Here is a 57,671-nt window from a genome sequence, read left to right on the forward strand (position 1 = left end):
TAATGCTTCTGAGCAGCAAGGCGTACAATCGCCTCCGGCACGGAGTCGCCCCAGACAGGCTGAGCATAGATAGGCACGTTGCTGGTGTGTTGCATAAGCAGTGACGCGGCCTCTTGCAGCAAGTCTGAGTTAACCACCGGTTTGTCGATTAATAACACCTGACACAACCGCACCTCGGGCTGCTGCGCCAGGGTTAGCATCGCTGGGAGCAATTGTAGGGCTGCCTGAGAATTAGGGCCACCGGCCAGGGGCAGTAACCAACGATCAAAGCGGGGCGTGTCGCTCAGCCTGGCCAGCAATACTTCGCAAGGGGCCTGGCGCACCAAGGTATCCACCACACTACCCAACACTCGCCCCGGTGTACTGGTATTCCCCTTCCAGCCCATCAATACCTGATCAATGTGGCGCTCTTTAATGGTTTCCAACACGGCCTGCGAAACATCGTGGGCAACCCGCACCTGGGTATGAATCGAAATCGGTGCGTCCTGCCCCAACGCCTCAATGTGCCGCAATAAGCGACGACTGGCGGTGGTTCGGACGGGGGTTGTGGCTGGAGATCTGCCTCGCGACACCGGAATGACCTGGAGCAGTTCTAATTCGTACTGGCGATCCGTGGCCAGGGCTACAGCTAACTTCATCAGCAGGGGCGCGGTTTGAGGATTGCTTAAGGGAAGTAACAATCGGCCCCGCCCCGTGTTAGGCGATCGCGTCTGATACACGACGTAGGAGGGTTCCGGCTGAGGCCCAAAGGGGCGGCCATCACCGCTAATCTGATCAGACTCTGCCCGAATAATATCGGCTCGGGTAATGATGCCCACCAGCCGCGTTCCCTCCGTCACAGGCAAACGGCTGAGCTGAAAGCGGTTGAGCATATACAGCACGTCTGTCAGAGGGGCATCGGGCGTGACTGTGAGCGGTTGGGGTGTCATAATCTGCGACAGCGTTGCGGCGTCAGAATCCGGCACCTGGACTGATCGAGTTGCCAGGTCGGATTGCGTGACGATACCCACCAGCTTGCCGTCATCAACCACTGGGAAGCCTCGGTGATGCGATCGCGCAAACGCCTGCTTCGCTTCATTGATGGGAATTTGACTGGGTAACGTTTCCACCCGTGGCTGCATCACCATTGCGGCCGTCAACTGGCGCCAGGGTTCCCCCTCCACCTCCTTCCGCCCCAGCTCAATACCACTCCAAGCCAGCAGGTGTGTGTAAATCGAGCCGCCTACCAGACGATGGGCTACCAAGTAGGCAATCACCGACCCAATCATCAGGGGCAGTACTAAATTGAAATCTGTCGTAATTTCAAACACGATCACAATGGCAGTAATCGGCCCCCGGGTGACGGCACTAAAAAACGCTCCCATGCCAGCCAGGGCATAAGTTGTCGTTTCGCTCACCCCCGCTCCCACCATCAGCGGCCCGCCTATCGCTGTGGCAACTCCATGGGCCAGTAACCCGACGAGCGACCCCAGCGCCGCTCCCAGCACCAGGGAAGGCGCAAACAAGCCCCCTGGAGCACCAGAACCATAGGCCACCAGGGTCAGCAGAAATTTAATAGCAAAAGCTACCAGCAAGAATTGCCATCCCACGGAACCTGTGCTGAGAAAATCCTGTAACCCTGTGTTATCCCGAAATGCACTGGGCAGGAGGGCAGCCACTGACCCCGATACAAATCCTGCCAGAGCGATCCGCCAGGGTAGACCCATCTGCAAAACCTGACGGTTCAACCGCAGACTCGTAAAGATGCCCTGATTAAATAACGCTCCCAAAACCCCTGCCAGCAACCCCAACAGGAGAAAAAAGGGTAGATCTTGCACCGAAAAGGTCGTGTTGAGGCTGGCGATCGCCGCATCTAAACTCAAGCTCCGTCCGCCTAACACCCGCGACACTACCGCTCCAATAAAGGACGCCAGAATCGCGGTGCCTAAAGTTAAGCCCGAAAAATCCTGTAAAAACTCTTCGACAACAAATAACACTCCGGCAATAGGTGCGTTAAACCCTGCTGCCAAACCCGCTGCTGCCCCAGCTGCAATCAACTGACGGCGATGTTCCGGGGAGGTAGGAATCCACTGACTCAGTTGAGCCGCCAGCGCGGCCCCAACATGCACCGTTGGCCCCTGCCGCCCCAGGTTCAAACCAGACCCCAAAACGAGAATCACACTGGCCATTTTTACCAGAGCCACTCGCAGATTCAGCACTTGGGGTACATTCGCCAACACGGCTTTGACTGGGGGAATGCCACTACCCGCAGCTTCCGGGGCTAACCGCTCTACTAACAAGCCAGCTAACCAGCCACCTATCAAACCAATGGTAGGCAAAATAATGACCGCAGGAATGTGAGTAGCCATTTGGACTCGCCACCCACCCAAAACCCCTACACTCTGCTTCAACAGCACAGCTGCTAAGCCAGAAACCAAACCGATAACGCAGGCTTCTGTAATCGCAAACTGTTTAGAACCCACCAACCGTTGGGGAAGGTGCCGGAGCCGATACAAAACATCCATGAGGCGCGACAGGCAAAACCTCAACGACAACGCCGTAAAGACAGCAAACCCATACAATGTGAAGCAACTTCCATCACCTTACAGAATGAATAGCTGCTTCCTCTGCTGTCTGTTAACACTATGCCCCAGAGAGGGGTAGTTTTCGTGCAGGATACACTCGAAACTTACCTATCCTAAGAGACTTGAGTATTGTCAGAGCTTACGCAAGCCCACCACAGATGCGTACGCCCTGAAATGTGAAAACCCAACGAATGATGAAGCGAACTGATCCATTCCATCATCTTTTGGGTTTTTCCTTCATATACAGTTATTGGATGCCTAATTCACATACCGTGTCCACCGAGTTAGGGCTGGAATCGTGGCACAACGTTGGGGTGGTTGACTGTCGGCAACCTGATCACCCCAGGTCTTCACCGGAAAGGGCGGAGGTGTGATGGCGCGACCAGGGATACTTGCGACCTTGATGCGGGAACGGCAAGCCACGGGTCGAGTGAAAGTCTTCTTGCACCTTGTGAGTGAGGCGTCGGGAGACCTGCCGCACGACTTGATTGAGCAGGCGATCGCCCGTTGATTGGATAAGAGTGTGGGGCAGCGCATGGATAAACCTCGGAAACTGGATTGCAACGTCCAGGTGCAGTTTCCACTCCACCCGGGTAATAACATCAGGCGCACCCTTACCGGCACCATTCTGGCCTGGCTGTTCGCAAAGTTGCAACACCGCACGGAAGTCAACATCGTATCCAGGTGGTGTATAGCCGGGTACCGGAATCGTCTCGATGCGATACGAGCCGTCAGCATCCTGGGGCAACAAGTGCAGGCCAACTTTGGGCTCCACCTCATATCCCATTGCTCCAAATTTACCAATGGTCAGGGCATAACCATTGTTTCCTAAGGGATCAGCAGACATAGGACTGGCACAACGACGAAACCACTCAGAGTGAACATCCAAGTAGTCAGCTACAGTACGGGCATTGGCCCACATTTCCATGCAACTGGCGTAATACCCGTTGAAATGAACCGGTTCCATGGCAGTTGGGGGAGCGTCTTCGTGAGTTTCACCAGCCTCTCGGCCGACGTCTCCAAAGGAGGTTGTCAGCCCCAATAAAGCTGATGAGGGATCAATAGATTGATTATCTAAGGAATTTGCTTGCATGGCTTTCTCACAGGGACGGTCAGCGAAGGATTTCGGCCAGCCAAGCTGGCAGGAGATGGGGGAAGAAACCCCCTGATTTCAAGCAGAACGCCAGTCTTCAGACGCATCAGGGAGACCCCAGCCTGCAACGAAGCCACTGAAACTAGCATAGTCTTGGTACAAAACCATGTAAACACAAGGGTTTTACGGAAAAAGTAGAAAAAATCTCGGAAGTTTTATCCAACAGGCCGAAGAATAGGTGAGAAATTCGGGGGGAATTACCGATAGGAGGAGATTAAGGCAGAGGGCAGGAGGCCGAGCAAAGAACCGTTACAGTACTGTTTTGTTTTGCAACTTCTATGCTTTTCAGTCTTAAACCTTCTACCCTTTCCCCCTCGCCCTCTACCCTCTGCCTTTTTCCTGTCTTACCTTCTGCCTCCTGCCCTCTGCCTTCTACCTTTTTCTTCACTCCGATAGATTCCATTTGCCTGGATTCCTGGGAAACGTGTATGGGTTAGTAAAAACCTTTCTTAGGACAAGACAATGAAAGCATTTGTAGCAGGGGCGACAGGTCGAACAGGAAGACGGATCGTAGAACAGCTTGTGGCACGGGGAATCCCGGTGCGGGCTTTGGTGCGGAGTTTAGAGCGGGGCCAGGCAGAGTTGCCGCCTCAAGCTGAGTTGGTTGTGGGAGATGTATCAGATATGGCGGCATTGAAGGAGGCGATCGCTGACTGCACCGTCGTCCTCTGCGCTACGGGAGCGCCTCCTAGCTTTGATCCCAGCGGCCCCTATCGGGTGGATTTCGAAGGCACAAAAAACCTGGTCAATGCCTCTGTTGACAAGAAAATCGACCAATTTGTTCTGGTATCCTCCCTCTGTGCATCTAAATTCTTTCATCCACTCAACGCATTCTGGTTGATTCTGTTTTGGAAGAAGCAAGCAGAACAGTATCTGCAAAAAAGCGGATTGACCTACACCATTGTTCGTCCCGGTGGGCTGTTGGATACTGACAACACGGATGGCCTGGTTATGCAGGGAGCAGACACCCTATCCGAGGGCCGCATCCCTCGAGAGAAAGTAGCACAGGTCTGTGTAGAAGCCTTGTCAGACCCCAATGCCCGCAACAAAGTGTTAGAGATTATCGCAAAACCGGACGTTAGCCCTCTACCAGTAGGAGAACTTTTTGCTAAGGTGGCGTAGGTTCAAGTTTGACTAACCTCGCCCTTTTATTGGAAAGGTTCTGTGCGTTCCTCCACTTCCCCGGCTGATTCCAGTAGCAGTGAACCCACAACGGCCTCTGAAGCCCGCCTGCCCTTGATGCAGCGGGTTATGGTCATGGGGGGCCTGGCTTTGATGGCCGGGGCGGTTTTTATCGATGGATGGCATATAAACCAGAGCATTAACGAGCCCCGATGGGAAGGATATGAGCCAGCTCCCTTGGTGATGGAGGGGGGCGACCCTTATATTCGGGCATTGATGCGGACAATTTCTTACAGCGAGGCCAACGACCCTCAGCCCTATTCCCTGTTGTATGGGGGTGAGCATGTGGAGGACTTAAGCCAGCATCCTGACCTTTGCGTACCGATTGTGGCTGGGCCGAATGTGGGGGACTGTACGACTGCTGCCGGGCGCTATCAGTTTATTACCACCACATGGGAAAGTCAGGCCCACCGTTACCATCCCGATCCAGATGGCTTTTGGATCTGGCAGGAATATAGCTTTGCCCCCGAGTATCAGGATGAGGTTGTTTACGGCTGGTTAAGTGACCCGACAGACTGGGGAACTGACCTATCGCAGCTCTTACGGGACGGACAGTTAAATGAGGTCCTCTACATTCTGTCTCCGACCTGGACAAGTTTAGGGCACGGTATTGAGACCAATGATTTATCTAACGACCTGCCCTGGGTTTACGAGCAGGTGCTTCAGGAAGAGTTGGAGACTGTGTCTCCATAAGAGGCCTAATCGCCTAGTTATAGATGGGGTGTGGTGAAAGGGGCACTTTGTTCTCCTTTCACCACACCCCATCCACATTTGTACGACCTCAGCATCAATTTTAGCGACAGCTATTTTCGTTAGGAGATCAGGCAAGAGTGTGTGCTTTGCACACACTCTTGCCTGATCTCCTAACGAAAATAGCCAGGCGTATAGGGACAAATCTGATGATCGAAGCTGTATTTTTGAGCAAAACCCCCGTAAATCAGTGTGTCTTAGCTAAAAATTTCGTTGAAATTAGGGATTCTAATCAATCAATTTCGTAGCCCAGAAAACTGAATGGGTGGGCTTTTGAGCTTGATAGACGTGAAGTTAGGTAGCCTGATCGCGCAGGCTACCCGTGACGCCTACTAATGGCTAAATTTGCCGATTTTTGCCCAAAAACCGAAGGTCATTTTTTGGATTAACGGAAAAATGAGGCGAAAAATTCCGGAAGTCTACATAAATTAAAGGTTTTGGCGATCCACATTCGATCAGTTGCAACTAGAATGAAGCATTGAAAATCCTGGCTCATAAGGGTTTCAGCCATTTTGTGCTAAAACCGAGCCACGGATCGCCCATGGGTCTCCCTGGAGGCCGACATTTCAAATCCTGCTAGAACAACTCGAAGGAGATTCTCATGAACAAAGGTGAACTGGTAGACAAGGTTGCCGAGAAGGCCAACGTCACGAAAAAGGTTGCTGACGGCGTCCTGTCCGCTGCGATCGAATCCATCATGGAAGCTGTATCTCAAGGCGACAAAGTAACGCTGGTCGGCTTTGGTTCTTTTGAACCCCGCGAGCGTAAGGCTCGTGAAGGCCGCAACCCCAAAACTGGGGAAGCGATGGAAATTCCTGCTACCAAAGTGCCTGCGTTTTCTGCGGGCAAGTTGTTTAAGGAAATGGTTGCCCCTGAGAAATAAGCCTGGGAATTTGTGCAGAGTTTCCTGTGACAAGCTTTTTAGACGGAACGCAACCTGCACATGGGGGGAACTTAGCCTGGGCAGCTTCGCTGACAGGCTGTTCCCCCCTTTCACTGTTGGATTTTTCTGCCAGCATCAATCCTCTTGGGCCACCAGAGTCCGCGATCGCTGCCATTCAGGCCAACCTCCAGCAACTTCGTCATTATCCCGACCCTAGCTATAGAGAATTGCGCCATGCCCTGAGCCAGTGGCATAAGATACCAGCCGAGTGGATTTTGCCGGGAAACGGAGCGGCTGAGCTGCTCACCTGGGCTGGACGCGAGTTAGCAGAGCTGGATGCAACCTACCTGGTTAAACCGGGCTTTGGGGATTACACCAGAGCTTTGACGGCTTACCAGGGCACTATCCTTCCTCTGCTATTGCCGTTGGATCGATCGTCAGGGAATCTGGCTCGACCCTTTCCCAAAGTACAGGCGTTACCGGGCCGCACCGGGTTAATTATCAATAATCCCCACAATCCAACGGGTTATCTGTTTTCCCGGACCTCCCTGAGGCCAATTTTGGACCAATTTTCCCTGGTCATTGTGGACGAAGCCTTCATGGATTTTGTGGGGCCGGAGCCTGCCGAGAGCGTGGCTCGTTGGGTGATGGAGTTCCCCAATCTAGTCGTCATTGGTTCCCTGACGAAGTTTTATAGTTTTCCGGGGTTGCGACTGGGTTATGCGATCGCCCACCCCGATCGCCTCCGTACCTGGCAGGAATGGCGCGACCCCTGGAGTGTGAATAGCTTAGCTGTGGCAGCGGCGATCGCCGTCCTTCAGGATCACACCTTTCAGCAGCAGACTTGGAATTGGTTGTCCGGAGCGCGTTCACAACTGTTCGAAGGGTTACAGAAGATTCCTGGACTAGAACCCTTTCCGGGAACCGCTAATTTTTTGTTGGTGCAGTCAAAAATCTCGGCTATTGCCCTGCAACGGCAGCTTCTTCAGCAAGACCAGATTTTAATCCGTGATTGCGTTAGCTTTGCAGAGTTAGGCGATCGCTATTTCCGGGTCGCTGTTCGCACCCAACCTGAAAATCAACGCTTGCTGGATGCTCTCCAGCGATTGGTTTCGACGTAACGTAGCAGGGATCATGGCCGTTGATTACGATCTCATCATTTTAGGTGGCTCCTCCTTGGGCCGAGATGTAGCCTTAGCAGCAGCCCATTACAAAGCACGGGTGGCCCTGGTTGAGCCACCAACTACAAGGAGTTGGACAGCCGATCTCACCTTTCATACACTTCGCCAGTTGGGGCAGACCCAGAGCGCGACCTCCACTGCCATCCTACCCGGTACTTCAGAGGCCGCTTTGAAGCTGGCTCGGCAGCGGCTCGAGAGTTTTCAGGAAGCACTTTCTATTGCCCATCTCAACAGCCTCGGGGTAGACGTCCTGGAGGGAGAGGCAGAATTTACCTCCCGTCCCTGGGTCAGCCTGCGGGTCAACAGGCGAGTATTGCGATCGCGCACCTACCTGCTTCTCCGCCCCCACCGCACCCTTCTGCCCAACATCCCAGGGTTGGATAACACCAACCCCCTTGTGCCAGAGGAGCTTTGGGAATCGGATATTTGGACTCAATCTTCCCGGCGGATTACAGTCCTGGGAGGCGGAGCGATCGCCTGCGAACTGGCTCAACTGCTTGCCCGCTTTAGCCACCATGTCACCCTGATTTCAGAAACCGCCCTTTTGCCTGACCAGGAACCAGAGGCAGCACGGTTACTTCAGGCAGTTTTGGAATCGGAAGGGGTTACAGTTATAGCCCCGACAGCCATTAAACGGGTACACCTGGAAGCAGGGCAGGCTCAGGTACAAACGTTGGTGGGAGCGATCGCCAGTGACCTCCTGATTGCCACAGGGTCAGCGATCCCCGATGTCAGCACGCTGAACCTGGAAGGCATTGGCCTAAAACTGATGGGGGCCAACTTACCAACCAACGCCCGCATGCAAACTAGCATCCCGAATATTTATACCTGTGACACGCTGGCTGGTGCTCAAGTTGCGCTCAAAAATGCGCTATTCATGCCCATTTTTCGCATACCCCGACGGCATATTCCCCAGGTTGTTTTTACAGATCCACCCCTGGTTTCCTTTGGGCTCACACAAATCCAGGCCCGACAACGGTATGGAACTCACTACCACTGTCTTCGCCAGGATTTTCTCAGTCGGTCCAAAGCTTATACTCGGCAACAAATCACCGGACATTACCAAATTTTGGTACACTCCTCAGGCCGAATCTTGGGCGGCTATGTTTTCGGCCCTGAAGCAGAAGAGTGGGCAGGCCTCTTTATCATGGCCCAACGCCACCGCATTCCTTTGCAGCAGCTCCTACATCTACCGCTACCTTCACCTAGCTTTGCTTCGGGGGTACAGGCGATCGCCCAGGACTGGCAGACCCTCCAACTAACCCAACACCCCTGGCTGCTCCGACGACTCGATCACTGGTTTGACGCTCGCAGGTCCTGGATGCGGTGATCTCGGTTGAGTGGCGATGCGATGTAGCGCTACATGCTCTTATTTTTGAGAAGCCGCAGCGAATGCGACCCCACAAAAATAGAGTGTCCTGGTCAAGGTGTATCAGGCTATACACGGTTAACCCTGTAACACGCCATCGCAAAATTCCAATAGCTTGGTGAGGCGATCGCACACTTGCTGCAACCGTTGCTGTTGAGTTGCGACTTGTCGTGCTGATTGTAGAAATGCCACATCCGTACTCAAGAGCCGCAAGTTCCGGTTGATTTCAGTCTGAACGGATTGCACGAGGGAAGGCAGCTCCAGTTCAGCCGAAGTTGCCAGAATTTGCTGCTGAAAATGCTGCTGAATAGCCTGAAAGCTTTTTTGGAGAGCGCTAGTATGTAGAGAAGATGGAGCCATTAGGGCGGGTTGGGCGATCGCCTGCATCGCGTCTAGCATCTGCCGCAGGTCAACATAAGGCTGGTGGAGAGGCTCTGGCAATATGCTCATAACGGCATAGGGGCGGGGGATAAATCAAGAGGTTAGTCTCTGCCCAATTATCGATGATGCCGCTGCATGTCTTACGCCATTTTCAGGGGAAAGGGAAGCATCAAGCCTGTTGTTAGCGATCCCCGTGTAGCGCTTGTTACGAGATTGTGAGCGCGAAATTAAGCGAATGTAAAGAAGTCTGTATATACTTATAAAACAAGAATTGGAAGTGGTTTTCCCATACGGGCAAGCTGCTACATTAACGTAATCCTTTCACTCCGTTTCCTCTGGCCTGTCGCTTTCTGGCCGCCATGGGGAACAATCCAATTCAACTCCTCATCCAGCGATCGCTCTCGGCAGCGCTGCTACGATTCACCTTTCAATACCAGAAATTAGAATTTGGACTCCCCAAACTCTACTATTCTACATCTACCTATAGAACATTAGATCTACAAATTTCTGTTTTAGATTTTAATTCGCATTTACCCTCCGCCCTGCGTTCAGGAGTTGCCTTATGGTAGTGGCCTCTGCTATTCCATTCGATATTGTGTTACCCGACTGGCTGCAATCGTGCTTGTTGTCGGAACGATCGCCGACTCTCGAACCGACAGAGCACCCCGAGGCCGATCGATCCCTGGTGTGTGAGGCGTTTCAGTTTGCCTATAGCCTGCACGAAGGCCAACGACGAGCATCGGGTGAGCCTTACATTGCCCATCCTGTCGCTGTGGCGGGATTGCTGCGAGATTTGGGCGGCAGCAGTGCCATGATTGCCGCAGGTTTCCTGCACGACGTCGTCGAGGACACTGACGTCACCCCTGAAGAACTGGAAAAGCGCTTCGGCTCAGATGTACGACATCTTGTGGAAGGAGTCACAAAGCTTTCAAAATTCAACTTCTCCAGCAAAACCGAGAGGCAGGCCGAAAACTTCCGGCGCATGTTCCTGGCGATGGCCCAGGACATTCGGGTGATTGTGGTGAAGTTGGCAGATCGGCTTCATAACATGCGTACTTTGGAACATCTGCCTGATAGCAAGCGTCGCCGCATTGCCCAGGAAACCCTGGATATCTTCGCTCCCCTGGCTAACCGTTTGGGGATCGGACGCTTTAAGTGGGAGTTGGAAGACCTATCCTTCAAATACCTGGAGCCAGAAGCGTATCGAGGCATCCAAAATCTAGTTATAGAGAAGCGGGCTGACCGCGAAGCCTATTTAGACGAAGCGGTGGAGCTTCTTCGTCCTGAGCTAGCTCAAGCGGGGATCAAGATCGCAGAAATTAATGGACGTCCAAAGCATCTCTATGGCATTTACCAGAAGATGCAGCGACAGCAGAAAGAATTCCACGAAATCTACGACATCACTGCGATTCGCATTATTGTCAAAGCTGCCGAAGAGTGTTACCGAAGTTTGGCGATCGTCCACAACCAGTTCCGCCCCGTTCCTGGTCGCTTCAAGGACTATATTGGGCTTCCCAAACCCAACCGCTACCAATCCCTTCACACGGTCGTGATTGGCCCGAATGGGCGTCCCATTGAAGTGCAGATTCGTACCGAGGAAATGCACCACATTGCTGAGTACGGGATCGCCGCCCACTGGAAGTATAAGGAGGCTGGGCACTCGGCAAGCAAGCTCTCCTCTGATGACGAAAAGTTCACCTGGCTGCGGCAACTCCTGGATTGGCCGAGTGATCTGAAAGACGCTCAGGAATACCTCGATAATATTCGCACAAACCTTTTTGATGATGAGGTATTCGTTTTTACACCCGGTGGTGATGTTATTGCCTTAAGCCAGAAGGCGACTCCAGTAGATTTCGCATATCGCATTCACACCGAAGTTGGGAACCATTGCGCTGGAGCCAAAATCAACGGACGCATGGCGCCCCTGGAAACTCAGTTGAAGAATGGCGACATCGTCGAAATCATTACCCATAAGAACTCACACCCCAGCCTGGATTGGCTCAACTTCACCGTCACCGCCGGGGCGCGCAACCGTATTCGCCAATGGTATAAGCGATCCTATCGAGAACAGAATGTACAGCGGGGCCGTGATCTACTGGAGAAGGAATTGGGCAAACAGGGATTTGATGCCCTGCTCAAGTCAGAACCTTGCCATGCCGCTGCTGAGCGATGTAACTATCACAGTGTCGATGATCTGCTAGCGGCTCTTGGTTATGGCGAGATCACCCTCAACCTAGTAGTCAATCGCCTGCGGGAGGAGATCAAAGCTCGCCAACCTATCGCACCTGCCAGCCATCAGGAAGACATTAACAACCTGATCCCACTGCCTACCACCCAACCGGCTCGCCCAGTCAACCGTTCCAGCGATTCACCTATCGTGGGAGTTGAAGGGTTGCTTTATGGCCTGGCGGGTTGCTGCAATCCCATTCCTGGGGAGCCGATTATTGGTATTGTGACGATGGGCAGTCGCGGCATTTCTATCCACCGTCAGGGATGTAGCAATGTAGACCATATCCCGGGCGATCGCCTCATCCCAGTTAGCTGGAACGTCGCGTCTGAGCACGACAGTCGTCCCCATACCTATCCTGTTGAAATTCAAATTGAGGTAATTGACCGGGTTGGGGTTCTTAAGGATATTCTGTCCCGCCTCAGCGACCATAACATCAACGTGCGTAGTGCCCAGGTCAAAACCTTCCCCGGTCAGACTGCCATTATCAACCTGGGAATTGACATTCAGGACCATGCCCAGTTGGAGCGCACATTCACGCAAATTCGCAAGATGAGTGATGTGCTCCAAATGCGGCGAGTCTGCCAGGTTGAGGATTAATTTCCCTAGTTGTTCGCCAGGCGAACTTTGACACGTTGAGGAACTTTGAGGGGTTGATGCAGTGTGCTTCGCGCATTACCCCCTCAAAGTTCTTTTAGTGAACGACTAGCAGCAGAAATCAAACATAGGCAGACTTAGGAGGTTTCTGCATAAGAATCTACCCAAGATGTTGGTGCTTTGCCCGCTTCGCGGGCAAAGCACCAACATCTTGGGGGTAATTTCATTGTTGGAAATCTCCTTAAGCCGTTAGGTGCCGGGGCAGATGTGAATTTTCAGGAGAGAGAGTTGAGGCCATCCCTCCTGAGAATTCACATCTACCCAAACCATTGTGGACTAGTAGGCTGAGGCCTAAGTTCGCAAACTATGTTTTTGTGTAGGGTGCTTCGCACCCTACACAAAAACATAGGTGATGGATTTCCGCCTCAGCGTACTAGTAAAGAAGGCAGTGGGTTAACCACTGCCTTCTTACTCGTAACTGCGTCTTCAGCTATCAAACGGAGAGAGAGGGATTCGAACCCTCGTTAGAGTCACCCCTAAACAGCATTTCCAGTGCTGCGCCTTCAACCGCTCGGCCATCTCTCCAGGGGGGTTCACCGCATTTAGCACTCTTTTTAGAAGGGCCAGGAGGTGAAAAGTTATTTATTCAATTCCGAGTTTTGATAGTAGCAGAGAAGGAGGTCACAAGCAAAGTATTTTTTTGAAATTGCTAGTTTTGGCATAAATTCCCGAGGGAATCTTGGTTTCTCCAAAAATTTCAGGACTTACGCAAGCCCGCTATCTGTAGTGTATTTGTGTTGTAGGTGGGGTGCTTCGCACCCCACCTACAACACAAATGCGTAAGTCCTGAATTTATGCCAAAACTAGCAGCAAGCTTTCTCCACGGAATACCTGAGAACTTATGCATTCTTTTATATGTGAGGTGCTTCGCAACCCATACAAAAGAATGCATAAGTCCTACATCTATTTTCTGTAGAGAGGATAGAACTAGCTCCGCGCTCTCCGCACAAAGCAGGCAGTAAGGATATGATGACGAATGGATCTTATTTGAGTTGTGCCAACGAGCAAGCCGCTGATTATGCCCAAGTTATATCCGGTTCACATCCACTATCGCCAACAGGGAACGCATCACACTGTGGAAGTGCCGGGCGATCGCTATATCCTTCAATCGGCCGAAGAGCAGGGTGTCGAGCTGCCCTTCTCCTGCCGCAACGGAGCCTGCACCGCTTGCGCTGTGCGTGTCGTTTCTGGCGACCTGCGCCAACCCGAGGCCATGGGTCTTTCCCCTGAATTACGTGCCCGTGGCTATGCACTGCTCTGCGTTAGCTATGCTTGCTCAGAACTGGTGGTTGAAACCCAGGACGAAGATGAGGTTTACGAACTGCAATTTGGTCGCTACTTCGGACGGGGCAAAGTGCGGAGAGGATTACCGTTAGATGAAGAGTAAGGTCTGTCAAGGTCATTTTTTCGTGCACGAAGCACACGAAAAAATGACTTTGCAACCAACTTTAAGACACACCCTGGTTTGGGAAAGTGATGAGGGGGGCACAACATGCCCCCCTCATCACTTTCGGGGTTAGGTCAACTTGGTAGGTCACGATATTCGCGGAAATTCGGTTGCAGAAATGAACATCAGGAAATAAGGGTATTTACGGCTTTTCCTAACCAGAAGCGAGGGAACCATAAGGGCGATCGCAACTCAGGATGTTTCGCGACTGATGGTTCGAACTGCGGCCTTACTGATTCAGCTTTTTCTCATCGCTGTAGTGACCTGTGGGTTACTGCTGGTGGGAGGGCGTTCACCCGCTGCATCGCCTCCCGTCGATGAGCTGGTGCGGGTAGCTGCCGTTCACAGTGGTCAATCTCTAGAAGTGTCGAGTGCGCGATCGCCCCTGGCAGAATCCGTGCGGTTATTAGGCATTGATGCCCCTGACTCACGGCAAGAACCCTGGGGTCCAGAGGCGACCCATCAACTGGAACAGTGGTTGAAAGGCCAAACGATAAGACTGGAATTTGACGGCACGCTCCAGGATGCTTACGGCCGTAAAGCAGCCTACGTATGGTTGGGTCATGAGCTCATCAACGAAAAACTTGTGACCGAGGGATGGGCATTAGCACAGGGGAGCATGGCGTTCTCCTCCGGCACCCGCTCCACCCGTTATGAGCAGCGACTGATTGCGGCCCAGGAAAAAGCCCGCCTTTTACAGCGGGGTATCTGGAGTGCAACAGCACCGCTGCACCAAACCCCGGGAGAATTTCGGAAGCAGGAGGCTCTATGATTCATAAGGGTTTATCCGTGCTCTCCCTGAATCCTTCATTCGCCATTCCTATGCTGACGCCCGATCAACTGCGCTGCCATTTGGATATTGCTTCAGAAGCGGCTCTGACTGCTGGAGCTATTTTGCGATCGCACTTTGGCAAATTAGAATCCATCCAGAAAAAAGGAGCATCGGGCAACTTGGTCACTGAGGCCGATCATGCCGCAGAAGCTGCCATTCTCGAAGTACTGACCCGACATTATCCTGACCATGCCATTCTGGCAGAAGAAGGGGGGCGCTTAGGTAACGCAGAGAGCCCTTATCTGTGGGCGATCGACCCTCTGGATGGCACCACAAACTATGCCCATCAATATCCCGTCTTTGCGGTGTCTATTGGTTTACTTGTGGAAGGCGTGCCCTATCTAGGTGTCATTTATGACCCCATGCGGCAGGAATTGTTTCAGGCAGGGAAAGGGTTAGGTGCATGGCGAAACCGTCAACCCATGCAAGTCTCTGAAACCGACTCGCTTCAAGAAAGTTTGCTCGTCACTGGATTTGCCTACGATCGCCGCCAAACTTCGGATAATAATTATTCCGAATTTTGTCATTTGACTGACCTCACCCATGGTGTTCGACGAGCAGGAGCCGCAGCCCTGGACCTGGCCTATGTTGCCTGTGGGCGTTTGGATGGCTACTGGGAACGGGGCCTTTCCCCCTGGGATATGGTGGCAGGAGTTATGTTAGTCGAAGAAGCGGGAGGCCGGGTAACGGCCTATGATCAGAGCCCTTGGGATATGCATTCTGGCCGTATTCTGGCCACAAATGGAAGCATTCATGAAGAGCTAAGTAAATCGTTGATAAACTTCAAACCTTTATCGGATTTTGTCCGAACGAATACCTAGAATACAGGTTAGCGAAGTAAACTGATTAAAGCCTTTTGCAAAGTCAATTCGAGTCCCCCCGGCATGTTATTCAAGATTGAGCAAGGTCTATTTACTGCCGAATTCACCGATTATCACGCTGTTTTGGGCGTGCCGGTTGATGCGGAACCGAAAGACATTCGCAAGCATTATCTGAAGCTCGCGCGTCGCCTCCATCCGGATAGTTGCGCTAAGGAAAGTGAAAGCGATCGCAAACGTGCCGCCGAGTTTCTCTCCAAAATGGTGAACCCGGCTTACGAAAAGCTTTCCGACGAAAAAAATTACACCGAATATCAGCTGCTTCTCAAGCTGAAAGGGCAACAGGCCTTACGTCAGCAGGACACCATTATGTTGTCCAGCGACGTTGCCCGCAAGCTTGCCACCGAGCGAGGCGCGATCGAAGCGGCGTATCAGAATGCCCTTAAATCGCTGGCGAGTGAACAGTATCACCATCTAGACAGAACCCTTGAGCTGACCGGGCAGATCAGTGAGTTGAACATGATCTACCTGATGCGGAAGGCCAGCGAAGGCGACATGCCAGCGATGGGTGGGCCACGCCCCGCGCAAAGCGCTGCCGCTGGGACAGCCGCTACAGGGAGCAGCCCTGCGGCTACTGCAGCTCCCACAGCGACTGCTCAGAAAACTGCGCCCACACGGGAGTCCATTGTGGCATCCTACCTACGGCGGGCTCAGGAATTTGAAAACAAGCAAAATTACACCGCAGCCATTAAGGAGCTGCGGGATGGTTTGCAGATTGATCCCCAAAACGGCACGACCCACTGTCGGCTGGGGGTGGTGTACATGAAGGCCAACCAGGCCACAATGGCCAAGATTCACTTCCGCAAAGCACTGGAGATCAACCCGCAGGATACGGTTGCGCAGCAGGGGATGAAGCGCCTCGACCCTAACAACCAGAGCGCGGCTGCCGCTCCCCAGCATAACGCTCCAGCAAAGGGAGCCAAAACGCCACCAAAAAGTGGAAAATCAGAAGGTGGCGGCCTATTCGGCCTATTTGGTGGGAAGAAAAAATAATGGTTTATCAACCGCCCACGGGGGCGCGGGATTTATTCCCGGTCGATGTTGCACAAAAACGATGGATTGAAGATCGCCTGCAACAGGTTTTCCATCGGTGGGGTTATCACCGCATTATTACCTCAACGCTAGAGCGGATGGACACGCTCATGGCAGGTGGTGCCATTGAGCGATCTACGGTGATTCAGCTCCAGGACCGCGATGAAGAGTTGGGAATGCGGCCCGAACTCACCGCATCGATCGCTCGGGCAGCAGCAACTCGTATGGCTGGGGCGGCTGAGCCGTTGCGCTTCTACTACAACGCGAATGTGTTTCGGCGATCGCTCCAGGACGACTTCAACCGTCAGCAGGAGTACTACCAGGCGGGCGTCGAGTTGTTGGGGGCTGGAAGTGTAGCCGCTGATGCTGAAGTGCTGTGGCTCCTGAGCGACTGTGTGCAAAACCTGAACCTGGAGAGTTGCCACCTGGTTCTGGGAGAAGCAGGACTGACGCGATCGCTCTTCTCAGCCTTTCCCGAAGCGGTGCGTAAGGATGTGCGGGAAGCGATCGCTACCCTTGATCGCATTGGGTTAGAGGCTCTGCCGCTGTCGCCAGAGTTGCGCGATCGTGCCCTGCTGCTACTGGATTTGCGAGGTCGCCCTCAGGATGTGCTACAACGGGTTTCCAGCCTGCCATTGGACGAGAGCCAGCAGGAGATGGTGCTGCGGCTTAAAGCCCTGGTTGAGCTGCTAGAAGACCAGGACGCAGGCACAGTGCTTCCCTCGCTCATTCTAGATTTGAGCCTGATCCAAACCTTCGATTACTACACTGGAATTGTCTTTGAAGTGGTCAGCTCACCCGAAAGCGGACGGCGAATTTTGGCACAAGGCGGACGCTACGATCAACTCTTGGGTCTTTACCATCCCCAGGGACAAAGCAGCCCCGGTATCGGGTTTGTATTTAATATCGAAGATCTGCATCAGGTGCTCCTGCCATCGGGGCAGCTCCCCCTGCAAACGGCTGAAGTGGATTGGCTGGTGGTTCCCCAAACCCCTGAGGCAATGGGAGCGGCCTTTGCCCATGCAAAGCATCTCCGGCAATCCGATTCTGTCTGTGTGGAGATGGAGTTGGGGTTGGGGTCATCGGCCGATGAGGTGCGGAACTATGGGCGCGATCGCCGTATTCGCCAGATCGCCTGGGTAAAAGCAGATGGCAGCGTAGATGTAGAAACGCTACGATCTTGACCCTTTCTGCAAGAGGACCAGACCCGGATGTTCTTAGGAACATCTGGGTTGCGTTCGTTTAGCCCCTAATAGGCTAAAAACCCTTGCGGCAGCGTTGTTGCATCCAACGACACTGCCACAGGAGTTCCAGCACAGCAACACTTCGATAACCTCAGTTCGGGATAAGCTGAAGCGCTCAATTTGGCGTGCGCTTTGCGCACGCCAAATTGAGCGCTTTCGAGGCGCACTTTGCGCTCCTTAAAAAAGCCCATTTTGGCTTATCCCGAATTGCAGTTAAATAAGGCAGGCTAGAACTAGGACAGACCTGTTAGGCTGAAGTATGAACCGTTTGTAACAAGCCGATTTCCTGAGACGAGACACCATGCCCCACACAATTGTGACGAACACCTGCGAAGGCGTGGCCGACTGCGTAGACGCGTGCCCTGTTGCCTGCATCCACCCCGGCCCCGGCAAGAATACCCAGGGTACCGACTGGTACTGGATCGATTTTTCTACCTGTATTGATTGCGGCATTTGTCTGCAAGTGTGCCCGGTGGAAGGTGCGATCGTTCCCGAAGAGCGGCCCGATTTGCAAAGCACGCCAAGCTAAATTCAGGTTGAATTACCGTGTGCATCGTGCATGGTAATTCAACGGATACCCCTTCTCATTTGGGTAAGACACAGGGAAGGATATGGGACACGCCTAAACCCCTTCTCTGTGTCTTACCCAAATGAGAAATGCTGTGGGGCTTGAATTTTCATGCGAGATCTACTGAAAATCCAGCTCAACGAAACAATAATTTTAACCCTGTTGAATTTTAGCCTCTGCCATGAGCGATCCCATTCTCATCGTTGAAGATGTGTACGCTGGTTACATTAAGGATCTGAATATTTTGCAGGGGATCAACTTCCGGATCTACCCTGGGGAATTGGTGGCCGTGATTGGCCCCAATGGCGCAGGAAAATCGACCCTGGCGAAGACGATTTTTGGGTTGCTCACCCCCAATCAAGGCACCATTACCTTTCAGGGGCGATCCATTGCGGGCCTAAAGTCTGACCAGATTGTGCAGCGGGGCATGTGCTATGTGCCACAGATTGCCAACGTGTTTCCATCGCTAACCGTTGAAGAAAATCTGGAAATGGGAGCGTTTACCCGCAATACGCCGCTGGCTCCCTTAAAGCAACGCATTTTTGACGCCTTTCCGGTACTGGCAGAGCGGCGGCACCAGAAAGCCGGAACGCTTTCGGGCGGTGAACGGCAACAACTGGCGATGAGCCGGGCCCTGATGCTCGATCCACAACTGTTAATTCTGGATGAGCCATCCGCGGCGTTATCACCCATTTTGGTGAACGAGGTATTTGAGCGAGTACGGCAGATTAATCAGATGGGAATGGCCATTATGCTGGTTGAGCAAAATGCCCGTAAAGCGCTTGCTATGGCCCATCGAGGATATGTGCTGGACTCAGGGCGCGATCGCTTCGAAGGCCCTGGCCCTGACCTCCTGAATGACCCCAAAGTGGGTGAACTCTATCTGGGAGCTGCTTCGCTGCAACGGTAATCGCTCATGACCGACGTATTCTACGCCCTTGCCCTACATACCAGCAGCCCTGATCTGGGGCTGGCCCTGAGCAACTTTGCCGGGGACGATCGCCAACAGGCGTGGGACTTGGGGCGAGACCTATCAACTCACCTGCACGGTAAGTTAGCGGAATTTTTGAAGCCCCAAATCTGGGCTGATCTAAAGTTTATGGCAGTTGCCACTGGGCCTGGCAGTTTTACCGGAACTCGTATTGGTGTAGTAACGGCCCGAACGCTGGCTCAGCAACTCAACATTCCTCTATATGGCATTTCGTCCCTGGCCGCGATCGCTCATCACACTTACCAACAGAAATTCTCCGGACAACCAGAACAACCTTACCTAGCGATCGCCCTCCCTGCCCAGCGGGGCCAACTCCACACGGCCATTTTTGCCTGGGAATCAGGGCAGTTAAAAGAAGTGGCAGGCGATCGGGTTCTTTCCCCTGAAGATTGGAAGACGCAGTTATCTCAACACGCACACCCTTGTGAGGTGATTACCGTTGAAGGGGGATTGGGACACACGACTCTAGATGTTTTGCAGTTAGGTTATGGAATGTGGCAGAGGGGCGATCGCCGAGAATGGGCATCAGTCGTGCCTTATTATGGTCAACATCCAGTCGAACGTTAGTAGAAGAGGGTGGGGTACTTGGTACCCCACCCTCTTCTTTTGAGCTATGACAGCTTACCGTTTACGATAGGGAACCGCATTTGCGATATCGATGTCGTAAACAGAGCGTCGAGCCGGAGAAGGAGACACCGGAGCCAGGCTGCGGGCCATCTTGGAAAACAGTGCAGGATCGCCACTCTTGGGCTTTTGGTCGTAGGGCTTGTAGCTGCGTACCACATCTTGCCAAATGGTTTGGGGGAAGCCCAATTGGTTACGGTAGTAGGCGTCGTAGCGGGGCGAGGTGATGTTAAAGGGAATCTCGCCAAGCTCACGGCTAGGTAGGAGACGACGACGATGGTAAGGAACTGTGTTCTCACCAAAGTTATCGATGTACTCATCGCTGTTAAGGAGTTCATCCACAAAGCCTTTCACACCTTTGGTCATGACAACAGCTGACCAGGCGATTTTTTCACGCTCATTGTAAACTTTGCGTCCTAAGACCTTTTCAACGCAATGTTCAACGAAGCGGTAGTTGCTGTTCTTATTGTAGAAACTGTCGATAAAGGTTTTGGATAACAACAATCCACGGATGAAATCCCGGACAGTAATTTGCCGATTACGCAACTGAGATTCAAGGGCAACTTCACGATCCCATGCAAAGGCATGGAAAAAGATTTGACGATAGGCTGCGTTGATTAAATTGTCTACTTCGGATGGGGAGTAGCAATCATCAGTGGAGTAAATAATGGCTTCATCGTCCCTTGCCCCCAGCGCGTCGACGCGCTGATTGGGACAGGAAGGAGGATACGCTAATAGAGGAATAGCCACGTTTACATAAACTCCCAACTTACTAAACTTGCAAGAGTATTTCGAACATCATAAGGGGATCAGCGAACCCAATCTGTATCTGCTCGGTAAAATGTTACAGACTTTAATTGTTAGAACTTTTTGAAGAAATATTAAGCTTTTAATTTTTGCCAGCCTCATATTTTTGTGAGTTTGTCTTCAGTTTTTTAAACCGAGCTGAAAAGCTAGATGCGGCGAAGAACATCCGTCCATCTAGCTTTTCAGCTCTATCACTTGATCAAAATTCTTGTGGTGAAGTGTAGTTTTTCTTCATATTTCTTAATTAACTCCGCCTTGCAAGAAAAATATTTGCACAAAATATGCACAAATAGATTGGTTTAATCAGGGCAGTTCAAAAACCTATGGGTTCTTGACTGATCGGGTTAAGGTCCAACTTTTCCAGCATATTTGTGGGCGGGAACACTCGCACACCTTTGATTGTTGTCGATACCCTGTCGGTTGTAGGCAATTTACTTTCAAGGTGTATTCAATCCACTTAGATATCCTGGAGAAATGAGGTTGATGAAACGAATCTGATTGTTCGTGACTTCACAAATAACGGCTTTCATTAAATGGAATGCAGTGCCATTTTATGTGGCTATTTTGACGTGCCGTTATTTGCAGCGTTAATTTTTCAAACACCTTAAGAATCACGGAAAAGTTCTTACTTCATCATCTTAGTGGGGAAGCAAATATGGCTGGATTACAAGAAGCATCAAAACTAGGTATTAAACCGTTTGAAGATGTGAAACCCGTTGAACTGCGGGCTAAGCGTACTGAAGACGATGTGCAAGCGGTAATTTGGGCAGCCTATCGCCAGGTTTTAGGGAACGAGCACCTGATGGAGCGCGATCGCCTCGTCGGTCCCGAATCCCTACTGCGTCAGGGCAGCATCACCGTTCGTGATTTTGTGCGGGCGATCGCTTTATCCGACCTCTACCGGGAGAAGTTCTTCTATCCCAACTTCCATGTGCGGTTTATTGAATTGAACTTTAAGCACCTGTTGGGACGGGCTCCTTACGATCAAGAAGAAATTTCTTCTCATCTGGATATCTACATCAACCAGGGCTACGAAGCAGAGATTGATTCCTACATCAGCTCTGAGGAATATCAGAATAGCTTTGGCGATCACGTGGTTCCCCATTACCGCGATTTTCAGGTAGATCATCCCGGTAGCCGGGCGGTTGGCTTTAGCCGTCTGCTTCACCTCTACCGTGGCTATGCCAACAGCGATCGCTCTCAGGGCCAAAAGCAACCCAAGCTTACCTGGGATGTAGCCCGGAATGTGGCTTCCCCCGTCAGCGTTCCAACGTCCGGTACTCTGTCGGGTGCCGTCGGCGGTAGCCGGGGTGATGTCTATCGGCTCCGTGTCCAGCAGTCGGCTTCCCCCAACTCGGCCGTTGTGCGGCAGAGCACGGTAGAACTGCTCGTACCCTATGACCAACTGACTACCAAGCTGCAACAACTCAACCGCGCTGGGAAGAAAGTGGTCAGCGTTACGTCAGTCTAGACCCCCAACCCTGGATTGGTATAAAACCCATACCAATCCAGGCGGTTAATCCCATCAATGATTACTGAAGGAGAACTTATCGGTGGCTATTACAACAGCGGCAGGTCGTTTAGGAACCTCTGCATTTGGCGATGCATCCCCTATAGAGTTGCGCCCCAATGCGACCCAAGGTGAGATCGAGGCCGTTATTCAAGCGGTTTACCAGCAAGTATTGGGCAATCCCCATCTGCTCAAGTCAGAGCGACTGGTGATTGCTGAGTCTTTGCTGCGCGATCGCAAAATCACCGTACGGGAATTCGTGCGGCAGGTGGCCAAATCCAGCCTGTACAAAGAGAAGTTTTTCCACAGCAGCTTCCAGAGCCGCACCATTGAGCTGAACTTCAAGCACCTCCTGGGTCGGGCTCCCTATGACCAGGCAGAAATTTCTGAGCACCTGGATCGCTATCAGAACGAAGGCTACGATGCCGATATCGATTCCTACATCGATTCTGCTGAGTACGATGCCTTCTTCGGCGAAAATATTGTGCCTTTCTACCAAGACCTGGTAACCACTGGGGTTGACCAAAAGTCCTCGGGCTTTGCCAACCTATTTGCTCTGTATCGCGGTTATGCGAGCAGCGATAGCGCCCAGTTCGCGGGTGGTAGCCCTCGCCTGGTAAATGCGCTGGCTCGTAATGCTGCGTCTACTGTGGTGCCTCCTTCTGGTGGAGCGGGTGGCTTTGCCTACCAGGCTTCCGCAAAAGGGAATGCGTCTTACAGTGCCTTTGGGGGTTCCAAAGCCTTCTCCAGCCAGCTCTACCGCATTGAGGTTGCTGGCATTGCCGGGCCAGGCTATCCCAAAGTACGCCGGGTTAACAAGTCGGTGATTGTTCCTTATGAAGAGCTGACCGTTCACATGCAACGGGTGCAGCGTCAGGGTGGCAAGATCGCTAGCGTTACCCCTCTCTAGATTTCATCCTTTGAATCCGTAGGAAATGGCGTGGTGCTTTACACCACGCCATTTCTTATATAGCCTTTGCGTTAGTTCAATACCTTCATCATTTTTCCCAAGGGCTTGAGAAAAATGGCGAACATGTTGTTAGTTAACCTGAGTTCGGGTTAAGGGCGTTTTCAAGTGCCGCGCGTTGCGCGGCACTTGAAAACGCTCATTTTGGCGTGCGCTTCGCGCACGCCAAAATGAGCACTTCAGCTTATCCCGAACTGAGGTTAGTTAGGACGTACTTTGAGGCCGACTAAAAGGGTCATTTCACGCATGAAGCAAACGAAGAAATGGCTTTTAAGACAGACTCTCGTCATAGCTTCAGTAAGGGCGGGCAATTTGCAGGATGTTAAGCTCTTGAGAAAGTATCTGTCTACAGGCGGAAGTGTTCGTATTTTGCATAAAGCCTGTATTTGAGGCGATCGCAAGAGGATCATCCATGTTGAGCCGCGCCAAGCTGGGAACCAAATTTACGGTTATTCTGCTGCTAGTCTTGTTGCTTGGTAGTGCGCTGGGAGGATTGGTGCTGTCCAAAATCTTGCAACACCGAGCAGAAGAAAAAATTACGGCTGAAGGATTGGTATTAATGGAATCAATCAAAGCCGTGCGCACCTACACGGATGAACAGGTGCGTCCGCTCCTGGAGGCACAACTTGCGCAGGATGAGTTCGTGCCAGAAGTGGTGCCGGCCTATGCTGCTCGTCGTACCTTTGAAAATTTTCAGGCTCGGAGTAGCCAATTTAAGGACATGCGCTACAAGGAAGCGATGCTCAATCCGACGAATCCTAGAGATAGAGCGGACGCCTTTGAGGAAGATTTAATCAAGCGACTGTTGGCATCATCAGAACCCGAAATTTCAGGGTTTCACACGGTTCCCGGGCAGGGGCAGATGTTTTATAGCGCTCGCCCCATTGTGATTGAATCCGAATCCTGCCTGCGCTGTCATGGACGGGTAGCCGATGCTCCTGCGCAGATGATCGCCCTATATGGTACGCAACGCGGCTTTAATTGGAAATTGAATCGAGTGGCAGGAACGTCGGTCGTGTATGTCCCGGCCGAGACGGTGTTTCAGGAAAGCCGCCGGGCTTTTTCGTCCGTCATGAGTATTTTTGTGGGGGCGTTTGCGATCGCCCTCTTTGGTCTCAATCGCCTACTGAAACCCGCAGTGATTCAACCCGTTCAACATCTGGCCCGAATTTCACAAAGGATCTCTGCAAACGAAATTAAATCTACCGACGATCTGGAATTGGCTGACAATCATCGTCTCAACACCTTGACCAAGCGCCAGGACGAACTAGGACAGTTGGGTCGCATTTTCCAAACCATGGTGAATGAAGTGCTGGCGCGGGAAGCCCACTTGCGACAGCAAATTCAGACATTGCGCATTGAAATCGACCAGACACGAAAACAGAAGGAAGTCGATGAGATTGTCGAGAGCGATTACTTCAAGGAATTGAAAGCCAAAGCTAAGCAGATTCGCAAACGCAAGAACCCACCTAGCGAAGGAACATAATTCACCACTACACTAGCAATTCTCAGTATGGGCTTCAAAACTGAGAGTTCGTGCCCTTCGGGCACGAACTCTCAGTTTTGAAGCCCGAAAATAGCCCGCCTTCAGCGGGCTATTTTCGGGTTGAATTCCAAGATGAGAATTGCTGCCACTAAACCAGAAACGTTTGAAGAGGATAACTTGTTATCCCCTTCAAACGTTTCTGTGTGAAAAAGCCGCGCAACGATTCAGGCAGAAAGCTTGATGCATCAAATCCGAAAAATCTTTCGTGTTGGATGCATCCAAGAACCCATGGCTCACGTACTACGTACAGTTCTTATTAATCCGCATAGGTCTTGGAAAGGTTGTTTTTCTGAGCGCTAAGCGCAAGAGACATCATCCTTTTGAAGGCTGCTCAACCATGACCAGAAATTTTGAAACGTTGATTTTCCAGGGGTGTTACCCGCGATAATCAACCTCTTCAAAACGGTTCAATCCTCTTAGATGCGGGTAACACCTGTATGTCCTTTTGCCGGAAGAAACTACTATGAAGCCTCTCAAAAAATTGGTTCGTAATGCCCTCCTGGGCGCTTTAGCCTGCCTTTCTCTGGTGATGGTTACTCCTGCCGTGGGCACTGCTGTCTCGTCCCAACCCCACTCCTTCGTTAGCACCCATTCCGCTGATTCTCTGGAAGGTAGCTTGACCGCCAATCTACAAGCAGCAGAGTCTGTGTTACTGGCTCAGGGCATGACCAATGGCATGATGACCTCCTATGTCGCCATTCTGAGCAAGAACAATGTCGTACCGACATCTCCCATGACAGAAGCACGGGGAACGGTAGGTGCTGTACTGATGGGCGATCGCCTCGTCGTACGGGGCAGCTTCAGGAACCTATCCAGCCCCATGCGAGACTACGCCACTGACCCTGTTGACCCACCCAACCCCAATATCACTTCGGCCTTCCACATTCACCGGGGTGAGCCTACTGCAAACGGGCCATTCCAGTACGCCTTGCAGGTCATGATGGATGACACGGGGCGAGGAGGTATGGCAATGGGCGAGTATACACTGACCCCTGAACAGTTGCAGGCCCTATCGGCTGGGCAGTTGTACCTCGATCTGCACACAACCCAGAACCGCGCTGGGGAACTGCGTGGCATTCTCATGCCTGCCGCTTAGAGAGCAGCTTTTGCTTGTGTGTGCCCCAAGGGCATACACAAGCAGCTTCATTCACTTACATAGCCATCGAATCAGCCCTTGCTCTGCGAGGGGCTTCAGTCCCTTATTCAAGCGATCGCCCCAAAGCAAAGGGTTTTAGCCCTTGTTTCAGAAGATTAGATATTTCATGCACTGTATACGCCAAATATCAACTCTTCAAACACGGCTCTATAGGGTTTAGTATAGGTGTCTCAATGCGGATGAAATCTGCGGGAAGTGTTCTCGACCCTGTATGTATGCAGCCTGAGCTAAGCAGCAGTGCGGACAACTTGACCCTGACCGATGCGGCCTTGTATAACGCAATGCGAGCTGGCCAGAGGTATGCCCTGGGTCAACTGTACGCGCGGCACGCTGCCTTAGTGTACGGTCTGGCCCTGAAGGTGCTGGGCGACACCCAGGAAGCCGAGGACTTAACTCAGGATATTTTTCTAACTTTATCTCGCACAGATTCTTACAACCCTCAGCGCGGATCACTGCGTACCTATCTGGCGATTTTGACGCGATCGCGCGCCATTGATCGGGTGCGATCGCGCAAAACTGCTACCAATCTCCTCAGCCGATTCAATTCCAGCAACGAGCAAGACGCTGCTAATTCACCCATGGATTATGTCTTTGAACAGGAACAAACCCAGGAGGTACGGGCAGCACTGGCGCAGTTGTCAGAGCATCAACAGGAAGTGCTGCGCAAAGCCTATTACGAGGGCATGACCCAGGCCAAGATTGCTGAACAACTTGATCTTCCTCTGGGTACCGTCAAAGCCAGAGCACGGCAGGGATTGATCAAGCTGCGGCAGGTCCTACAAGCACAGGAGAGTGAGTCACCATGAAGGAACCCCTCTCAGCCGAAGCGCTACAGGAATTAATTGCCGGATATGTCCTCTATGACCTCACACCCGAGGAGTCGGAGTTACTAGAGGGTTTGATGGCGAATAATCCAGCGATCGCCACTGAAGTAGCCCGCATGCAACAGGCACTTGAAGTTTCCTATGAGGTGGCAGAGCTGGCTCCCCCAGCCCATCTACAAGAGGCCATTCTAGCGGCCAGCACGGCCCCTGAGCCATCGGTTGTAACCTTGTCCAAACCCGTTCCATTGATGCGTCCTGCACGACGTTTTCCGGCGTGGGGAGCAGTGGCAGCAGCGACCATTGTGGCGTTGGGAATCAGCAATGGGGTGTTGTGGCGATCGCTTCAAACCACTCGGCAACAATTGGATCAAGCAGAAGCCGTGATCCTGGCACTCCAACCCACTGATTCTCAAGTGTCGGGAAATGTGACGGTAGCCGTCAATCCAGAGAACTTAGCCGCAACCCTTACAGCCGAAAACTTACCTCCCTTACCTTCAGGTAAAGTCTACGTGCTGTGGACGGTACTGGAACCCGACGCCCCCTTCACGACAGACGCCAAAAATGCAATTCTGACTCAAACCTTTACGGTGGACGCCAGAGGCCAAAGTTCAGAGCAACTCGTAATGCCAGCGGCTTATCGGAGCACAGAATTAGCGGCGATCGCCATCACCGTCGAAGACGCCAGTGCTCCCCAACGGCACCAATCCAAACCCATTCTGATTCGTAAGCTGTAATCAAGACCTACATTCTCGTGTCGGGAACCTGAATTCAGGTTGAGGACATTTTGCAGGCCAAAATGGGACTTCAGCTTATTCCGAACTAAGGTTAGGAAATTGACAGAAACTCCATACTTTTCACGAACGACAAACTGAAATAACTCGCTTAATCTATAGGGGAGATGCACCTGTTCGACCTCCTTATGGTTATGCAAACCTTTACCTACGAGTCGGTTTGGCGCGATTCCCAGAAAGTAAATTGGCGGGTGGACGACCTGATTGGGCCTGACAAACCCCTCGATTTCACCAAACGCTTCTTGCCCGAGTCCCTTGCCCGAGTTGAGGAACTGACGTGTCTCAACCCCAAGGAGCAGCTCATTCTTAACCACATTCGGGGCAATAGTTATTTGCACCTGTTTGTTTTGGTAGAAGCCTTCATCATTCCAATGGTGTTGGATCAGGTGAAAAGAATGGGATACGAAAACATCTTCGCGGCCCAAGCTTTATTGGGATTTGCCGAGGAGGAAGGGAAGCATATTCATCTGTTTCAACAATTTGCGAAGGCATTTGAGCAAGGTTTTGGTAGCCCATGCCTCTGTATTAGTCCTCCTGAAAAAATTGCTGCAGCTATCCTCGATCGCCATCCTCTGGGAGTGTTGCTCTTGACGTTGCAATTTGAGTGGACGACTCAGAGTCATTACCTGGAGAGTGTTCGTAACAACAACGAAGATTTAGACCCGCGATTTTGTGACCTGTTAAAGTACCACTGGCTGGAAGAAGCCCAGCATACCCGGTTGGATACTCTGCTGGTTTGTGAGTTAACCCAAGTCCTTGAACCCAGCATGATTGAGCAGGTTATGGAGGATTACCTTAAGGCGGTACACCTCCTCCACAATACCCTCATGCAACAGGCACAGTTGGATTTGCAAAGCCTGGAGCAGGCCATTGGGCGATCGCTCTCTCCCCCAGAACGGGACACTATCCTTGCGGGGCAGGAACAAGCCTATCGGTGGGGCTTTCTCTGTGCAGGGTTAACGCATCCAAATTTTATCGGTGTCCTTGGTAATCTCAGCCCGTCCTATAAAACACGGGTTACAGAGCTGGCTAAAACCTGGTCCTGAGATTACGGATATTGTTCCAGACACCTATGAGATTCAATAGCCGTTCTAGAGATTGTTTTTTCGTGTGATGCCTACAGAAAAACAAGCTAACAAGTTCCAATCAATTGCTGAACTACAAGAAGCCGCAATTCCCAAAGAACTGCGGCTTCTATGTTTTCTACAGTAGTGTTACGTCAGTTCGGGTTAAGGGTTTTTTGGAGTGCCGCGCTTCGCGCGGCACTCGAAAAAACCCTTAACCCGAACTGAGGTTAGTGTTCTAGCCGTGTGGATGTGGGGTGTGAAATACACTACATCTACACGCTATATAGGGTTAGATGCTTGCTCAAACTCATTCAACTTCATAGCAGACTTGGTTTATTCCTGAATACTTTTACAAGTGAAATTGCAGATTAACAGTTTACATACTTACCTGAACTTACCTGAACTTCGTCTTGTTCTGTTTTCATACTCTTCTCCATACTTTCCTGTAAAGACAAAGCCTTTCATCTTCCGTATCGTAGAAGCATGGAGGTTATCCAAACCAAGCAGCCCTCCAAACAACGCTCAGACAATTCAACCATTCACAGTTGATTGAATTGAGCCGGAAGAGAAAGGGCGATCGCAAGCTTTCAAGCTGAATTCGGTTCTGGAACCCCTTTGGGTTTTAGCAACAACAGTCTGCTTCCCCTTGAAGCAACGGCTGATAGATTGCTGTGCCCAAATCACTTAAGTTCGCTGCTTCATTCACCTAAAAGGAAAAACGATCATGCAACTCAATTATCGTGGTCAAGCTTACCCGTTATCCAACAGCATTGTTGAACGGATGGAAGCAAAAACCCAGGTTCAGTATCGTGGGCAGTCTTACTCCCTGCGAGGTGTGATCGAGCCATCGAAAAAGCCTACCGCACAACGGTTACGCTATCGTGGCATCTCCTATGAATGCTAGTAGTCGTGTTGATGGTGAGTGAATTGCCCTTCATTCACCATCGCATTGAGCGAGTCATTCACAAAATGGCGATCGCTCAATCATCCACTCTTAGCGAATTGAATTCATCATTGGATTCTTCTAAACATTCGCTATCTCGTCATTCTGACATTTCAAGTTCTATATCTCTGCGATTTCTAAGGTCGCACTCGTTCACTCGTTCTCTAGAAGGATACTCAAATGGCAGTTATTAATTTACGTGCTGGCGAAATCTTTGCGGATTCAAACGCATCCAACGTCATCAACTCTCCGATTGGTAATAGCAGCGAAAATATCAAAGCCAATGGCGGTGATGATACCGTCAATGCTGAAGGTGGTAATGATACCATTGACGGCGGTAAAGGCCGAGATACCCTGCGTGGCGGTGATGGCAACGACTCCATATTCGGTGGTGCCGACGATGAACCGCTGTTTGGAAGCAACACCTTTTTCCGAGATGACCTATTTGGTGGTAACGGCAATGACACCCTGAAAGGTGGCGGCGGTGGTGATTTCCTGGATGGTGGTGCAGACAATGACTTCCTGTTTGGTGGTACCGGCAACGACACCATGCTAGGTGGCACTGGCCTCGACAGCCTGGAAGGTGGAGACGGCAGTGACTCGATGGACGGCGGCACAGGTAATGACACCCTCCGAGGTGGCAATCAAAGCGATCGCCTATTTGGACAGGTCGGCAACGATAGCCTATTCGGGGATAGTGGCAACGATACGCTAAATGGTAGCCGAGGCAGCGACAGCCTGAACGGTGGAGATGGTGATGACCTTTTGCAAGGTAGCAGTAACATCGCCCTGTTTGATAACGATACGCTGACCGGCGGAGGTGGCAACGATACCTTTGTGCTGGCTGACAGCCTGGTTACTCACTATGTTGGTGAGAACAGCGTCACGGCTGGTTTTGCCCTCATTCAAGGATTCCGAAATGACAGCGGTGGTATCATTGGTGCCGCCGAGCGAGACAAAATCCAGCTCTCCAACACTGACTCTATCGCTGGGCGTTATAGCTTCCGTACCATGACTGGATTCGGCAGCAGCACCAAGGCAGACAGCGGAATCTTCTTCAACAACGATCTAGTTGCCGTTGTTGCTGACTTCAATCTGAATGACAGCAACGATCATAACTTCGTGAACTACGTCTAACGACCATTTGAATTCATGTGAGCCCTGCTCACATCAGCTAAGTCTCTCCAGAAGCAACTTGAAGGGTTGATGTGGGTGTTCTCATTCACATCAACCTATTTCTTCACTTCTCATCTGCGATCGCAACATCAAAGTTATATCTACATAGTTTGTGATCATCTCCAATATCCATTCTGCTGTATCAACTCCTCATTCTTGCTGAGTTATTATCATGCGCATTCTATTCCTGCATCCCAACTTTCCAGCCCAGTTTCGCCACATCGCAACAGCCCTAGCGCAAAACCCTAACAATGAGGTCGTCTTCGGCACTCTGCGTCAGGAGGGTGAGTTACCGGGTGTGCGTAAAGTTCTTTGTTCGCAGCCCCGCGAGCCTCGGCCTGAAGCCCACGCCTACTTACACTCCACAGAGAAGGCTGTTTTGATGGGCCAAGCAGCCTATCGCATGGCCGCGCAACTCAAAGCCGAAGGGTTTGTTCCTGATGTTATCTACGGCAGTTCTGGCTGGGGGCTGACGTTGTTTATGAAAGATATTTTTCCGCAAGCTCGACTGCATTGTTATTTTGAATGGTTCTACCACGCCCATGGTAGCGATGTAGATTTCGATCGCGCCAAACCTGTTGATGTGGATTTGGAAGCCAGTCTACGAATTAAAAATATGCCGATTTTGTCAGATTTGTGGAGCTGCGATCGCGGCCTCTCCCCAACATACTGGCAGCGATCGCAATTTCCTTCCGAGTTTCACTCTAAAATTACCGTCCTCCACGATGGTATTGATACCACCTTTTTCAAACCGAAACCTGAGAGAAAGCTAGTTCTGCCCCAACTCGGGTTAGATTTATCCCATGTCGATGAGATTGTCACGTACACCACGCGTGGCATGGAGCCTTACCGAGGATTTCCCCAATTTATGGAGGCGATCGCATTACTGCAAGAACGTCGCCCTAACTGCCATGTGGTAATCGCTGGAGAAGATCGGGTGTGTTATGGCAAGCCATTACCCGATGGTAAAACTTACAAACAGCTGATGCTAGAAACATTGCCATTAGAGTTATCGCGCATTCACTTTACAGGCTCATTACCCTATGAGCAGTATCTCCAGGTTTTGCAGGCATCCTCTGCCCACGTGTATCTCACGTATCCCTTCGTATTGTCATGGTCGATGCTAGAGGCCATGGCTACAGGATGTCTGGTAATTGCCTCAGGAACAGAACCCGTCACAGAGGTGATTCAGAATGGCTACAACGGATTACTCATTGATTTCTACTCACCCGCTTCTCTAGTAGAGCAAATTGATGATGCATTAGAACATCCTGAACAAATGGAGATAATTCGTACACAAGCACGGGAAACCATTCTTCGATCCTACGACTTGAAGAACGTTTTACCCCAACATTTGAAACAACTGCAAGGAGATAGCTCCCAACAGTCCAAAATCATTTCTCTACATTCCCATACCCGCAGTTATTCAAAGGGTTTTGCCAAATGCTGATGATACAAAGCATTCAAGACACAACACGCTAATTTCACAATGCTGATGACCAAGGAGATCTTAACCGTGATGATCCAAATTTTTGATACGACGAAAGCTGAAGCCTTTGCAGAACGGATGCTTGGCATTTTGAACAGTGGTGCGATCGCCCTGATGACATCCATCGGCCATCGCACTCAACTTTTCGACACCCTGGCAAAAATGCCCCTTGCTAACAGCCAACAAATCGCTGATGCCGCAGAGCTTCACGAACGGTATGTGGGGGAATGTCTGAATGCAATGACCATAATCTCTACATAAACAGTCGCTTCTAAGCATCCCAATCTAATTCAACATTCAACCAGAAAGACTGTGCTGCCGTATGAGTACCACAGTCTTTCTGATTGAATCCTAATCCCTGATTTAGAAGAACGGCACTCGAAAACGCCCACTTTGGCGCGTGCTTCGCGCATACCAAAATGAGAAGTAACGGCTGAATGAGCATCTCACAAATACGCTCCCAATAACAAGGGAAGATAGCGCCAAGCAGGGCTTAAAGGCCAGTGATAACTCAAAATGATTTAAGGTCTTCTTATTGAGAATTACTCTTAATAGACTTGTAGCGTGTACCAGATTGATGCTACTGTCTGTCAATAATCCACTGCCCTTTGAGCGCCAGGAACAAGGTAGAAAGTCTCTATCTTTCCTTTTGCTGCGGATGTTTGCAGGCTGTCCTGCCTACACATCTCGCAGAGCTTTGGTTTGCCTAAACGTAGGCAATAACAAGCACTATGCCTCGGTGCAGAGTTATCATTCTGCAAATTTTCACCTGGAGTACGACTGATGTATCGCGCAGACGCCGATCCACTCGCAACAGAACCGATCCCGTCTCAATTTCCTAAAACCTTAGACATCGCAACCGTTAGCGTCTACGGGTTAGCCATTCTTTCGGCTGGTCTTTTTCTATTTCTCCCCTTTGTCAACCTGCTGCATCCCAGCCCGTGGCAGCGATCGCTTGGCCTTATTCACGGCGTTGGAGCGATGCTATGCACAGTTGTTGTAGCCTATGCCGGACACCTTGCATTTCCACTCCTACGAGGATCGGCGAAGGTTTTACCTCAAATGCGAACGCTAACGTTCTGGTCAACGGTCATTACTACCCTGGGAATTGCCACGGGTAACCTGGCTTATATGCGCTACAGAGCCGACTTGGATTTCGGCGGAGCACGGGCCTGGCTGAAGGAAAATTCGCCCTTAGCTCAATACGTCTTGATGGAGTACCACGAGTTTAGCGTGCTGTTTACGCTGCCACTGGGTGTCGCTTGCACCTGGATTCTGTGGCAATATGGCGACTCCATTTTGGAGAAACAAAACCGTCCCGTTTTGGCAGCCACCTGCATCGGTTTAATGGCCATGATGTTCTTTGCAATGGGTGGATTTGTAACGGGTTTAGGTATCGCTAAAATCCATGCGCTGTAGGATTTCTCTAATCTAAGGTAACGCAGAAGGTAACGAAGAATGACTTCATACAAATCACGACTATCAGGTCAATCACTGCCGTTCTACATTCAGCTATGGAACGAGTTAAAGCGGTTCCCCAAAGCCCTTCACGAAGGGTCACAAAACCCACCCACAACTTCTGGCCCAGCGGCTGCTTTTCTCATCAGTGGCGGAATTGGTGCCGTGACCATGATGGTCGCCCATCACTTATCAGATACTTCGAAGGCGCGTGAGGCGTTTCTTCGCACCCTGGGCAGCTGGATACCTGGCAGTGTCAGTACCGACCCGATGTGGGGCAATATTGGCAGCTATGCAGGCAAAGAAACGATGTTTCTGATTGGCTGGTTAGTAAGCCTGGCTATTCTTTATCCCACGCTGAAGGATAAGAACGTTAAGCCAAGAACCTTATTCTTTTGGATGCTGAGTCTCTTCACTCTGGCAACAGTGATGACATGGCATCCTCTGTTTCCCTATCTTCCATTGCATTAGGCATTGCTTTGAAAGTTACTTTTATGTGCAAGACGCATAGAAAAGTAATTCTTCTACGCAGTTCTCAAGCATGAATCAAGCTTTCCCCAAAAGTTGATATTCCATGTACTTTGCTCGCGGTATATCAACACTCCAAACCAATTGACACGAGTACGACGAAGAATACTGAGATGAAACATTCCAGCTTCAAAATGCACAAGTATGTGTGGGCATGGGTTGCTATATTTGCCGCCTTTGCGGCTTCTTTTCCAATGGCGATGCTGCGGGTGAGCCAAACAGAGAAGTTTGCAGGTCAGCCCTTCAAGTCTTTGACCTGTGAAGGACAATCCCCGACGCAACAACAGATCACACAATTTTCGAGCTGTGCTCAGTTAAATCTAGAAGCAAGCTCAGCGCACTAATATGACCTCCCGTTGAAGAACCATAATATGCCGTGGTGTGTTGCGCCACGGCATATTATGGTTCTTCAACTAGATCTGATGTAAGACGCAAATCTGGATTCCTAACTATGCGGCGATCGCTTCCACTCCTCATCCTCCTGGCACTGCTATTAGCAGCATTTCTGGCTGTAGTTTGGAGTTTTCGCTTGACGGGGGAACCCTGGCAGTTGACCTTTGTGGGCGAAGGGGGGCAGTTGCGTTTGGCGATCGCCTGCGAAAAGCCACCCATCCCAAAAACAGAGGTTCTCTTCAACAAACTCGACCTAAGGAATCCAGTTCAAGGTCAGGTCATCATTACGGCTCCTGATGTACCACTTCCCCTGGGGCAGATCACCTTTGCAGATCTCACTACGCTACCCGGTCGCGTTACTATTTCTTTGTTCGAGCAAGAAATTGATATCATGCAACGGGGCTTGATTATCAACCAGATCGAGCATGAGTGGGGGAAGCCCATAACCTTACAACCGTCATAGATTTGAATGTTGAGCTTCCTTCAAAAAAAGCGATATACCACTCCAATGAGAATTTCATTTCTGCCCTAAGACCCATGGCTCAGCCAGCGATCGCCGACACACTACAAGGAGTGCGATAACCCGCTAGCACGCAGCATTTATAAGCATTATGCATGAGGCTGATGCAGGTTCTCGCTTGTAGTTTTGAATGACGGTAAGAATTATGGTGAAACAGGCACAATCCTCCTCGTTTATTGATAAGGTAATCGAGCGCAGCGAACTGGACTCAGAATATGATGCAAAGCGAGCCTCTTACATCGTGTTCCGAATTATGCGCGACATGATGCTGAATAAGACGAGCGATAGCATCGAAGCCGATCTCAAAGAAAATGCTCCGGAATCTGAGCAGGATGTGGTGGAGCTGTGGCACGACCCCAACGTCATGGTGGCCTTCTTTAGCCGCATTAGCCCCGTCCAAGACTTACATATCAAGCCAGGCACCTTCATGCTGCGTCTGCGCCAGGAAGGGGCACTGCCGGAAGGTGTGTCTGCTGAGAATGTGACACAGGCTGTCTTCTCGGCAACGAAGGAGATTCTGCCACCAGAACGCAATAAAGAGATCGAAAATATTCTTGCAGGCGAGCTGCGGGATCTTTGGGCTCAGGCTTAATAGCCGTTAGAAAAAATGGGTGATGATCAGAAATGCGTGGTGCAGAGCACCATGCATTTCTTACTGTTCGATCGCCCCCAGCACTTTGAGCACAGACTTCTGGGCATCCGTCAGCCCTGTCACACCCGTGATATTCATCCCTTCGCAGGGGCGATCGCCTCGCCAGGTTCGCGAACACTTCCCGGTGGCCACATCCTAAAGCTTGATGGTTTCGTCTTCACTACTACTGGCTAGTAGGCTGCGGCCTAAGTTTGCAACCTATGTTTTTGTGTAGGGTGCTTCGCACCCTACACAAAAACATAGGTGATGGATTCCCGTCTCAGCGTACTAGTGTGGTTCCATCCGCGCTAAATTTCACGGATCACGTGGTTGGAGAAATCAAACCCGGATAGATCCACGTCTAGCGATCGGCACAGGTTGATGAAGTTGCCCAGCCCATAATTCGCTGAAGGCGATTCTGCTTGATGAAGAACGGTCAAAACTCGCGAGATTTCTTGCTCCAACGACATTTGAGGTCTGAGCTGATTACGCCAGCGCTGAGCGATCGCCCGCAAAATCAATTGCTCCTGGCTCTCACGAACATAGTCTTTGACATTCGTTTTGACTAACGCGTGACGGAGTAGCAGAAAGGGAGATCCTGTATCCAACTCTTCCAAAACCTGAGTAATTAGACGTTCAATCACATATTCCATCACCACAGGTTGCTGGGTGTAGTAGCCAGCCAGCTTCTCGATCAGCGATCGCCAGCTCAACGACTCCAGCACCTCCAGCAAACCCAGCCGAGAGATGCGAGGCACAATATCCTCTAATAACTCCGTTACGGAAGTCCATTCTCGGTTGATAGCAAGCCAGTACATAACGGTTTTCTCCAGGGGAGAAAGCCGTTCAAATTGTTGATCGAGCAACCGCCGCAAGCTACTCAGAATCAGCGTGTCTTGCTCTAAGAACAGCGCAATATCGCTATCAAACAAGCCCCGCACGGAAGCGGCTACAATTTTGAGCGCCAGGGGGTTGTTGCCGTAATGCTCACACAGTTTCTGCTTGTCTTCTGGCGAGCCGATGAGCCGATTGGCGTTAAGAAGGGCCTGGGATGCTTCCCAGGAACCCGTCAGGCAAAGGGAGCGCATCCGTCCCCCCTGCTCCTCCATCATGCTGAGCTCCAGGAGCTTTTCCCGACTGGTAAACAGGATGCAGCTTTGATGAGTGGATTCGCCTAAAAGCCGAAACAGCTCGCCGTAACCCTCATAGCCAGGTTGGTAGGAACCTGCGCGATCGCCCGCCTGCATGATCATCTCAGCATTATCAAGAACCACCAGACAACGCGATTGGCGTAACCAGTAGAGCAATCGCTCGGGGCGCGCCTGCACATCCTGATGGTTTGAGAGGAACGTTACCAGATCTGCCAGCAGGGTATCGAGGGATGGGGCATTGCGGAGCGATCGCCAGATAATGCAATCAAACTGCGATTGCACATCAGCTGCGATTTTAGCCGCCAGGGAACTTTTGCCCACTCCACCCATACCGAGCAGTGCAACAAACAAGCAACGTTCCTGCACAATCCAGCGGGAAAGCGTTTTTAACTCCTCCTCACGGCCATAAAATAGAGACACATCGATCGCTTCACCCCAATCTATACGGGACAAGGTGGGGAAAGAAGCACGCGGGACTGGGGGAGCGGGTAAGGATTGAGAAAATGAGGGCTGTTGAGTAGGCTGTAAGCTTGACTCTCGAGCTCGTTGCATCAAAATGGCCCGGGCATTGGTCTTATTACACTTACGGCCAAACCCATCGCTCAGAAGTTTCCAAAACTTGGGGCCAACGTCCCGTTGCAGATAGTTCAGAGAGTAGCCGGAGTTTTTGGCGATTTCTTCATAAGTAAGGTTGTCCCAGGCTCCCTTTAGCAGTTCAACCTCAAGGTCACTAAGGGTACGATCTACCTGAGCCAACAAGACGGTCTTGACAGCAGCAACGGCCTGTTCAAATTCGTTCTCCATGGCTCTCAGTCGTTGACTTCAATGTAACTCAACTCACTCGATAACACGGGATGAGGAAGTGTATCCGTCAAAGCTCTAACTTCCAACCTCATCCTTACTGCCTGGGCAATAGATAGATGACCACTTGAAAGATCAACATCCTTTCAATGAAGGGCAACCCGATGACAGTTGAGAACAGCACTTTAGAGGCTTCAAAACTCTGCTGTTCTTTTCCTAGATAACTAATAGAAACTCGGCTCATTCCATACTTTGCCTAGTTTTACCATACTTTTCCCTGAGTTTTTCTGAAGCCGACTCCATACTTTTCTGCAACGACGTTTACCTTCTATATCCTTATCGTAGGAAGTGTGGAAAATATCTTATTCATCCGGTTTCCCAAACGTGCTTGCAAAGCTCGTTTTCACATACATAGCTTATAAACAGGTGGTTCTATGAAGGCTTTTCAGACCATCTTTAGAAATTGTTGAGCTATGTATACGGAGCGATTAGGGAACGATTTGGGAACGGTTTTAGAGCGCTAAAAAACAGTTAATGTTTTTATCCATCAAACATTCTCGCCCTCCTGATGGGAGTGGTAGATCTCGTCATCACATCCCATATATTTGTATCCCACAAGGAATGGTTCTACGATGGTTGCTGACTTCATCACAAACGAACGCATCGCGTCCATAAATCACCCTTCTTATCCCACAAAGTCACGGCGGATTCCTGAATCTAAAATTCTGGACGATCGCCCCTCTCCTTACCAGATCCCTACTGAACTCTCCATTCGCCACGCCACACCCGAAGATAAAAAAGCATTGTTCGAATTATTTACAGAGCCCAGTGTTATTCATTGGCTCGTGAACGTGCCGTACATTACTACGGAAGCTGACTTTGATGCAGTTACCCAACCGACCCATGACAAGTACACCCTAACGGCTCAAGGATCATCCGGACTGATGGGTAGCGTAACGCTGGCGGTCAACCCACTGCCTCGATGCCGCAACTCAGCCCATGTCAGTGCCGTTGCCGTACATCCCCTTTATCAGGGTCAGGGCGTTGGCTATGCACTTATGCAAGCAGTCGTCGATCTGGCCGATAACTGGCTCAATCTACATCGGGTCGATTTGATGGTGTATCCGGACAATGAGGGGGCGATCGCCCTCTACAAAAAATTCGGCTTTACAACCGAAGGTATTCTAAGAGATTACAGTTTTCGGGCTGGCATCTATTGTGATGCCATGACAATGGCTCGCATCCGTGCAAGCAATAGCCATTTTGGTTAAGACATGAGCAGGAGTGCTCCGCACTCACTCCCTTCTCGCGTCTAGTACGCTGAGGCGGAAATCCATCACCTATGTTTTTGTGTGGGGTGCGAAGCACCCCACACAAAAACATAGTATGCAAACTTAGGCCGCAGCCTACTAGTTAAATGGCAAAGAGTGTACTTGCCCGCAGGAGAAAGACAGTAACGGCTTTTTTGTTCCCTCTCCAAAGAATGTTTCTCTCCCGTGGGAGACGCACTCAAAACGCTGTTCTTGCTAGCCTTCAAAACAAAGGGGGTTGTCTTCCAAATCTCCCACCCCCAAACAAAAACCACGATGAGAGCCTCTGCCCTTTTTCCATTACTTAAGGCAACCTACGCTGAATGGACGGAAGATAAAGTTCCGCGCCTGGCAGCCGCGCTGGCCTATTTTACGATCTTTTCTCTGGCTCCTCTGCTGGTTATCGCCATCTCCATCGCGGCTCTTTTCTTTGGAGAAGAGGCAGCTCGGGGGCAGATTGTAGGGCAGATTCAAGGCTTGCTGGGCCAGGAGGGAGCCAGCTTTGTGGAAGCGATGATCGTTAATGCGAACAGGGTGGAGAGCGGCGGTTTTGCCACTGTTATCGGAATTATCACCCTGCTGGTTGGGGCATCGGGAGTATTTGGGCAGTTGCAAGATGCACTAAACACGATTTGGGAAGTCGCTCCTAGGCCTGATCGCGGCATCATTAACTTCATTCGCACCCGTTTCCTTTCCTTTGGAATGGTAGTGGTGATCGGATTTCTGCTCCTGGTCTCTCTGGTGATTAGTGCCCTTGTCGCTGGCATCGGCACTTACATGAACGGGCTGGCTCCCAGCCTTGCGCCCTTGTGGGAACTGGTGAACTTCCTCGTCTCATTTGGCATCATTACCTTTTTGTTTGCATTAATCTATAAAGTTCTGCCTGACGTACACATCACCTGGGGTGATGTGGGGATAGGAGCTGCTGTAACGGCTTTACTATTCACCATTGGTCGTACGTTAATCGGCATTTATCTAGGGAGTGCAGCGATCGGCTCGGCCTACGGTGCAGCTGGTTCTCTGGTCGTCATTCTGGTGTGGGTCTTCTACTCAGCGCAAATTTTGTTGTTTGGAGCCGAGTTCACGCAGGTATACGCCCGCCGCTACGGTTCTCAAATTCGCCCCACCTCTCTGGCAGTGCCCCTGACGGAGCAGGGTCGTGTGCAACAGGGCATCCCCACCAAAGAGTATGTGGAGGCGATCGCCCAATCCAAGCAACCCGAATCTTCCTCCACCTCAGCCCCAACGGAGACTACCCCAATCCGGCGTGCCTCAACCAGTTCTCCCAGCGTGGTTGCTGTGATTTTGGGTTCTGCATTGGCGATCGTTGAAGCCGCTCAGAAAAATCAGAGAAGGAAAAAACGCAATCGGTACTAATCTGTACGCAAACGTATCGTATCTCCTCAACCCGAAGCTGCATCTAATGTTCTATACCTTATATGGGCAAGGCATACAACATTAGATGCAGCTTTATATCGAACTGGTATCAGTATGCATAAGCGTTGAAAAAAGCGCCTGGCTAGAGTTTTAAGCCTTCCAACCAGACGCTTGTACGATATGAACTTGACCGCTATCGAATTGGTTCGCAGTCAGCAGGTTGGGTTCCGTGGTAAACCGAAGATTTTCCCAGAATATTCTGGATCAATGCTTGGGTTACGCCATGAGCACTGCGCTGATAGCGACGGTCTTGCTCACCGTGACGCCCCAGATATGGGGAGTGATGAACCATTCGACCAAATAACGTTTCACAATCCTCAGCATATTTTTGTGTATCGAGGATGTGGTAATGCCATATCTGATCCACATCTGAGGATGGAACCAAACCATATTGAGGATAAGCATCCACTAGATAAAGAAACGCGATGTACTGAGTCAATACATTAAATGTCTTGGTCTGCGTCCATTGAGGACCATTTCTCGATTGCATTAATTGATAGACAATCGGTGACCAATCCAGAGCACGGGCTTTTTCGAGGAAAGTAGCAAACGATTTTAATGGTTTTTCCTGGCAAATAATCATGGGCTTGCAGTAGACACGGCTCAGCGGGGGTTGAATGAGACAATGCGAGAGCAGTCATCCTGGCCAGGTAGAGATGCCCATTAGAGGGTTGAACTTCTGTGGGCCTAGCGCACAGAAATTCAACGGCTCGAATATGAACTAAAACTTGAAAGGGTTCGACCCAAAGCTCAGACATGAGTGATTTAGGCTACAGGAAAATATGTACCAGCTTTTCCAACGCAAAGCGAACACATTTTTGCGATTAGAACATATCCTTGCGATCGCCATTCAAGACCATACTCCTCTACAAAACAGGGATGCGCATGACCTTTTGGGCCATGCGCATCCCTGTTTTGTGAGAGCAGCAGGTGCAATATTACATCATGCGAAATTGTTTTGGGGAAACGCCAGTATATCGCCGAAAGCATTTCGCAAAATGGCTGGAGTTAGCAAAACCACAGGCCAGAGCAATATCATTTATAGTGCGCTTTCCGCTTTTCAACAATTGCTTGGATAACTCTACCCGCTGCTGCATCAAGTAAGCGTGGGGCGTGATTCCAGTAGACTGTTTGAATAAACGGCAGAAATAGAATTGGCTCATACCCAACTCAGTTGCAATTACGGCCAGCGAAACGTTCTCAGAAAGGTGTTCGTTGATATAGTCAAGCGCTCGTTTTAATTTATATTTTGGCAATCCATCCTCGTACTCCCGTAAGACATGCTTCCGGGTTGTGTAATATTTCAGCACATGAGCAGCCAGAGCTGTTGCCATTGATTCTGCATAGAAGCAACTATTTTCTGCCCCAGTTTCTAGAACCGACTTTAATGCTGAAATAATTTGCCAAACCAGTGGATCGGGCTTCTGCAGAGAAAGCTGCACTTCAACAATATCAGGGTTTACAGACTCATAAGCAATATGAGTTATAAGGTCAGGCTCAAGGTAACAATGGATAAAATCAATATCTTGATTCCATCGTGCACTCATCGGTACATAGGCCGGCAAAAGCTCAATATGACCAGATGTATTCTTGTCATGCAGGGTTTGGTAGCGTTTCCCTGCAAAAATCAACTCTACCTCAGTTGGATGCCCCCAACCCGATAGGGTAATTACATGCTGATGGTTAATGATTTCTGGAGTTTCGTTTGCAGGCAGTTGTTGATGCACTAGATGAATAGTTTTCCAACCAACTTCCTGGCTAGAGCAAAGGGGCGATGGTGCAGCAAATTCAGGCAAGTCTCCCCGCTGAGCGTAATCTAGTTCTAAAGGTCGTGGCATTTCTTTAATCTCTGGGTTGCAGGGTGATGGTTACATCTGGCGAAACTGTTTTGGGGAAACACCCGTGGATCGGCGGAAGCATCTCGCAAAATGGCTGGGGTTAGCAAACCCACAAGCGATCGCCACATCATTAACTGTGCTTTCTTTCTGTTTCAGCAACTGCTTCGATAACTCTATCCGTTGCTGTATTAAGTAAGCATGCGGAGTAATGCCGGTGGATTGCTTAAACAAGCGACAGAAATAGTACTGACTCATTCCCAATTCAGTTGCAATTTCTGCTAGCGAAACGTTCTCAGAAAGGTGTGCGTTGATGTAGTCAAGTGCTTGTTTTAATTTATATCCTGGCAATCCATCTTCATGCTCTCGTAAGACCTGCTTCCGGGTTGAGTAATACCTCAGAAAATGAGCGGCAAGAGCCGTAGCCATCGCCTCCGCATAAAAGGAACTATCCTCCGGATCGGTTTCCAGAACTGTCTTCAGTGCTGAAACAATTTGCCAAACCAGAGGATCAGGCTTTTTTAGCGTTAGTGCCACTTCGACGTTATCCGGATCTACATATTCATGAGCTACATGGTTTAAGAAGGTGGGTTCCAAATAACAGTGAATGAAATCACCCCCATGGCTCCAACGGGCACTCATGGGTGCATTGGCTGGAAGAATTTCAATGCAACCCGTTTCATTCACTTGGTGTTCGTTTCGGTAGCGTTTTCCGGCAAACTCAAGCTCTACCTCTGTTGTATGCTTCCAATCTGCCAGGAAAATAACATGCTGAAGATTAACAATCTCTGGGGTTTCGCTCGCGGGTACCTGGAAGCGAACCAACTGAATATTTTTCCACCCCACCTCCTGGCTAGAACGAAGGAGCGATCGCGGAGCCACGTTTGGCAAAGCCTCCCGACGGGAGTAATCCAATTCTAAAGGTCGATCTGGCATACTTTTTAGCCTCCGAATAGTCAATGTATGAAGGTGTAGTAGTCACCTCCAAACAAATCCACTAGTAATCGAAAAAATCTATTCGGATAATACGCTTCAGACAGATAGAAAAACTGCTTTCTTCTTGCACTTTAACCTGATGATCGGGGGGATATAGCAATGTGCAAGTGCGTTAAGTACAGCAACGGTGGTGTGGGGCACTTCGTGCCCCACACCACCGTACTTAATCAACGTGCATAGCGCTATATTTGCTGATGTGTGAAACACATCAACAAACATCCACCCCAATACAAAAAGCCCCCTGCCGTAAGCAAGGGGGCTTTTTGTTAGTTACCTAGTATCGCCTACATCAACCAAATCGGCTTGACGTTGAGGCAATCAAGAAGGCCGCGTACGTCAGGATGTAACCCACCGTGAAGTGAGCCAGACCCACCAGACGACCTTGAACGATGGACATTGCAACGGGCTTGTCCTTCCAGCGAACCAGGTTCGCGAGAGGAGTGCGCTCGTGCGCCCATACCAGGGTTTCGATCAGCTCTTGCCAGTAACCACGCCAGCTGATGAGGAACATGAAGCCCGTTGCCCATACAAGGTGAGCGAACAGGAACATCCAAGACCAAACAGCCAGGTTGTTCATACCGTAGGGGTTGTAGCCGTTGATCAACTGGGCAGAGTTGAGCCACAGGTAATCACGCAGCCAGCCCATGATGGTTGGCGAAGACTGGTTGAACTGAGCAACGTTACCACTCCACACCGAGAGGTGCTTCCAGTGCCAGTAGAAGGTAACCCAACCAATGGTGTTGAGCATCCAGAACATGGCGAGGTAGAAGGAATCCCAGGCAGAGATGTCGCAGGTGCCGCCACGGCCGGGGCCGTCGCAAGGGAAGCTGTAGCCGAAATCTTTCTTATCGGGCATCAGCTTGGAACCACGGGCATCCAACGCACCTTTAACCAGAATCAGGGTGGTGGTGTGCAGACCCAGAGCGATCGCATGGTGAACCAGGAAGTCGCCAGGGCCAATGGTCAGGAACAGAGAGTTAGACCCGCTGTTGATGGCATCGAGCCAGTTAGGCAGCCACACGTTGCCATGGTTGGGCCATGCGGTGGTTGCAATGCTATCTGCATTAGACAGCAGGGAGTCGAAGCCATACAGCGCCTTACCGGAAGCTGCTTGAACGAACTGTGCGAACACGGGCTCGATCAGGATTTGCTTTTCGGGGGTACCGAAGGCTTGCATGACGTCGTTATGGACGTACAGACCCAGGGTGTGGAAACCCAGGAACAAGGAGACCCAGCTCAGGTGAGAGATGATGGCCTCTTTGTGATGGAGTACGCGATCGAGCACGTTGCCCTTATTCTGAGCGGGATCATAGTCCCGAACCCAGAAGATAGCGCCGTGAGCGAACGCACCAACCATCAAGAAACCAGCAATGTACTGGTGGTGGGTGTACAACGCCGCTTGGGTCGTGTAATCCCGAGCCATGAAGGCATAGGGAGGCAGCGAGTACATGTGCTGAGCAACCAGAGAGGTGATGACACCCAGAGCAGCCAGGTGAATCCCCAACTGGAAGTGCAGCGAGTTGTTGTAGGTCTCATACAGACCCTGGTGAGGCAGGTTGAACTGACCTTCCGAGGACTTGCTGAACAGACCGGCTTTGGAATCGAGCATCTCTTTGATGCTGTGGCCGATACCAAAGTTGGTGCGGTACATGTGGCCCGCAATGATGAACAGAACGGCGATCGCCAAGTGGTGGTGCGCCATGTCGGTCAGCCACAGAGACTCAGTCTGAGGGTGGAAGCCGCCCAGGAAAGTCAAGATGGCAGAGCCAGCACCGTCGCTGCTGTTGAACACATGGTTCACAGTGTCGGGGTTCTGAGCATACACGCCCCAGTTGCCAGTGAAGAAAGGCTTCAGACCAGCGGGGTGAGGCGCAACCGACAGGAAGTTATCCCAACCCACATGCTGACCACGGGACTCAGGAATTGCCACGTGGATCAGGTGACCAGCCCAGGCCAAGGAGCTAACACCGAACAGACCAGCCAGGTGGTGGTTCAGACGGGACTCAGCATTCTTAAACCAGGAGAGGGAGGGGCTGAACTTGGGCTGCAGGTGCAACCAGCCAGCGAACAGCATCACAGCGGCCAGCAGAAGGAGGAACACAGCACCCTGATACAGGTCGCCGTTGGTCCGCATCCCGATGGTGTACCACCAGTGGTACACGCCGGAGTAAGCAATGTTGACAGGGTTCGACGCGCCAGCCTGCGTAAACGCATCAACGGCGGCCTTACCAAAGTGAGGATCCCAAATTGCGTGGGCAATGGGACGAACAGTTAGAGGATCTTTGAGCCACTGCTCAAAGTTACCTTGCCAGGCGACGTGGAACAGGCTGCCCGAAGTCCACAGGAAGATGATTGCTAGATGACCGAAGTGGGAGGCGAAGATCTTTTGATAGAGCTTCTCCTCAGTCATGCCATCGTGGCTTTCAAAGTCGTGGGCGGTGGCAATCCCGTACCAGATCCGACGAGTTGTCGGGTCCTGCGCCAAGGCTTGGCTAAATTTTGGGAATTTAGTTGCCATGACTTAACGAAATCTCCTCGTGCTCATCCGACAGAAATAATCCGAGCCAGGAAGAATGCCCAGGTAGTGGCAATTCCGCCCAGGAGGTAGTGAGCTACCCCTACAGCACGGCCCTGAATGATGCTCAGAGCGCGAGGCTGGATAGCGGGGGCAACTTTCAACTTATTGTGTGCCCAAACAATCGACTCGATCAATTCTTGCCAGTAGCCACGGCCACTGAACAGGAACATCAAGCTGAAGGCCCAAACAAAGTGAGCGCCCAAGAAGAGCAAGCCGTAGGCAGACAGAGCGGAACCGTAGGAACCGATAACCTGACCAGCTTGAGCCCACAGGAAGTCACGCAGCCAACCATTGATGGTGATCGCACTTTGAGCAAAGTTGCCGTTGGTGATGTGCGAGATGGAACCATCTGGAGCAACGGTCCCCCATACGTCAGACTGCATCTTCCAGCTGAAGTGGAAAATCGCAACGGACAGGGAGTTATACATCCAGAACAGACCCAGGAACACATGGTCCCAACCAGATACTTGGCAGGTGCCGCCACGGCCGGGGCCGTCGCAAGGGAAGCGGAAGCCCAGGTTCGCCTTGTCTGGAATCAGACGAGAGCTACGGGCAAACAGCACACCTTTCAGGAGGATCAGCACCGTCACGTGGATGGTGAAGGCGTGGATGTGGTGCACCATGAAGTCTGCCGTACCGAGAGCGATCGGCATCATGGCGATCTTGCCACCTACCGCTACAGGGTCGCCACCGAAGGCCAAGCTGGCTTGCGCCAGAGCATTGGGAGCGGTGTTACCAGGAGCGAGCGTGTGGATGTTTTGAATCCATTGGGCAAACACAGGCTGAAGTTGAATCGCCGTGTCGGAGAACATGTCCTGCGGACGGCCCAGAGCCCGCATGGTGTCGTTGTGAATGTACAGACCGAAGCTATGGAAGCCGAGGAAAATACAAACCCAGTTGAGGTGAGAGATGATGGCATCCCGGTGGCGCAGAACCCGATCGAGCAGGTTGTTCTGATTCACTACGGGATCGTAGTCACGCACCATAAAGATGGCACCGTGAGCTGCAGCACCCACAATCAGGAAGCCACCAATCCACATGTGGTGGGTGAAGATGGACAGCTGAGTGGGGTAGTCGGTCGCCAGGTAAGGATAGGGCGGCATCGAGTACATGTGCTGGGCAACGATGATGCTCAGAGAACCGAGCATGGCCAGGTTGATAGCCAGTTGCGCGTGCCAGGAGGTGGTCAGAATCTCATACAGACCCTTGTGGCCTTCGCCAGTGAAGGGACCTTTGTGAGCTTCCAGGATTTCCTTGATGCTGTGACCAATACCCCAGTTGGTACGGTACATGTGGCCAGCAATGATGAACAGAACGGCGATCGCCAGGTGGTGGTGCGCCGAATCAGACAGCCACAGACCACCAGTAACCGGGTTCAGGCCACCCTTGAAGGTGAGGAAATCAGAATACACACCCCAGTTGAGGGTAAAGAAGGGGGTCAGCCCTTGAGCAAAGCTGGGGTAGATATCTGTGATGAGGTCCTTATTCAGGATGAACTCATGAGGCAGAGGGATGTCCTTAGGAGCAACACCGGAATCCAGCAGCGCGTTAACGGGCAGAGCCACGTGAATTTGGTGACCGGCCCAGCTCAAGGAACCCAGACCCAGCAGACCAGCCAAGTGGTGGTTCAGCATGGACTCCGTATTCTGGAACCATTCCAGTTTGGGAGCAGCCTTGTGGTAGTGGAACCAACCGGCGAACAGCATCAGGCCGGCCATAACCAGACCACCGATAGCTGTCACATAGAGCTGATAACTGTTTGTAAAGCCAGCAGCACGCCAAAGCTGGAACAGGCCAGAGGTAATCTGGATCCCGTGGAAGCCGCCACCGACATCTGCATTCAAAATTTCTTGACCGACAATGGGCCAAACAACCTGAGCACTGGGCTTGATGCCAGTTGGGTTGCTGAGCCAGGCTTCATAGTTTGAAAAGCGAGCTCCGTGGAAATACATCCCGCTCAGCCAGATAAAGATCACGGCAAGGTGACCAAAATGTGCGCTGAAAATTTTACGGGAGATGTCCTCCAGGTCGCTGGTATGGCTATCAAAATCGTGAGCATCGGCGTGAAGGTTCCAAATCCAAGCAGTGGTTTTGGGTCCTCTGGCCAGAGTGCGGTCGAAATGACCCGGCTTGCTCCACAACTCGAAAGAAGTAGGTACCGGATCCTTGTCAACCACCACTTTAGCTTTCGCCTCTCGCTCCCGTGGGGTAGTTGTCATTAGAGACTCTCCTCTCTCTAGACAAGGAAACGAAGGATTGCATCCCAGCCCCAAGCTAATACAGTCGTTACAATCGTGGTCTCCCTCGTGTGCTATCTACTAGCGAATTTACGAAGGCGCATAAGACCTAAGGGGGAGCGTTCGTCCACCCATAGCTAACCCGAAGGCAAACTTGGAATAGACTCCCGAGAGAGATTCGATTGGAATCTCTGAATGTCAGAGTCATCCTTTGGCCGTAACCAAATTAGTGATCCCGACGGAACCTGGGGTGGGTTCCCTGAAATTATAAAGGGGTAGACTACCGGAGTTTAAAGAGGATTAACAATAATTCAAATTGTGCAAACCGAGATCTGATCGACCTTCCACGGCTTAATTGTTCGCAAAAAGTATTGCGATCATTAAGGAGTGTAAATATCTGAACAATCCTCGGCACAAATAATAAGACTTCCGCTAAGCTTTCCCACCCAGTAATTCTATAGATAGAGGGCCAAGTCATTGATGATCCAGCTCTTTAAGGACACCGCCATAATATAGATATCTTTGTCTGATGAGGGCGGCTTACTGACTGAGCAAGGCTCGGTACCATATTTATCGACACTTTTAGTGATTCAAACGTTTTGTTACAACCCCGGTATTGAATAGGGATTGATTTTTTCTAGGTTTTACCTAGAAAAAATCAATCCCTGCTCATCCCAATTTGGAAATTACTGCGATGGCTGTCTGCTGACCCACTCTTTTCCGATATAGTTCCCATGGAGCATCGGTGTGGAAAAGCATCGGGCTCTTTGGCGATCGCAACACTGAGGAGTAAGGCGGCGTGCGCAGCTTTGGCAGTCAGATCATGAGACGAAGTGTGGTTTTAGGAACGCTCCTGCTTTTCCTGGGGGCTGGGCTATGGGGTTGTAACGATGGCCCGCCTAATGTTTCTAAATCATCGTCACCCCGCTTCCAGCCAACTCAGACACGGAAAGTCTCGGAAGTATCACCGCCGGAAATCTTCCAAGCCCTACGCCGAGATTTGGATAGTTACCAGCCTCAAGTGACCATTCTCAGCCCCCGTAACGGGGTAGTGATCGACGATGACCAGGTAACAGTCCAACTCCAGGTTCGGGATCTACCGGTCTTTAGGGATGAGGATCTGGGTCTTGGGCCTTACCTGCAAGTTTATTTGGATGATCAGCCCTCCCAGGCGGTTTATGACGCAAACCAAACCCTCATTTTTCAGGGATTAATGCCAGGAACCCATACGATTCGGGCGATCGCTGCCCGTCCCTGGCACGAAACCTATAAGAATGAGGGAGCCTTTGCCGAAGTCATCTTCCATAGCTTTACCAAAACCCCTAAAAATAACCCTGATCCGACTCGTCCCCTGCTCACTTACAGCCGCCCTCAAGGCACCGTTGGAGCTGAGCCTGTCATGTTGGATTTCCACCTGACCAACGCCCCCCTACACCTGATTGCCCAGGAAAGCACGGAAGACGACATTAAAGATTGGCGGATCCGTTGCACGGTCAATGGCGAGAGCTTCGTCTTTGATGAATGGCGGCCCATTTATTTAAAGGGGCTGAAGCCTGGGAAAAATTGGGTTCAGTTAGAACTGCTGGATGAAGACGGTCTGCCAACCGAGAATGCTTTTAATAACACGGCTCGATTAATCATCTATGAGCCGGGTGGAACGGATAGTTTATCTCGGTTAGTGCGAGGGGAAGTGGCGATCGCTGAGGCTCTTGCCATCACTGACCCTAACTATGTTGTCCCTGCTCCACCTGAGCCCGAACCGATCGCACCACCCGAAGATGAGGTGATAGCGCCCCTTGAGCCGAGCCCGGAATCCCAAATCGAAGCACCTCAACCGAGTGTCGAAGAGCCGGCACCCGAGGAGGAACAGGAGCCGGAAGAAGAACTGAGGGAAGATGATGGAGAGCCATTCGACTCTGCCATTCCCGAGGAAATTGCACCGCCCTTAGAACCGAGCGAAGAACCCGAAGATATCGAAGCCACACCTCTTGATGAATCTTCGGACGTTTTACCCGAATCGGATTTAGAAGATAAGGCGACTGAAGAGCAGGCCGAGCCCGAGGACAAGGAGCAAGAGCCTGAGGTTGAGCCAGTACTACCCCCCGTGATTTCGGAACCGGAGGCAGCACCTGTAGAGGAACCGGCTCCAGTAGAAGTGCCTCAAGACACGAAGCCCTCAACCGAACCAGAAGCGGCAGAGCTAGAGGAAGCACCTACGGAAACAGAGCCAGAAGCAATAGAGGAACCCGCCGTAACGGATGAGGATGTGCCTGAGGTTCTGGTGGCACCATCTACCCCTGAACCGGCTCCGGAAGTAAGCCCTGAAGAGACTCCAATTCCGGCTACACCTCAAAAGCAAAAACCGGCTCAAAAGTTGCAGGAGCGTTTTCAGAGGATGCGATCGCGCTTACAAGAAACCCTAAAAGAACGCACGAAAGGAGCTAATCCATCTGCAAAACCATCTGTAGAAGCTACGCCAGAAGCACAGCAGCCTATTCTGCCCCCACCTGACATCACACCCGAGCATCTGCCTAGCGAACCGCAACCTGTCGTTCCTACAGAACCGGAAGAGATACCGCCCGTAGCGCCAGCACCACCAAAGCTTCCCCCTGCGGGTAATACCCCCTGGATCTAATGCATGTTGTGGGTAGCGGCTTTTCTCCGCTACCCACATTGTTTCCGCTACCCACATTGTTTAGGGTGCATCCCATTGCTTATGAGGTTTCTTTGACGATAAAACTCGCCCTTGCGATCGCAATTATTTAGAAGGCGGGCTTGAGTGACGATCTTGGGTTGGGTCGTTGGGCTAAGGGCAAAACCCGCTTCTATGTTGAGTTGAGGCGATCGCTCTCGAAATCGGAATTGCTTTGGTTGTGTGATGGAAAGTTCACGAAATGTTTTCTATTTCAACCCCGGAGAAAATCAAGGTTTTAGCTTCCTTAGCGCAAAAATTGTAACGGTACATTAAGCTCTGTTTCATTTCGATCACATCCTTGGAAGTGGCGCAAATTGGTTCAAACCTCCGTGATAGGATTCGTTTCGTAATGCCTTCTGAATTTGGGAGACGACCTTTGACACTGCGGGTAGCTGTAGTTGGATCAGGTCCGGCAGGTTCCTCCGCTGCCGAGACGTTAGCAAAAGCGGGTATCGAAACCTATTTAATCGAACGTAAGTTAGACAACGCTAAGCCCTGCGGTGGAGCCATCCCTCTCTGCATGGTGGACGAATTTCAGCTCCCCCCCGAGATCATCGATCGGCGGGTGCGGAAAATGAAAATGATCTCGCCATCCAATGTCGAGGTCAACATTGGTAGCACCCTCAAGAACGACGAGTACATTGGGATGTGCCGCCGGGAAGTGCTCGATGGCTTCCTGCGCGATCGCGCCGCCAAACACGGGGCGAAGCTTATCAACGGCACCATGTACGGCATGGATCTACCCAAAACCAGCTCTGAACCCTACACCCTCCACTACGCCGATCACTCGGATGGTGGTGTGGAAGGCACCATGAAGTCTCTTCAGGTGGATCTGGTCATTGGTGCAGATGGCGCCAACTCCCGCGTAGCGAAGGCTATTGACGCTGGGGATTACAACTATGCGATCGCCTTCCAGGAGCGCATCCGGTTGCCTCAGGACAAGATGGCTTACTACGAAGAACTGGCCGAAATGTACGTGGGTAACGATGTTTCCCCCGACTTTTACGCCTGGGTCTTCCCCAAATATGATCACGTGGCGGTCGGTACCGGCACGATGAAGATCAACAAAGCCAAGATCAAAGATTTACAAGCGGGCATTCGTGCTCGTGCAGCTCTTAAGCTGGAAGGCGGCGAAATCATCAAAGTCGAAGCTCACCCCATCCCTGAGCATCCCAGACCACGCCGTGTGGTCGGTCGGGTAGCGCTGGTAGGAGATGCTGCTGGCTATGTGACCAAGTCCTCTGGCGAAGGCATTTATTTCGCAGCCAAGTCGGGCCGGATGTGTGCTGAAACCATTGTGGAACTATCCAAGAATGGCGCTCGCATTCCAACCGAAGCAGACCTGAAGCAGTATCTGAAGAAGTGGGATCGTACCTACGGAGCTACTTATCTGGTACTCGATCTGCTGCAACGCGTGTTCTATCGCTCCGATGCGACGCGCGAAGCCTTTGTGGAAATGTGCGATGACATCGATGTACAGAAGCTCACCTTTGACAGCTACCTGTACAAGACGGTGGTTCCCGCGAACCCCCTGACTCAGCTCAAGATTACCGCCAAAACCATTGGTAGCCTGCTGAGAGGTAATGCTCTGGCTCCCTAAGGGTTATCCTGGCGCACTGATTTAGCCACTTGTGGAATCGGCGATCGCTTTCGGGCGATCGCTTTTCTTATGGAAGCTGATATTTAGTAGTGGTTGTGAGAGGAGCTAAACGTCTCTCCCACAACAACCGCACGTTTAGAACAGCACTGCATTTCGACATTGGCTTCAACGCAAGAATCGCACCTAATGTGATGTGGATCACCTCACAACCTGTCCCATGATCACAATTGCGATTGATACACATCACAGAGAAATCACGCAATTCACTCCATACTTTTACCTACTGGAGTTATTGCAGGACGTTATGCAGTCTGGCACACCTACCCATTCCATGCCCCTGGAAGAGTTGATCGAACAAATTCTCAACTCTCACAGCATCACTCGTGACGAAGAGCATCGTCTGGTTAGTGCCTTGTCCGGCAGTATCGCCATGGATGAAGACTTACAAGCTGCCATTCAGCGCATTTTCTATGGCATGCGCCATGGCCTACTCAACGTGGTAGATTAGCTCGCCACATTTACTGACCTACTACCCACAGCTAGATTTAGCCATGCTCCTTGGAAAGCTACACTCTCGGTGTGGCTTTTTTCTTTTTGTCTGCGTACTCACCAGTTTCCTAGAGGCATTGATTTTGCAGAGGGTGAGGCGTAAGTAAAACCAATGCCTTGAGAAAATTGGCTCAGCTCCTGGCTGATCCCCCTTGAAATTCTACGAACTCTGCCCTGGTGTCCGGGTAAATTTAGCAAATATCTGGAAAACAATGGGATAATCCTGAAGATTTGTCCTTAATATGTAAATTTGAGTTTTGCGCTCGGTTTTTGCGCTCAACATCTGACAAGCACTCATTGCACTCTCAACTGTTTATTGTCGTTTAAGGTACTGCTATGGAGCCTGAAGTCAAACAAGATGATGTCCTCATTTCAGGGACAACGACCGATGAGATTGTGGGAGAACTGCCTCCAGCCACCGAGGACAGCACTGGTCAGCAATATCAGCAAATCATCGACAAAGCGACAGCGCTCTTAGGCGATTTGCCCGATTACCTAACGACCTTCTTTGGTCAATACCGTCGTCCTATTGTCACCATCGGCCTTGTCATTGGGGCGATTATTGCAGTTCGCCTGACCCTGGCGATTCTCAAGTCCATCAATGATATTCCGTTGCTGTCCCCCAGCTTCGAGCTGATCGGGATTGGCTATTCTGCCTGGTTTGTCTATCGTTATCTGCTCAAAGCTTCCACCCGGAGCGAGCTAGTCAGCGATTTCAACGGCTTGAAAGAGCAGATCCTGGGCGATCGGCTGTCCAATTAACGAGCACCTTTGCTCAATCTCTTAAGCCGTCAGGCTCTGGAAGTAGCAGAGCCTGACGGCTTTCACGTCGAAGGTTGAGAATCTGTACGAGCCTCTTACCCAAAGACAAGCCGCTGCTGTACACGTAGATTCTGGATCAAACGCATTCCTGAGTCAGTTTGAAGTCAAAAACACCCGTTTGCGTAGACGGAGATTAAGTATGTCTTCTCTTGCCCCTGCCCAAGCTATGACTCAGCCAACTTTGAAAGAATGGGCCGTGGTCGTTGCAGCATTAGAATATGGCCACACGATTTTGCTACTTCGAAAAGGCGGCATTCGGGAAACAGGAGGGACTTTTGCAATTCAGGAGCCCCAGTTCTGGTTGTTTCCAACTTATGAACATCAGAAAGCCCAGTGGTTGAAGCCAGAATATGGGCACCTGCTTCAAACTGCCCCTGCTGCTCCACCAACAGGAACTCCTGTACCGCCACCCCATGTCGTTGCCAGTTGGGCAGAAGTCACTCACACAGCCCAAATCACCACTGAGGACGTGGCCGAAGCTCTATATCCCTTCCATGTGTGGAGCCCAGAGTTAGTCAGCAAGCGGCTGACGTGGAAACCTCAACAGCCTCTCTACGGCGTTCTGTTACGAGTTTATCGACTGGAACAGGGGCTGGAGTTAGAGGATCAACCAGCCTATGGTGGGTGCAAGTCCTGGTTAAAACTACCGTTGCCCCCCATGGAAGCAGGAGCGGCTGGATGTATGCCTGTTCTTAGCAATGACGTTTATGACCAGAAGGTGAGGGAACTTTCGGCGATCGCCCACTTCACGCCCCTCTAATTTCCTTATGCTTGATCCTGCCTTCCGGTACGACCTCGCCTTCAACTAGCGAAGGGGCGGTTGAAGAGATTTTTGAAGGCGGCTCAACATCACCTCAGCCACCAGAGCCAGAATCGCTACGGGAATCGCCCCAACCAGCAAAATGGCGTTGTCGTATAGCGAGAAGCCCAGCACGATAAAGCTGCCGAGCCCTCCAGCACCAATGAACGCCGCCAAGGTTGCACTGGCAATAACCTCTACCGTTGCCGTCTTGATGCCTGCAATAATCACTGGCAACGCGAGAGGAACTTCGACCAGACGCAGTACCTGACGGGCATCCATACCCATACCGAAGGCAGCTTCGCGGATCATCGGATCAATGGTACGGAAAGCGACGTCAGTACTAATCAGAATAGGGGGCATGGCGAGGAGCGTGAGAGCGATCGCCGCCGACTGAAACCCCAAACCCGAGTAAGGGATCAGCAGGAATAACACCGCCAAACTGGGAATGACTCGCAAGGCATTAAAGCCGTTGATCAGGACAGTGGAAGCAGAGCGCGATCGCGCACTCCATAACCCCAGGGGTAACCCCAGGAGTAAACCACAGGCCAACGGCACGGATACCAGCAAGAGATGCTGCTGCAACTCCTTCAAAAGGGTATCTAAATTGTTGAAGGCATATTGATACGCCTGGATAAATACATCCACACCAACACCTAAGCCGACTGCCCGTATCGTACTATTGGCCGTCAAATCTTTGTAGTAAAACCAAGAACTCTCCTACTGATACCGTTTTTTATGAAGCTGCGCCGCCACTCTCATGCTGTGCAGCTTCCCATTGATTTGGTATGACTTCACGAATTACCGTTTCCCGAAAGTTAAGAAATGAATCAAGGATGTTGTATCACTTCACAGGCTAGGGCAGTCTGAAATTAGAGGCTAAGAGCCACACCGCATCTGCCCATCTAACTCTCCAATGGTTGAGATGCTGGCGCGATCATCCGCTATGGATTTGTTCAACGTTGTGTCCATCTTGAAGGGTTTTGAATTCTCACGTTGCCTTCCTGTAAGGGAATGAACCCGACCAACCTACATCAACCCAATACCGACTAACACTATGCACACGCTCAATCACGACATGGACGAATGCTTCCTGGATGCCGATGGGGCCTACCTGGATGCGCGAGGACTGCAAACTCTGGAGCAATTTGCCCAGAGCTACACAACCCGTTTGGAAGCGTACAATGCTCTACGGGAACATAGCACTCAGCTCGTTAATGACGCTCTGGACAAGATGGCCCAGCTCCACCCGGAGGTGATTCAGAAGCATCGCCCCCGGTGTTTGTATGACATGAGCCAGGTATTGCGCTATATTGCGCTGTCCATCCTGCGGAACGACGAAGTGTTCTTCAAAGAAATGATGATGTCCTGGTTGGATACGGTGTTGTTGGCCTACAAACGCAATGACCACTGCGCCAGCTCCTACCGTTTCCTTCAGGAAATGATCGATGCCCGCATTCCAGCGAGCAGCTCTATCATTCGCCCCTACCTGGATGGAGTCATCCTGGCACTGCAATCCCACGCATAATACGTTTGACTCATCAGGATAAGAGGCTGCTGTGCAATGCACAGCAGCCTCTTATCTTTGCAATGGAGAGAGGCTTGGTGCTTTACACCAAGCCTCTTCCGATGTCCGAAGCAAAATGGCAAATGCTCAGCGGCTTAAGATCACTTTTTCAGCACTTTACGCGTGTAAAAGCAACCCCAAGATAACCCCTAGGATAGCGACATTGAGTTCGGGCTGGAGGTACGCAGTGCATCTGGTACTTGCCAGGAAGTTACATCGACTGAGAGGCATTGGCCCAGGTGAATCAGGCGTTGGGCGATCGCCCGCTGCCGCTCATCTCCCTGTAATAGGGGTAGGATGGTTGCCTGTAGACGGCGCAGGTAGAGTTCCTGGGCGCGATCGCACGATAGCCCAGCACAGACCTCCCGCCCAACTATTAGTAGCCGTTCCAGAATAGTGATTTCTTCGATCGCTGTCTCCAGATCCAGCTCATAGAGCAAGTGCCAGAGGGCACGAAGAATAACGCGCTCCAGAATGGTACGCATTTCAGCCGTGCGAATTTGGCAGCGGAGTTGGCGTGCTTCATTTGCGATCGCCTCCAACTCACCTAAGTGGCTGTGGCACATTTGCAAATTCGTCAGGGGCCAATCACTGGTTTCTCGCTCCAGGGCTTGCAGCGACACCATCGCTCGATGGCTGATGGCAATTTCGGCAGCAACCTGAAGTTCCTGAGGCACGTCCAGACCATCCCGATGGAAGGCCATCAACACCCCAAAGTTATCGCGATACACCTGGGTATAGAGCTGATCTAACCGGGTCAGGGTAGCCTGACTGAGTTGCCGCATAATCCGGTGGCGATCCTCTACAAATAGGTGTTGGAGATTATAGGACTGATCCCCAAAAGTACGGTTCATGACCTGGATGGTTTGAGCCGCACTAGCCAGTTGAAAAGCCTCAAACAGTTCATCCTTCAGCTGGGTAAACAGGCGACGACCTGCGAAGGGCTGGATGCAGCAATAGAAATCCCACCCGCCCAGATGCAGTACGGCAAAAACGAGATAAGCCGTTTCGTTGGTGATCTCGGACGTCAGTTGTAGCTGGCCTACTGCCAGGGTCATCGCCCCCATACGCCGTAACTGGTAATCGTACTGTTGGGTGCGGTAGGCGTAGATGCGGGATTCCTGCGGGTAGGTCTGGAAGAGGGAACTGATGGCGTAGTGGGCCGCAACCTGTTTCATGTTGATGCGGCTGGGGGAGACCAGTTGATGATAAATGTCGGCACCCGAACTAAAGAGATCCACGTTGCTGGGAATCGTTCCCAGTCGTTGGATAAACTCCCGTTCCAGTTGCGTCCCGGTCACTTCTTCAGCCAATTCCAACGCGCGGGCAGCGTAGCGCAGGATTTGCGTGCCTTCAGGCCGCGACACTTCCTCAAAGAACCAGCCGCAACTGGTGAACATCAGCAGGGCATGGCGCTGCATTTCAAGGAGCCGCAGGGCATCTACCCGTTCCGCATGGTTGAGGCGGTGGGTTTGATGACGAGTCAGGAAATGACTGATGTTCGTGGAAGAGCGATCGCCCACCA

51 protein-coding genes and 1 tRNA gene (2 of these 52 running past the window's edge) are annotated in these 57,671 nt (G+C 51.2%); 38 read left to right on the plus strand and 14 right to left on the minus strand.

Translation table 11 applies throughout. The annotated features are described in order from the left end of the window. Nucleotides 1-2,504, minus strand: partial view of a chloride channel protein gene (locus NDI52_RS08820; RefSeq protein WP_190772695.1) — the 5' portion only. 139 nt of this gene lie to the left of the window's left edge; the window shows 2,504 of its 2,643 coding nt (coding positions 1-2,504); its start codon is at nucleotides 2,502-2,504; its stop codon lies beyond the left edge, outside the window. Between the two features lie 397 nt (nucleotides 2,505-2,901). Continuing rightward, nucleotides 2,902-3,657: a DUF1997 domain-containing protein gene (locus NDI52_RS08825; protein ID WP_190772694.1), complete on the minus strand. Its 756-nt coding sequence runs from the start codon at nucleotides 3,655-3,657 to the stop codon at nucleotides 2,902-2,904. Nucleotides 3,658-4,179: 522 nt separating this feature from the next. On the opposite strand from NDI52_RS08825, the gene NDI52_RS08830 reads away from it, so the two are divergent. The 5 genes from NDI52_RS08830 (at nucleotide 4,180) to NDI52_RS08850 (ending at nucleotide 9,043) form a co-directional block, all read left to right on the plus strand. Further along, the gene (locus NDI52_RS08830; RefSeq protein WP_190772693.1) at nucleotides 4,180-4,839 is read left to right on the plus strand and encodes an SDR family oxidoreductase; all 660 of its coding nucleotides are present in this window, start codon (nucleotides 4,180-4,182) and stop codon (nucleotides 4,837-4,839) included. 42 nt (nucleotides 4,840-4,881) lie between these two features. Next, on the plus strand, nucleotides 4,882-5,592 hold the full coding sequence (locus tag NDI52_RS08835; RefSeq protein ID WP_347280075.1) for a glycoside hydrolase family protein: 711 nt from the start codon (nucleotides 4,882-4,884) through the stop codon (nucleotides 5,590-5,592). A gap of 658 nt (nucleotides 5,593-6,250) precedes the next feature. Continuing rightward, entirely contained in the window at nucleotides 6,251-6,532 is a 282-nt protein-coding gene (locus tag NDI52_RS08840) for an HU family DNA-binding protein (protein WP_190772692.1), read from the plus strand. 26 nt (nucleotides 6,533-6,558) lie between these two features. Further along, nucleotides 6,559-7,653, plus strand: coding sequence for a threonine-phosphate decarboxylase CobD (gene cobD, locus NDI52_RS08845; RefSeq protein ID WP_190772691.1), 1,095 nt, complete (start codon nucleotides 6,559-6,561; stop codon nucleotides 7,651-7,653). A 13-nt stretch (nucleotides 7,654-7,666) separates the two neighbouring features. Beyond that, nucleotides 7,667-9,043: an FAD-dependent oxidoreductase gene (locus NDI52_RS08850; RefSeq protein WP_190772690.1), complete on the plus strand. Its 1,377-nt coding sequence runs from the start codon at nucleotides 7,667-7,669 to the stop codon at nucleotides 9,041-9,043. 117 nt (nucleotides 9,044-9,160) lie between these two features. Here NDI52_RS08850 and patD read toward each other — a convergent pair whose 3' ends face one another. Further along, nucleotides 9,161-9,532: a heterocyst frequency control protein PatD gene (gene patD / locus NDI52_RS08855; protein ID WP_190772689.1), complete on the minus strand. Its 372-nt coding sequence runs from the start codon at nucleotides 9,530-9,532 to the stop codon at nucleotides 9,161-9,163. A 493-nt stretch (nucleotides 9,533-10,025) separates the two neighbouring features. Between patD and NDI52_RS08860 the strand changes: the two genes are divergently transcribed. Next, complete coding sequence (locus NDI52_RS08860) at nucleotides 10,026-12,290, plus strand: bifunctional (p)ppGpp synthetase/guanosine-3',5'-bis(diphosphate) 3'-pyrophosphohydrolase (RefSeq protein WP_190772688.1); 2,265 nt, start codon at nucleotides 10,026-10,028, stop codon at nucleotides 12,288-12,290. Nucleotides 12,291-12,785: 495 nt separating this feature from the next. Here NDI52_RS08860 and NDI52_RS08865 read toward each other — a convergent pair. Next, nucleotides 12,786-12,872: transfer RNA gene (locus tag NDI52_RS08865), tRNA-Ser, on the minus strand. Between the two features lie 493 nt (nucleotides 12,873-13,365). Between NDI52_RS08865 and NDI52_RS08870 the strand changes: the two genes are divergently transcribed. From NDI52_RS08870 to tsaB, 8 genes are all read left to right on the plus strand, one after another. Continuing rightward, the gene (locus NDI52_RS08870; RefSeq protein WP_190772687.1) at nucleotides 13,366-13,734 is read left to right on the plus strand and encodes a 2Fe-2S iron-sulfur cluster-binding protein; all 369 of its coding nucleotides are present in this window, start codon (nucleotides 13,366-13,368) and stop codon (nucleotides 13,732-13,734) included. A 271-nt stretch (nucleotides 13,735-14,005) separates the two neighbouring features. Continuing rightward, a complete protein-coding gene (locus tag NDI52_RS08875) occupies nucleotides 14,006-14,566 on the plus strand; it encodes a thermonuclease family protein (RefSeq protein ID WP_190772686.1) in 561 nt (186 codons plus the stop codon). Continuing rightward, nucleotides 14,563-15,447 (plus strand): inositol monophosphatase family protein, encoded by an 885-nt coding sequence (locus NDI52_RS08880; protein WP_347280074.1) that lies wholly within the window; start codon nucleotides 14,563-14,565, stop codon nucleotides 15,445-15,447. The genes NDI52_RS08875 and NDI52_RS08880 overlap by 4 nt, the downstream gene beginning before the upstream one ends. Nucleotides 15,448-15,510: 63 nt before the next feature. Then, the gene (locus NDI52_RS08885; protein ID WP_190772685.1) at nucleotides 15,511-16,497 is read left to right on the plus strand and encodes a J domain-containing protein; all 987 of its coding nucleotides are present in this window, start codon (nucleotides 15,511-15,513) and stop codon (nucleotides 16,495-16,497) included. Continuing rightward, a complete protein-coding gene (locus tag NDI52_RS08890) occupies nucleotides 16,497-17,720 on the plus strand; it encodes an ATP phosphoribosyltransferase regulatory subunit (RefSeq protein WP_190772684.1) in 1,224 nt (407 codons plus the stop codon). Before NDI52_RS08885 ends, NDI52_RS08890 begins: the two co-directional genes overlap by 1 nt. Nucleotides 17,721-18,081: 361 nt before the next feature. Further along, entirely contained in the window at nucleotides 18,082-18,309 is a 228-nt protein-coding gene (locus NDI52_RS08895) for a ferredoxin family protein (protein WP_190772683.1), read from the plus strand. Nucleotides 18,310-18,529: 220 nt separating this feature from the next. Continuing rightward, nucleotides 18,530-19,258: an ABC transporter ATP-binding protein gene (locus NDI52_RS08900; RefSeq protein ID WP_190772682.1), complete on the plus strand. Its 729-nt coding sequence runs from the start codon at nucleotides 18,530-18,532 to the stop codon at nucleotides 19,256-19,258. Between the two features lie 6 nt (nucleotides 19,259-19,264). Next, nucleotides 19,265-19,906 carry a tRNA (adenosine(37)-N6)-threonylcarbamoyltransferase complex dimerization subunit type 1 TsaB gene (tsaB, locus tag NDI52_RS08905; protein WP_190772681.1) on the plus strand — a complete coding sequence of 214 codons (642 nt, stop codon included), beginning with the start codon at nucleotides 19,265-19,267 and terminating at the stop codon, nucleotides 19,904-19,906. Between the two features lie 54 nt (nucleotides 19,907-19,960). Here tsaB and NDI52_RS08910 read toward each other — a convergent pair whose 3' ends face one another. Continuing rightward, nucleotides 19,961-20,713 (minus strand): phycobilisome rod-core linker polypeptide, encoded by a 753-nt coding sequence (locus NDI52_RS08910; protein WP_190772680.1) that lies wholly within the window; start codon nucleotides 20,711-20,713, stop codon nucleotides 19,961-19,963. A gap of 712 nt (nucleotides 20,714-21,425) precedes the next feature. Here NDI52_RS08910 and NDI52_RS08915 point away from each other — a divergent pair. The 16 genes from NDI52_RS08915 to NDI52_RS08990 all read left to right on the plus strand — a co-directional run bounded on the left by NDI52_RS08915 (nucleotide 21,426) and on the right by NDI52_RS08990 (nucleotide 35,730). Then, the gene (locus NDI52_RS08915; protein WP_190772679.1) at nucleotides 21,426-22,241 is read left to right on the plus strand and encodes a phycobilisome linker polypeptide; all 816 of its coding nucleotides are present in this window, start codon (nucleotides 21,426-21,428) and stop codon (nucleotides 22,239-22,241) included. 82 nt (nucleotides 22,242-22,323) lie between these two features. Continuing rightward, complete coding sequence (locus NDI52_RS08920) at nucleotides 22,324-23,190, plus strand: phycobilisome rod-core linker polypeptide (protein WP_190772678.1); 867 nt, start codon at nucleotides 22,324-22,326, stop codon at nucleotides 23,188-23,190. Between the two features lie 469 nt (nucleotides 23,191-23,659). Next, the gene (locus NDI52_RS08925) at nucleotides 23,660-24,733 is read left to right on the plus strand and encodes a DUF3365 domain-containing protein (protein WP_190789511.1); all 1,074 of its coding nucleotides are present in this window, start codon (nucleotides 23,660-23,662) and stop codon (nucleotides 24,731-24,733) included. Between the two features lie 523 nt (nucleotides 24,734-25,256). Then, on the plus strand, nucleotides 25,257-25,889 hold the full coding sequence (locus NDI52_RS08930; protein ID WP_190772676.1) for a CHRD domain-containing protein: 633 nt from the start codon (nucleotides 25,257-25,259) through the stop codon (nucleotides 25,887-25,889). Between the two features lie 239 nt (nucleotides 25,890-26,128). After that, nucleotides 26,129-26,755, plus strand: a complete 627-nt coding sequence (locus tag NDI52_RS08935) for a sigma-70 family RNA polymerase sigma factor (protein WP_242035944.1) — start codon at nucleotides 26,129-26,131, stop codon at nucleotides 26,753-26,755. Further along, nucleotides 26,752-27,507 carry an anti-sigma factor gene (locus tag NDI52_RS08940; protein ID WP_190772675.1) on the plus strand — a complete coding sequence of 252 codons (756 nt, stop codon included), beginning with the start codon at nucleotides 26,752-26,754 and terminating at the stop codon, nucleotides 27,505-27,507. The genes NDI52_RS08935 and NDI52_RS08940 overlap by 4 nt, the downstream gene beginning before the upstream one ends. Nucleotides 27,508-27,698: 191 nt before the next feature. Then, complete coding sequence (locus tag NDI52_RS08945) at nucleotides 27,699-28,610, plus strand: hypothetical protein (RefSeq protein ID WP_348250400.1); 912 nt, start codon at nucleotides 27,699-27,701, stop codon at nucleotides 28,608-28,610. Between the two features lie 745 nt (nucleotides 28,611-29,355). After that, nucleotides 29,356-29,535 carry a DUF4278 domain-containing protein gene (locus NDI52_RS08950; RefSeq protein WP_190772673.1) on the plus strand — a complete coding sequence of 60 codons (180 nt, stop codon included), beginning with the start codon at nucleotides 29,356-29,358 and terminating at the stop codon, nucleotides 29,533-29,535. A 219-nt stretch (nucleotides 29,536-29,754) separates the two neighbouring features. After that, nucleotides 29,755-30,711, plus strand: coding sequence for a calcium-binding protein (locus NDI52_RS08955; protein ID WP_190772672.1), 957 nt, complete (start codon nucleotides 29,755-29,757; stop codon nucleotides 30,709-30,711). A 211-nt stretch (nucleotides 30,712-30,922) separates the two neighbouring features. After that, on the plus strand, nucleotides 30,923-32,200 hold the full coding sequence (locus NDI52_RS08960; RefSeq protein WP_190772671.1) for a glycosyltransferase family 4 protein: 1,278 nt from the start codon (nucleotides 30,923-30,925) through the stop codon (nucleotides 32,198-32,200). Nucleotides 32,201-32,269: 69 nt separating this feature from the next. Further along, nucleotides 32,270-32,500, plus strand: a complete 231-nt coding sequence (locus NDI52_RS08965; RefSeq protein ID WP_347280076.1) for a hypothetical protein — start codon at nucleotides 32,270-32,272, stop codon at nucleotides 32,498-32,500. A 522-nt stretch (nucleotides 32,501-33,022) separates the two neighbouring features. Then, entirely contained in the window at nucleotides 33,023-33,658 is a 636-nt protein-coding gene (locus NDI52_RS08970) for a hypothetical protein (RefSeq protein WP_190772670.1), read from the plus strand. Nucleotides 33,659-33,697: 39 nt separating this feature from the next. Then, nucleotides 33,698-34,168, plus strand: a complete 471-nt coding sequence (locus tag NDI52_RS08975) for a hypothetical protein (protein WP_190772669.1) — start codon at nucleotides 33,698-33,700, stop codon at nucleotides 34,166-34,168. Between the two features lie 170 nt (nucleotides 34,169-34,338). After that, a complete protein-coding gene (locus NDI52_RS08980) occupies nucleotides 34,339-34,569 on the plus strand; it encodes a hypothetical protein (RefSeq protein WP_348256387.1) in 231 nt (76 codons plus the stop codon). Between the two features lie 107 nt (nucleotides 34,570-34,676). Then, nucleotides 34,677-35,081 (plus strand): hypothetical protein, encoded by a 405-nt coding sequence (locus NDI52_RS08985; protein ID WP_190772668.1) that lies wholly within the window; start codon nucleotides 34,677-34,679, stop codon nucleotides 35,079-35,081. A gap of 202 nt (nucleotides 35,082-35,283) precedes the next feature. Further along, nucleotides 35,284-35,730: a DUF2267 domain-containing protein gene (locus tag NDI52_RS08990; protein ID WP_190772667.1), complete on the plus strand. Its 447-nt coding sequence runs from the start codon at nucleotides 35,284-35,286 to the stop codon at nucleotides 35,728-35,730. Nucleotides 35,731-35,790: 60 nt separating this feature from the next. Here NDI52_RS08990 and NDI52_RS08995 read toward each other — a convergent pair whose 3' ends face one another. Next, nucleotides 35,791-35,922 carry a hypothetical protein gene (locus NDI52_RS08995; RefSeq protein WP_277874450.1) on the minus strand — a complete coding sequence of 44 codons (132 nt, stop codon included), beginning with the start codon at nucleotides 35,920-35,922 and terminating at the stop codon, nucleotides 35,791-35,793. Between the two features lie 155 nt (nucleotides 35,923-36,077). Then, a complete protein-coding gene (locus NDI52_RS09000) occupies nucleotides 36,078-37,724 on the minus strand; it encodes an NB-ARC domain-containing protein (protein WP_190772666.1) in 1,647 nt (548 codons plus the stop codon). A 629-nt stretch (nucleotides 37,725-38,353) separates the two neighbouring features. Between NDI52_RS09000 and NDI52_RS09005 the strand changes: the two genes are divergently transcribed. Together NDI52_RS09005 and NDI52_RS09010 are read left to right on the plus strand one after the other, a co-directional pair. Next, on the plus strand, nucleotides 38,354-38,992 hold the full coding sequence (locus tag NDI52_RS09005) for a GNAT family N-acetyltransferase (protein WP_190772665.1): 639 nt from the start codon (nucleotides 38,354-38,356) through the stop codon (nucleotides 38,990-38,992). 315 nt (nucleotides 38,993-39,307) lie between these two features. After that, nucleotides 39,308-40,408: a YihY/virulence factor BrkB family protein gene (locus NDI52_RS09010; protein ID WP_190772664.1), complete on the plus strand. Its 1,101-nt coding sequence runs from the start codon at nucleotides 39,308-39,310 to the stop codon at nucleotides 40,406-40,408. A gap of 193 nt (nucleotides 40,409-40,601) precedes the next feature. Here the strand turns inward: NDI52_RS09010 and NDI52_RS09015 are convergent, their stop codons facing one another. The 5 genes from NDI52_RS09015 to psaA all read right to left on the minus strand — a co-directional run bounded on the left by NDI52_RS09015 (nucleotide 40,602) and on the right by psaA (nucleotide 48,096). After that, nucleotides 40,602-41,051 (minus strand): glycine-rich domain-containing protein-like, encoded by a 450-nt coding sequence (locus NDI52_RS09015; RefSeq protein ID WP_199307675.1) that lies wholly within the window; start codon nucleotides 41,049-41,051, stop codon nucleotides 40,602-40,604. Between the two features lie 355 nt (nucleotides 41,052-41,406). After that, entirely contained in the window at nucleotides 41,407-42,306 is a 900-nt protein-coding gene (locus NDI52_RS09020) for an AraC family transcriptional regulator (protein WP_190772663.1), read from the minus strand. Between the two features lie 30 nt (nucleotides 42,307-42,336). Next, nucleotides 42,337-43,239, minus strand: a complete 903-nt coding sequence (locus NDI52_RS09025; protein WP_190772662.1) for an AraC family transcriptional regulator — start codon at nucleotides 43,237-43,239, stop codon at nucleotides 42,337-42,339. Nucleotides 43,240-43,588: 349 nt separating this feature from the next. Continuing rightward, nucleotides 43,589-45,817 carry a photosystem I core protein PsaB gene (gene psaB, locus NDI52_RS09030; protein ID WP_190772661.1) on the minus strand — a complete coding sequence of 743 codons (2,229 nt, stop codon included), beginning with the start codon at nucleotides 45,815-45,817 and terminating at the stop codon, nucleotides 43,589-43,591. A gap of 23 nt (nucleotides 45,818-45,840) precedes the next feature. Then, on the minus strand, nucleotides 45,841-48,096 hold the full coding sequence (gene psaA / locus NDI52_RS09035) for a photosystem I core protein PsaA (RefSeq protein ID WP_190772660.1): 2,256 nt from the start codon (nucleotides 48,094-48,096) through the stop codon (nucleotides 45,841-45,843). An 841-nt stretch (nucleotides 48,097-48,937) separates the two neighbouring features. Between psaA and NDI52_RS09040 the strand changes: the two genes are divergently transcribed. From NDI52_RS09040 to NDI52_RS09060, 5 genes are all read left to right on the plus strand, one after another. After that, nucleotides 48,938-50,749 (plus strand): hypothetical protein, encoded by a 1,812-nt coding sequence (locus NDI52_RS09040; RefSeq protein WP_190772659.1) that lies wholly within the window; start codon nucleotides 48,938-48,940, stop codon nucleotides 50,747-50,749. A 436-nt stretch (nucleotides 50,750-51,185) separates the two neighbouring features. Beyond that, complete coding sequence (chlP, locus tag NDI52_RS09045) at nucleotides 51,186-52,409, plus strand: geranylgeranyl reductase (protein ID WP_190772658.1); 1,224 nt, start codon at nucleotides 51,186-51,188, stop codon at nucleotides 52,407-52,409. 304 nt (nucleotides 52,410-52,713) lie between these two features. Continuing rightward, entirely contained in the window at nucleotides 52,714-52,917 is a 204-nt protein-coding gene (locus tag NDI52_RS09050; RefSeq protein WP_190772657.1) for a hypothetical protein, read from the plus strand. 377 nt (nucleotides 52,918-53,294) lie between these two features. Next, the gene (locus tag NDI52_RS09055; protein ID WP_190772656.1) at nucleotides 53,295-53,720 is read left to right on the plus strand and encodes a CAAD domain-containing protein; all 426 of its coding nucleotides are present in this window, start codon (nucleotides 53,295-53,297) and stop codon (nucleotides 53,718-53,720) included. 199 nt (nucleotides 53,721-53,919) lie between these two features. Next, nucleotides 53,920-54,540 carry a DUF1802 family protein gene (locus NDI52_RS09060; RefSeq protein WP_199307676.1) on the plus strand — a complete coding sequence of 207 codons (621 nt, stop codon included), beginning with the start codon at nucleotides 53,920-53,922 and terminating at the stop codon, nucleotides 54,538-54,540. Between the two features lie 45 nt (nucleotides 54,541-54,585). On the opposite strand, the gene NDI52_RS09065 is transcribed toward NDI52_RS09060, so the two are convergent. After that, nucleotides 54,586-55,227: an ABC transporter permease subunit gene (locus NDI52_RS09065; RefSeq protein WP_190772700.1), complete on the minus strand. Its 642-nt coding sequence runs from the start codon at nucleotides 55,225-55,227 to the stop codon at nucleotides 54,586-54,588. Between the two features lie 409 nt (nucleotides 55,228-55,636). Between NDI52_RS09065 and NDI52_RS09070 the strand changes: the two genes are divergently transcribed. Further along, entirely contained in the window at nucleotides 55,637-56,107 is a 471-nt protein-coding gene (locus NDI52_RS09070; protein WP_190772655.1) for a phycobilisome protein, read from the plus strand. A gap of 188 nt (nucleotides 56,108-56,295) precedes the next feature. Here NDI52_RS09070 and NDI52_RS09075 read toward each other — a convergent pair whose 3' ends face one another. Continuing rightward, nucleotides 56,296-57,671, minus strand: partial view of a DUF3536 domain-containing protein gene (locus NDI52_RS09075; protein WP_190772654.1) — the 3' portion only. The gene runs 1,267 nt beyond the window's last position; the window shows 1,376 of its 2,643 coding nt (coding positions 1,268-2,643); the start codon falls outside the window, past its right edge; its stop codon occupies nucleotides 56,296-56,298.

The sequence above is a fragment of the Leptolyngbya sp. PL-A3 genome, assembly GCF_039962325.1.
Taxonomy (GTDB): domain Bacteria; phylum Cyanobacteriota; class Cyanobacteriia; order Elainellales; family Elainellaceae; genus Vacuolonema.

Bases quoted from the DNA above. Each gene is read 5' to 3' on its own strand.
- NDI52_RS08825 (WP_190772694.1), bottom strand. From the start codon at position 3,657: ATGCAAGCAAATTCCTTAGATAATCAATCTATTGATCCCTCATCAGCT.
- NDI52_RS08830 (WP_190772693.1), top strand. From the start codon at position 4,180: ATGAAAGCATTTGTAGCAGGGGCGACAGGTCGAACAGGAAGACGGATC.
- NDI52_RS08840 (WP_190772692.1), top strand. From the start codon at position 6,251: ATGAACAAAGGTGAACTGGTAGACAAGGTTGCCGAGAAGGCCAACGTC.
- NDI52_RS08850 (WP_190772690.1), top strand. From the start codon at position 7,667: ATGGCCGTTGATTACGATCTCATCATTTTAGGTGGCTCCTCCTTGGGC.
- patD (WP_190772689.1), bottom strand. From the start codon at position 9,532: ATGAGCATATTGCCAGAGCCTCTCCACCAGCCTTATGTTGACCTGCGG.
- NDI52_RS08860 (WP_190772688.1), top strand. From the start codon at position 10,026: ATGGTAGTGGCCTCTGCTATTCCATTCGATATTGTGTTACCCGACTGG.
- NDI52_RS08870 (WP_190772687.1), top strand. From the start codon at position 13,366: ATGCCCAAGTTATATCCGGTTCACATCCACTATCGCCAACAGGGAACG.
- NDI52_RS08875 (WP_190772686.1), top strand. From the start codon at position 14,006: ATGGTTCGAACTGCGGCCTTACTGATTCAGCTTTTTCTCATCGCTGTA.
- NDI52_RS08880 (WP_347280074.1), top strand. From the start codon at position 14,563: ATGATTCATAAGGGTTTATCCGTGCTCTCCCTGAATCCTTCATTCGCC.
- NDI52_RS08885 (WP_190772685.1), top strand. From the start codon at position 15,511: ATGTTATTCAAGATTGAGCAAGGTCTATTTACTGCCGAATTCACCGAT.
- NDI52_RS08890 (WP_190772684.1), top strand. From the start codon at position 16,497: ATGGTTTATCAACCGCCCACGGGGGCGCGGGATTTATTCCCGGTCGAT.
- NDI52_RS08895 (WP_190772683.1), top strand. From the start codon at position 18,082: ATGCCCCACACAATTGTGACGAACACCTGCGAAGGCGTGGCCGACTGC.
- NDI52_RS08900 (WP_190772682.1), top strand. From the start codon at position 18,530: ATGAGCGATCCCATTCTCATCGTTGAAGATGTGTACGCTGGTTACATT.
- tsaB (WP_190772681.1), top strand. From the start codon at position 19,265: ATGACCGACGTATTCTACGCCCTTGCCCTACATACCAGCAGCCCTGAT.
- NDI52_RS08915 (WP_190772679.1), top strand. From the start codon at position 21,426: ATGGCTGGATTACAAGAAGCATCAAAACTAGGTATTAAACCGTTTGAA.
- NDI52_RS08925 (WP_190789511.1), top strand. From the start codon at position 23,660: ATGTTGAGCCGCGCCAAGCTGGGAACCAAATTTACGGTTATTCTGCTG.
- NDI52_RS08930 (WP_190772676.1), top strand. From the start codon at position 25,257: ATGAAGCCTCTCAAAAAATTGGTTCGTAATGCCCTCCTGGGCGCTTTA.
- NDI52_RS08935 (WP_242035944.1), top strand. From the start codon at position 26,129: ATGAAATCTGCGGGAAGTGTTCTCGACCCTGTATGTATGCAGCCTGAG.
- NDI52_RS08940 (WP_190772675.1), top strand. From the start codon at position 26,752: ATGAAGGAACCCCTCTCAGCCGAAGCGCTACAGGAATTAATTGCCGGA.
- NDI52_RS08945 (WP_348250400.1), top strand. From the start codon at position 27,699: ATGCAAACCTTTACCTACGAGTCGGTTTGGCGCGATTCCCAGAAAGTA.
- NDI52_RS08950 (WP_190772673.1), top strand. From the start codon at position 29,356: ATGCAACTCAATTATCGTGGTCAAGCTTACCCGTTATCCAACAGCATT.
- NDI52_RS08955 (WP_190772672.1), top strand. From the start codon at position 29,755: ATGGCAGTTATTAATTTACGTGCTGGCGAAATCTTTGCGGATTCAAAC.
- NDI52_RS08960 (WP_190772671.1), top strand. From the start codon at position 30,923: ATGCGCATTCTATTCCTGCATCCCAACTTTCCAGCCCAGTTTCGCCAC.
- NDI52_RS08965 (WP_347280076.1), top strand. From the start codon at position 32,270: ATGATCCAAATTTTTGATACGACGAAAGCTGAAGCCTTTGCAGAACGG.
- NDI52_RS08970 (WP_190772670.1), top strand. From the start codon at position 33,023: ATGTATCGCGCAGACGCCGATCCACTCGCAACAGAACCGATCCCGTCT.
- NDI52_RS08975 (WP_190772669.1), top strand. From the start codon at position 33,698: ATGACTTCATACAAATCACGACTATCAGGTCAATCACTGCCGTTCTAC.
- NDI52_RS08980 (WP_348256387.1), top strand. From the start codon at position 34,339: ATGAAACATTCCAGCTTCAAAATGCACAAGTATGTGTGGGCATGGGTT.
- NDI52_RS08985 (WP_190772668.1), top strand. From the start codon at position 34,677: ATGCGGCGATCGCTTCCACTCCTCATCCTCCTGGCACTGCTATTAGCA.
- NDI52_RS08990 (WP_190772667.1), top strand. From the start codon at position 35,284: ATGGTGAAACAGGCACAATCCTCCTCGTTTATTGATAAGGTAATCGAG.
- NDI52_RS09000 (WP_190772666.1), bottom strand. From the start codon at position 37,724: ATGGAGAACGAATTTGAACAGGCCGTTGCTGCTGTCAAGACCGTCTTG.
- NDI52_RS09005 (WP_190772665.1), top strand. From the start codon at position 38,354: ATGGTTGCTGACTTCATCACAAACGAACGCATCGCGTCCATAAATCAC.
- NDI52_RS09010 (WP_190772664.1), top strand. From the start codon at position 39,308: ATGAGAGCCTCTGCCCTTTTTCCATTACTTAAGGCAACCTACGCTGAA.
- NDI52_RS09015 (WP_199307675.1), bottom strand. From the start codon at position 41,051: ATGATTATTTGCCAGGAAAAACCATTAAAATCGTTTGCTACTTTCCTC.
- NDI52_RS09020 (WP_190772663.1), bottom strand. From the start codon at position 42,306: ATGCCACGACCTTTAGAACTAGATTACGCTCAGCGGGGAGACTTGCCT.
- NDI52_RS09025 (WP_190772662.1), bottom strand. From the start codon at position 43,239: ATGCCAGATCGACCTTTAGAATTGGATTACTCCCGTCGGGAGGCTTTG.
- psaB (WP_190772661.1), bottom strand. From the start codon at position 45,817: ATGGCAACTAAATTCCCAAAATTTAGCCAAGCCTTGGCGCAGGACCCG.
- psaA (WP_190772660.1), bottom strand. From the start codon at position 48,096: ATGACAACTACCCCACGGGAGCGAGAGGCGAAAGCTAAAGTGGTGGTT.
- NDI52_RS09040 (WP_190772659.1), top strand. From the start codon at position 48,938: ATGAGACGAAGTGTGGTTTTAGGAACGCTCCTGCTTTTCCTGGGGGCT.
- NDI52_RS09050 (WP_190772657.1), top strand. From the start codon at position 52,714: ATGCAGTCTGGCACACCTACCCATTCCATGCCCCTGGAAGAGTTGATC.
- NDI52_RS09055 (WP_190772656.1), top strand. From the start codon at position 53,295: ATGGAGCCTGAAGTCAAACAAGATGATGTCCTCATTTCAGGGACAACG.
- NDI52_RS09060 (WP_199307676.1), top strand. From the start codon at position 53,920: ATGTCTTCTCTTGCCCCTGCCCAAGCTATGACTCAGCCAACTTTGAAA.
- NDI52_RS09070 (WP_190772655.1), top strand. From the start codon at position 55,637: ATGCACACGCTCAATCACGACATGGACGAATGCTTCCTGGATGCCGAT.